52 protein-coding genes and 2 pseudogenes (2 of these 54 running past the window's edge) are annotated in these 57,146 nt (G+C 59.6%); 29 read left to right on the plus strand and 25 right to left on the minus strand.

Annotated features, from left to right (window positions below):
- The 3 genes from purN to NDJ82_RS03470 form a co-directional block, all read left to right on the plus strand.
- A protein-coding gene (gene purN, locus NDJ82_RS03460; protein ID WP_099584070.1) for a phosphoribosylglycinamide formyltransferase crosses the window boundary here: on the plus strand, positions 1-59 show its final stretch. It extends 592 nt beyond the left edge of the window; the window shows 59 of its 651 coding nt (coding positions 593-651); its start codon lies off the left edge, out of view; it ends in the stop codon at positions 57-59.
- Between the two features lie 8 nt (positions 60-67).
- Entirely contained in the window at positions 68-781 is a 714-nt protein-coding gene (locus tag NDJ82_RS03465) for a DUF3108 domain-containing protein (protein ID WP_112196394.1), read from the plus strand.
- A gap of 278 nt (positions 782-1,059) precedes the next feature.
- The gene (locus NDJ82_RS03470) at positions 1,060-1,248 is read left to right on the plus strand and encodes a hypothetical protein (RefSeq protein WP_003175379.1); all 189 of its coding nucleotides are present in this window, start codon (positions 1,060-1,062) and stop codon (positions 1,246-1,248) included.
- Between the two features lie 99 nt (positions 1,249-1,347).
- Here the strand turns inward: NDJ82_RS03470 and NDJ82_RS03475 are convergent, their stop codons facing one another.
- The 7 genes from NDJ82_RS03475 to NDJ82_RS03505 form a co-directional block, all read right to left on the minus strand.
- Positions 1,348-1,893, minus strand: coding sequence for a DUF2058 domain-containing protein (locus tag NDJ82_RS03475; protein ID WP_099584068.1), 546 nt, complete (start codon positions 1,891-1,893; stop codon positions 1,348-1,350).
- Between the two features lie 25 nt (positions 1,894-1,918).
- On the minus strand, positions 1,919-2,752 hold the full coding sequence (mazG, locus tag NDJ82_RS03480) for a nucleoside triphosphate pyrophosphohydrolase (RefSeq protein WP_191959200.1): 834 nt from the start codon (positions 2,750-2,752) through the stop codon (positions 1,919-1,921).
- Complete coding sequence (gene relA, locus NDJ82_RS03485; protein WP_099584066.1) at positions 2,752-4,995, minus strand: GTP diphosphokinase; 2,244 nt, start codon at positions 4,993-4,995, stop codon at positions 2,752-2,754. Before relA ends, mazG begins: the two co-directional genes overlap by 1 nt.
- 121 nt (positions 4,996-5,116) lie before the next feature.
- Positions 5,117-6,469: a 23S rRNA (uracil(1939)-C(5))-methyltransferase RlmD gene (rlmD, locus tag NDJ82_RS03490; RefSeq protein ID WP_250924935.1), complete on the minus strand. Its 1,353-nt coding sequence runs from the start codon at positions 6,467-6,469 to the stop codon at positions 5,117-5,119.
- Positions 6,469-7,371, minus strand: coding sequence for a cysteine synthase CysM (gene cysM, locus NDJ82_RS03495; RefSeq protein ID WP_099584064.1), 903 nt, complete (start codon positions 7,369-7,371; stop codon positions 6,469-6,471). The genes rlmD and cysM overlap by 1 nt, the downstream gene beginning before the upstream one ends.
- A 141-nt stretch (positions 7,372-7,512) precedes the next feature.
- Positions 7,513-8,118, minus strand: a complete 606-nt coding sequence (locus NDJ82_RS03500) for a tRNA-uridine aminocarboxypropyltransferase (RefSeq protein WP_250924936.1) — start codon at positions 8,116-8,118, stop codon at positions 7,513-7,515.
- 6 nt (positions 8,119-8,124) lie between these two features.
- Entirely contained in the window at positions 8,125-9,018 is an 894-nt protein-coding gene (locus NDJ82_RS03505; RefSeq protein WP_003175387.1) for a LysR family transcriptional regulator, read from the minus strand.
- A gap of 187 nt (positions 9,019-9,205) precedes the next feature.
- Here NDJ82_RS03505 and speB point away from each other — a divergent pair, with 187 nt between their 5' ends.
- From speB to NDJ82_RS03525, 4 genes are read left to right on the plus strand one after another with little or no spacing between them, the layout of a single operon-like run.
- Positions 9,206-10,156: an agmatinase gene (gene speB, locus NDJ82_RS03510; RefSeq protein WP_083357426.1), complete on the plus strand. Its 951-nt coding sequence runs from the start codon at positions 9,206-9,208 to the stop codon at positions 10,154-10,156.
- A complete protein-coding gene (locus NDJ82_RS03515; RefSeq protein WP_250924937.1) occupies positions 10,156-10,578 on the plus strand; it encodes a YybH family protein in 423 nt (140 codons plus the stop codon). Before speB ends, NDJ82_RS03515 begins: the two co-directional genes overlap by 1 nt.
- A 21-nt stretch (positions 10,579-10,599) precedes the next feature.
- Positions 10,600-12,114: a purine-cytosine permease family protein gene (locus NDJ82_RS03520; RefSeq protein WP_112196399.1), complete on the plus strand. Its 1,515-nt coding sequence runs from the start codon at positions 10,600-10,602 to the stop codon at positions 12,112-12,114.
- Positions 12,115-12,137: 23 nt separating this feature from the next.
- Positions 12,138-13,520 carry a sodium:solute symporter family protein gene (locus NDJ82_RS03525; protein ID WP_112196400.1) on the plus strand — a complete coding sequence of 461 codons (1,383 nt, stop codon included), beginning with the start codon at positions 12,138-12,140 and terminating at the stop codon, positions 13,518-13,520.
- Between the two features lie 62 nt (positions 13,521-13,582).
- On the opposite strand, the gene NDJ82_RS03530 is transcribed toward NDJ82_RS03525, so the two are convergent.
- The 3 genes from NDJ82_RS03530 to ptrR all read right to left on the minus strand — a co-directional run bounded on the left by NDJ82_RS03530 (position 13,583) and on the right by ptrR (position 17,235).
- Complete coding sequence (locus NDJ82_RS03530; RefSeq protein ID WP_250924938.1) at positions 13,583-15,676, minus strand: FAD-dependent oxidoreductase; 2,094 nt, start codon at positions 15,674-15,676, stop codon at positions 13,583-13,585.
- Positions 15,677-16,075: 399 nt separating this feature from the next.
- A complete protein-coding gene (locus NDJ82_RS27415; protein WP_003193089.1) occupies positions 16,076-16,198 on the minus strand; it encodes a PA1414 family protein in 123 nt (40 codons plus the stop codon).
- Between the two features lie 143 nt (positions 16,199-16,341).
- Positions 16,342-17,235 (minus strand): putrescine utilization regulator PtrR, encoded by an 894-nt coding sequence (ptrR, locus tag NDJ82_RS03535; RefSeq protein WP_112196402.1) that lies wholly within the window; start codon positions 17,233-17,235, stop codon positions 16,342-16,344.
- A 104-nt stretch (positions 17,236-17,339) separates the two neighbouring features.
- Here ptrR and NDJ82_RS03540 point away from each other — a divergent pair, with 104 nt between their 5' ends.
- Positions 17,340-18,545 (plus strand): MFS transporter, encoded by a 1,206-nt coding sequence (locus NDJ82_RS03540; protein ID WP_250924939.1) that lies wholly within the window; start codon positions 17,340-17,342, stop codon positions 18,543-18,545.
- Here NDJ82_RS03540 and NDJ82_RS03545 read toward each other — a convergent pair.
- The 3 genes from NDJ82_RS03545 to NDJ82_RS03555 form a co-directional block, all read right to left on the minus strand.
- A complete protein-coding gene (locus NDJ82_RS03545; protein WP_099584056.1) occupies positions 18,457-19,899 on the minus strand; it encodes an NCS1 family nucleobase:cation symporter-1 in 1,443 nt (480 codons plus the stop codon). The two genes, NDJ82_RS03540 and NDJ82_RS03545, sit on opposite strands and share 89 nt — an antisense overlap.
- A 199-nt stretch (positions 19,900-20,098) precedes the next feature.
- A complete protein-coding gene (locus NDJ82_RS03550; protein WP_250924940.1) occupies positions 20,099-20,497 on the minus strand; it encodes a DUF2177 family protein in 399 nt (132 codons plus the stop codon).
- A gap of 51 nt (positions 20,498-20,548) precedes the next feature.
- On the minus strand, positions 20,549-21,385 hold the full coding sequence (locus NDJ82_RS03555; protein ID WP_099584054.1) for a CvfB family protein: 837 nt from the start codon (positions 21,383-21,385) through the stop codon (positions 20,549-20,551).
- 322 nt (positions 21,386-21,707) lie between these two features.
- Here NDJ82_RS03555 and NDJ82_RS03560 point away from each other — a divergent pair, with 322 nt between their 5' ends.
- The 3 genes from NDJ82_RS03560 to NDJ82_RS03570 all read left to right on the plus strand — a co-directional run bounded on the left by NDJ82_RS03560 (position 21,708) and on the right by NDJ82_RS03570 (position 23,749).
- The gene (locus tag NDJ82_RS03560) at positions 21,708-21,887 is read left to right on the plus strand and encodes a PFL_1563 family small protein (RefSeq protein WP_003193095.1); all 180 of its coding nucleotides are present in this window, start codon (positions 21,708-21,710) and stop codon (positions 21,885-21,887) included.
- 206 nt (positions 21,888-22,093) lie between these two features.
- Positions 22,094-22,816 (plus strand): TorF family putative porin, encoded by a 723-nt coding sequence (locus tag NDJ82_RS03565; protein ID WP_099584053.1) that lies wholly within the window; start codon positions 22,094-22,096, stop codon positions 22,814-22,816.
- 66 nt (positions 22,817-22,882) lie between these two features.
- Positions 22,883-23,749, plus strand: coding sequence for a DUF6279 family lipoprotein (locus tag NDJ82_RS03570; protein ID WP_250924941.1), 867 nt, complete (start codon positions 22,883-22,885; stop codon positions 23,747-23,749).
- Positions 23,750-23,770: 21 nt separating this feature from the next.
- Here the strand turns inward: NDJ82_RS03570 and NDJ82_RS03575 are convergent, their stop codons facing one another.
- Complete coding sequence (locus NDJ82_RS03575) at positions 23,771-24,160, minus strand: transcriptional regulator (protein ID WP_158876930.1); 390 nt, start codon at positions 24,158-24,160, stop codon at positions 23,771-23,773.
- A 154-nt stretch (positions 24,161-24,314) separates the two neighbouring features.
- On the opposite strand from NDJ82_RS03575, the gene NDJ82_RS03580 reads away from it, so the two are divergent.
- The gene (locus tag NDJ82_RS03580; RefSeq protein ID WP_250924942.1) at positions 24,315-24,590 is read left to right on the plus strand and encodes a hypothetical protein; all 276 of its coding nucleotides are present in this window, start codon (positions 24,315-24,317) and stop codon (positions 24,588-24,590) included.
- Between the two features lie 49 nt (positions 24,591-24,639).
- On the opposite strand, the gene NDJ82_RS03585 is transcribed toward NDJ82_RS03580, so the two are convergent.
- On the minus strand, positions 24,640-25,986 hold the full coding sequence (locus NDJ82_RS03585; protein ID WP_099584045.1) for a DEAD/DEAH box helicase: 1,347 nt from the start codon (positions 25,984-25,986) through the stop codon (positions 24,640-24,642).
- A 193-nt stretch (positions 25,987-26,179) separates the two neighbouring features.
- On the opposite strand from NDJ82_RS03585, the gene NDJ82_RS03590 reads away from it, so the two are divergent.
- The 6 genes from NDJ82_RS03590 to NDJ82_RS03615 all read left to right on the plus strand — a co-directional run bounded on the left by NDJ82_RS03590 (position 26,180) and on the right by NDJ82_RS03615 (position 32,506).
- Positions 26,180-27,466, plus strand: coding sequence for a mechanosensitive ion channel family protein (locus NDJ82_RS03590; protein ID WP_250924943.1), 1,287 nt, complete (start codon positions 26,180-26,182; stop codon positions 27,464-27,466).
- Positions 27,467-27,853: 387 nt separating this feature from the next.
- Positions 27,854-29,077, plus strand: coding sequence for an iron-containing redox enzyme family protein (locus NDJ82_RS03595; protein WP_250924944.1), 1,224 nt, complete (start codon positions 27,854-27,856; stop codon positions 29,075-29,077).
- A 12-nt stretch (positions 29,078-29,089) separates the two neighbouring features.
- Positions 29,090-29,407: a Rieske 2Fe-2S domain-containing protein gene (locus NDJ82_RS03600; RefSeq protein ID WP_099584043.1), complete on the plus strand. Its 318-nt coding sequence runs from the start codon at positions 29,090-29,092 to the stop codon at positions 29,405-29,407.
- A gap of 5 nt (positions 29,408-29,412) precedes the next feature.
- Positions 29,413-30,594, plus strand: coding sequence for an MFS transporter (locus tag NDJ82_RS03605; RefSeq protein ID WP_158876934.1), 1,182 nt, complete (start codon positions 29,413-29,415; stop codon positions 30,592-30,594).
- Positions 30,595-30,606: 12 nt separating this feature from the next.
- On the plus strand, positions 30,607-31,824 hold the full coding sequence (locus tag NDJ82_RS03610) for an ATP-grasp domain-containing protein (RefSeq protein ID WP_250924945.1): 1,218 nt from the start codon (positions 30,607-30,609) through the stop codon (positions 31,822-31,824).
- A 4-nt stretch (positions 31,825-31,828) separates the two neighbouring features.
- Positions 31,829-32,506 carry a phenylalanine--tRNA ligase beta subunit-related protein gene (locus tag NDJ82_RS03615; RefSeq protein ID WP_099584040.1) on the plus strand — a complete coding sequence of 226 codons (678 nt, stop codon included), beginning with the start codon at positions 31,829-31,831 and terminating at the stop codon, positions 32,504-32,506.
- Here the strand turns inward: NDJ82_RS03615 and NDJ82_RS03620 are convergent.
- The 4 genes from NDJ82_RS03620 to NDJ82_RS03635 all read right to left on the minus strand — a co-directional run bounded on the left by NDJ82_RS03620 (position 32,503) and on the right by NDJ82_RS03635 (position 35,143).
- Entirely contained in the window at positions 32,503-32,919 is a 417-nt protein-coding gene (locus NDJ82_RS03620) for an Lrp/AsnC family transcriptional regulator (protein ID WP_099584039.1), read from the minus strand. The two genes, NDJ82_RS03615 and NDJ82_RS03620, sit on opposite strands and share 4 nt — an antisense overlap.
- A gap of 68 nt (positions 32,920-32,987) precedes the next feature.
- Positions 32,988-33,863: a carboxylate/amino acid/amine transporter gene (locus NDJ82_RS03625; RefSeq protein WP_099584038.1), complete on the minus strand. Its 876-nt coding sequence runs from the start codon at positions 33,861-33,863 to the stop codon at positions 32,988-32,990.
- Positions 33,864-34,074: 211 nt separating this feature from the next.
- The gene (locus NDJ82_RS03630; RefSeq protein ID WP_099584037.1) at positions 34,075-34,677 is read right to left on the minus strand and encodes an FMN-dependent NADH-azoreductase; all 603 of its coding nucleotides are present in this window, start codon (positions 34,675-34,677) and stop codon (positions 34,075-34,077) included.
- A gap of 151 nt (positions 34,678-34,828) precedes the next feature.
- Positions 34,829-35,143, minus strand: a complete 315-nt coding sequence (locus NDJ82_RS03635) for a 3-phosphoglycerate kinase (protein ID WP_099584036.1) — start codon at positions 35,141-35,143, stop codon at positions 34,829-34,831.
- 49 nt (positions 35,144-35,192) lie between these two features.
- Here NDJ82_RS03635 and NDJ82_RS03640 point away from each other — a divergent pair, with 49 nt between their 5' ends.
- The 5 genes from NDJ82_RS03640 (at position 35,193) to aqpZ (ending at position 40,257) form a co-directional block, all read left to right on the plus strand.
- Complete coding sequence (locus NDJ82_RS03640; RefSeq protein WP_099584035.1) at positions 35,193-36,116, plus strand: PA3225 family LysR-type transcriptional regulator; 924 nt, start codon at positions 35,193-35,195, stop codon at positions 36,114-36,116.
- Between the two features lie 14 nt (positions 36,117-36,130).
- Positions 36,131-36,934: an alpha/beta fold hydrolase gene (locus tag NDJ82_RS03645; RefSeq protein ID WP_250924946.1), complete on the plus strand. Its 804-nt coding sequence runs from the start codon at positions 36,131-36,133 to the stop codon at positions 36,932-36,934.
- Between the two features lie 3 nt (positions 36,935-36,937).
- Positions 36,938-37,501, plus strand: a complete 564-nt coding sequence (locus NDJ82_RS03650) for a peptidylprolyl isomerase (RefSeq protein WP_078825643.1) — start codon at positions 36,938-36,940, stop codon at positions 37,499-37,501.
- An 82-nt stretch (positions 37,502-37,583) separates the two neighbouring features.
- The gene (locus NDJ82_RS03655; protein WP_099584033.1) at positions 37,584-39,416 is read left to right on the plus strand and encodes an ABC transporter ATP-binding protein; all 1,833 of its coding nucleotides are present in this window, start codon (positions 37,584-37,586) and stop codon (positions 39,414-39,416) included.
- A 139-nt stretch (positions 39,417-39,555) separates the two neighbouring features.
- A complete protein-coding gene (gene aqpZ / locus NDJ82_RS03660; RefSeq protein WP_099584032.1) occupies positions 39,556-40,257 on the plus strand; it encodes an aquaporin Z in 702 nt (233 codons plus the stop codon).
- Between the two features lie 135 nt (positions 40,258-40,392).
- On the opposite strand, the gene NDJ82_RS03665 is transcribed toward aqpZ, so the two are convergent.
- Positions 40,393-41,517, minus strand: a complete 1,125-nt coding sequence (locus NDJ82_RS03665) for a GNAT family N-acetyltransferase (RefSeq protein WP_250924947.1) — start codon at positions 41,515-41,517, stop codon at positions 40,393-40,395.
- A gap of 283 nt (positions 41,518-41,800) precedes the next feature.
- Here NDJ82_RS03665 and NDJ82_RS03670 point away from each other — a divergent pair.
- Positions 41,801-42,676, plus strand: a pseudogene (locus tag NDJ82_RS03670) (putative porin); the annotation flags it as partial.
- Between the two features lie 591 nt (positions 42,677-43,267).
- On the opposite strand, the gene NDJ82_RS03675 reads toward NDJ82_RS03670, so the two are convergent.
- The 4 genes from NDJ82_RS03675 to hrpA all read right to left on the minus strand — a co-directional run bounded on the left by NDJ82_RS03675 (position 43,268) and on the right by hrpA (position 49,378).
- Complete coding sequence (locus NDJ82_RS03675) at positions 43,268-43,501, minus strand: anti-sigma factor family protein (protein WP_032887702.1); 234 nt, start codon at positions 43,499-43,501, stop codon at positions 43,268-43,270.
- Positions 43,495-44,109 (minus strand): RNA polymerase sigma factor, encoded by a 615-nt coding sequence (locus tag NDJ82_RS03680; protein WP_112196420.1) that lies wholly within the window; start codon positions 44,107-44,109, stop codon positions 43,495-43,497. Before NDJ82_RS03680 ends, NDJ82_RS03675 begins: the two co-directional genes overlap by 7 nt.
- A 16-nt stretch (positions 44,110-44,125) precedes the next feature.
- On the minus strand, positions 44,126-45,247 hold the full coding sequence (locus NDJ82_RS03685; RefSeq protein ID WP_250924948.1) for a beta-ketoacyl-ACP synthase III: 1,122 nt from the start codon (positions 45,245-45,247) through the stop codon (positions 44,126-44,128).
- 219 nt (positions 45,248-45,466) lie between these two features.
- Positions 45,467-49,378 (minus strand): ATP-dependent RNA helicase HrpA, encoded by a 3,912-nt coding sequence (hrpA, locus tag NDJ82_RS03690; protein ID WP_158876948.1) that lies wholly within the window; start codon positions 49,376-49,378, stop codon positions 45,467-45,469.
- Positions 49,379-49,996: 618 nt separating this feature from the next.
- Between hrpA and NDJ82_RS03695 the strand changes: the two genes are divergently transcribed.
- Both NDJ82_RS03695 and NDJ82_RS03700 read left to right on the plus strand, forming a co-directional pair.
- A complete protein-coding gene (locus tag NDJ82_RS03695) occupies positions 49,997-50,398 on the plus strand; it encodes a hypothetical protein (protein WP_143522407.1) in 402 nt (133 codons plus the stop codon).
- Positions 50,399-50,854: 456 nt separating this feature from the next.
- A complete protein-coding gene (locus tag NDJ82_RS03700; protein WP_250924949.1) occupies positions 50,855-52,711 on the plus strand; it encodes an NAD(P)/FAD-dependent oxidoreductase in 1,857 nt (618 codons plus the stop codon).
- Between the two features lie 53 nt (positions 52,712-52,764).
- Here the strand turns inward: NDJ82_RS03700 and aceK are convergent, their stop codons facing one another.
- Complete coding sequence (gene aceK, locus NDJ82_RS03705) at positions 52,765-54,477, minus strand: bifunctional isocitrate dehydrogenase kinase/phosphatase (RefSeq protein WP_250924950.1); 1,713 nt, start codon at positions 54,475-54,477, stop codon at positions 52,765-52,767.
- A gap of 403 nt (positions 54,478-54,880) precedes the next feature.
- On the opposite strand from aceK, the pseudogene NDJ82_RS27580 reads away from it, so the two are divergent.
- The 3 genes and pseudogenes from NDJ82_RS27580 to NDJ82_RS03715 all read left to right on the plus strand — a co-directional run.
- A pseudogene (locus NDJ82_RS27580) lies at positions 54,881-55,633 on the plus strand (MCP four helix bundle domain-containing protein); the annotation flags it as partial.
- Between the two features lie 81 nt (positions 55,634-55,714).
- The gene (locus NDJ82_RS27585; RefSeq protein WP_371926531.1) at positions 55,715-56,491 is read left to right on the plus strand and encodes a methyl-accepting chemotaxis protein; all 777 of its coding nucleotides are present in this window, start codon (positions 55,715-55,717) and stop codon (positions 56,489-56,491) included.
- 52 nt (positions 56,492-56,543) lie between these two features.
- Positions 56,544-57,146: the 5' portion of a DMT family transporter gene (locus tag NDJ82_RS03715; RefSeq protein WP_250924952.1), read on the plus strand. 294 nt of this gene lie beyond the right edge of the window; 603 of the gene's 897 nt are visible here — the first part of the coding sequence; its start codon is at positions 56,544-56,546; its stop codon lies off the right edge, out of view.

The raw sequence follows: 57,146 nt of genomic DNA on the forward strand, positions 1-57,146 counted from the left end.
AGGGTGCATTATTGGACGGTCAGTTACTCGCGGCCAGCGGCCACTTGATTCGAACCTAGGAGATTTTATGCGTCGCGCCTTGCTCTTCGCTTTTGCGCTGTTCGCCTTGCCTGCCGTGCAAGCGGCAGACCTTCACCCCTTCTCCGTCAGCTACACCGCCGACTGGAAACAGTTGCCCATGAGTGGTTCGGCTGAACGCAGCCTGGCCAAGAATGGCGATGGTACCTGGACCTTGAACTTCAAGGCTTCCATGATGATCGCCAGCCTCACCGAAACCAGCGTGATCCTGTTTGACAAGGACGCCCTGCAACCGAAGAGCTACACCTTCGAGCGTGGCGGCCTGGGCAAGGCGAAGAAGATCAACCTGGACTTCGACCAGACCGCCAAGAAAGTCACCGGCTTTGAAAACAAAGACCCGGTCAACGTGCCCCTGCAAAGCGGCATGCTCGACAAGTCGACCTACCAGCTGGCATTGCAACGCGATGTGGCGGCCGGCAAGAAGAGCATGAGCTACAACGTGGTGGAAGGCACCGACGTCGACACTTACGACTTCCGCGTGATCGGCCCGGAAAAGGTCCAGACCAAAGTAGGCTCCATCGACGCGATCAAGGTCGAGCGCGTGCGTGACCCGACTCAGAGTAAGCGCATCACCCAGATGTGGTTTGCCAAGGACCAGGGCGGCATCCTGGTTGCCCTGCGCCAGGTTGAGACTGACGGCAAGGAGTACAACATCATGCTGCAGGACGGTACCGTTGACGGCAAGGCTGTCAAAGGCAACTGATTGCGCGGATGAGCTGAACGGGAGCCTCGCTGAATGCGGGGCTTTTTTTCGCCTGGTGGTTTTGCGTTGAAGCTTCTGGCGCTATCGGGGGCAAGCCCCCTCCCACATTCGACCGCATTCTCAAGTGTGGGAGGGGCTAGTACATTTCTTCAAAGCCTGACATCAACATGAAACTTCTGTCATAAACCGCTAAAGCGGTTTACTTAGCAAGCTAACAAATCGTATAAAAAAGGCCTGCGACGACTTGCCGCAGACCCACCAGAGATTGGAGCAAGCAGATGACTGTAAAAGTAACTGAACGCGACGACGAACATATGTCCCACGAAGCCTTGGGCCATGGGATTCACATCTGGGATGTACACCAACAAGACCTGCTGGTCGGCATGTTTCACAACGAGAGCGATGCTCATAATTATAAAAACGAGCTTGAATCGCTTGAGATGAAACGCCAGGCACAAAGCTCCTGAAACACTGAAATCCCGCAGGCACCCGGCCCCACACAGCAGCTGGAGTGCCTGCAAACAAAAACCCCGCCTGTTAAGTGCGGGGTTTGTTGTTTTACAGCCTTACCACATCAGATCATCGGGGATCTGGTAGGCCGCGTATGGATCGTCTTCATCCGGCACCTGGCTTTCGGTGAGGATGTTGAGCTGCACGATACGCTCCGGTGCGCGCTCCTGGATCTTCAGCGCCGCTTCGCGCGGGATCACCTCGTAGCCGCCACCGTGGTGCACGATCGCCAGGGAGCCGTTGCTCAGCTTGTTGCGCATCAGCGTGTTGACCGACAGGCGCTTGACCTTCTTGTCATCCACGAAGTTGTAGTAGTCCTCGGTGGTCAGCTTGGGCAGGCGCGAGGTTTCGATCAATTGCTTGACCTGGGCCGTGCGGGCCTTGGCCTCGGCTTTCTCCTGCTGCTGGCGGTTCAGTTCCTGGTCGCGCTTGACCTTCTCGGCGTGCGCCGCAATGGCCAGGCGAGCCTGGGTGTCATCCGCCTCGATCTGGCCTTTGTGGACCAGGCGCTGCTGCTTCTGTTTCTCTTTGCCGACCTGTTTGGCCTGCTTTTGGTTGACCAGACCTGCTTTGAGCAACTGGTCGCGAAGGGAAAGGCTCATGGTGCTTACTCACTTAGGCAACTGCTCAACCGCAGCTGGACACATTCTTTTCCTGACGTTTGGCTTCGCCCCACAGGGCGTCCAACTCTTCGAGGGTGCAATCTTCTATGGGACGACGGGTGTCGCGCAATGCCTGTTCGATAAATCGGAAACGTCGTTCGAACTTGGCATTGGCGCCACGCAGCGCGGTTTCCGGGTCGATCTTGAGGTGACGGGCCAGGTTGACCGCCGCAAACAGCAGGTCACCGACTTCATCGGCAATGGCCACCGAGTCGTTATCAGCCATGGCTTCGAGCACTTCATCCAGCTCTTCGCGCACGTTGTCCACCACCGGCAACGCCGATGGCCAGTCGAAACCAACCTGACTGGCGCGCTTTTGCAACTTGGCGGCACGGGATAAGGACGGCAGCGCGGTGGGCACATCATCGAGCAGGGACAGTTGCTCCGGCGCGTCGGATTTTTCCGCGCGCTCCTCGGCTTTGATCTGCTCCCAGCGTTCCTTGACCTGCTCTTCGCTCAACTGCGGGGTATCCAGCGGCGCGTACAGATCGCCGCTGGGAAACACGTGAGGATGCCGTCGGATCAGCTTGCGCGTGATGCTGTCGATCACTCCGGCAAATTCGAAACGCCCTTCTTCCCGCGCCAGTTGGCTGTAATACACCACCTGGAACAACAAGTCGCCCAGCTCACCTTGCAGGTGATCGAAGTCGCCGCGCTCGATGGCGTCAGCCACTTCATACGCTTCTTCCAGCGTGTGCGGGACGATGGTCGCGTAGGTTTGCTTGATGTCCCACGGGCACCCGTATTTCGGGTCCCGCAGGCGGCTCATCAAGTGCAGCAGGTCTTCCAGCGAATACATCATGGTGTGCGGTTACGCCGTGTCTCGATGATGTTCGGCAGCTGGGAAATCCGCCCCAGCAACCGGCCCAATGCGTCCAATCCCGGAATCTCGATGGTCAGGGACATCAATGCGGTGTTGTCCTCTTTGTTCGAGCGGGTGTTGACCGCCAGCACGTTGATCCGCTCGTTGAGCAGCACTTGCGACACGTCTCGCAGCAAGCCGGAACGGTCGTAGGCGCGGATAATGATGTCCACCGGGTAGGTGAGCACCGGCACCGGGCCCCAACTGACCTGGATAATCCGCTCCGGCTCGCGCCCGCCCAGTTGCAGCACCGAGGCGCAGTCCTGGCGGTGAATGCTGACGCCACGGCCTTGGGTGATGTAGCCGACGATGGCGTCGCCGGGCAACGGTTGGCAGCAACCGGCGATTTGCGTCAGCAGGTTGCCCACGCCCTGGATCTGGATATCGCCGCGCTTGCCGGGCTTATAGCCGGTGGCTTTGCGCGGGATCAGCTCAAGCTGTTCGTTGCCGCGTTCCGGCTCGACCAGTTGCTGGGCCAGGTTGACCAGTTGCGCCAGGCGCAGGTCGCCAGCCCCGAGGGCGGCGAACATGTCTTCGGCGATCTTCATGTTGGCTTTTTCGGCCAGCTTGTCGAAGTCCACCTGAGGCAGGCCCAGGCGGCCCAGTTCGCGTTCGAGCAGGGTCTTGCCGGCAGCGACGTTCTGGTCCCGCGCCTGCAACTTGAACCAATGGACGATCTTCGCCCGCGCCCGCGAGGTGGTGATGTAGCCCAGGTTCGGGTTCAGCCAGTCGCGGCTCGGCGTGCCGTGCTTGCTGGTGATGATCTCGACCTGTTCACCGGTCTGCAGGCTGTAGTTGAGCGGCACGATGCGCCCGTTGATCTTGGCGCCACGGCAGTTGTGGCCGATCTCGGTGTGCACGCGGTAGGCGAAGTCCAGGGGCGTGGAGCCTTTGGGCAAGTCGATGGCGTGGCCGTCGGGGGTGAAGATGTAGACCCGGTCCGGCTCGATATCCACCCGCAGTTGTTCGGCCAGGCCGCCGATGTCGCCGAGTTCTTCGTGCCATTCCAGCACTTGGCGCAGCCAGGAGATTTTCTCTTCGTACTGGTTGGACCCGGCCTTGACGTCGGTGCCCTTGTAGCGCCAGTGCGCGCACACGCCCAGCTCTGCTTCTTCGTGCATGGCATGGGTGCGGATCTGCACTTCGAGCACCTTGCCCTCGGGGCCGATCACCGCCGTGTGCAGCGAGCGATAGCCGTTTTCCTTGGGGTTCGCGATGTAGTCGTCGAACTCCTTGGGAATGTGCCGCCACAGGGTGTGGACGATGCCCAGCGCGGTGTAGCAGTCGCGCATTTCCGGCACAAGCACGCGCACCGCACGCACGTCATAGATCTGGCTGAAGGCCAGGCCCTTGCGCTGCATTTTGCGCCAGATGGAATAGATGTGCTTGGCGCGGCCGCTGATGTCGGCGTCGACACCGGTGGCCTGCAACTCGGCGCGCAGCTGGCCCATCACGTCGCTGATAAAGCGCTCACGGTCGAGCCGCCGCTCATGCAGCAACGTGGCAATCTGTTTGTATTGATCAGGTTCCAGGTAGCGGAAGGACAAGTCCTCCAACTCCCATTTGATATGACCGATGCCCAGGCGGTGGGCCAACGGCGCGTAGATGTCAAAGACTTCGCGGGCGACGCGGTTGCGTTTCTCGTCGTCGGCGGTCTTCACAGCACGGATTGCGCAGGTGCGTTCGGCCAGTTTGATCAGAGCGACGCGCACGTCGTCGACCATGGCGACCAGCATCTTGCGCAGGTTCTCGACCTGGCCCTGAGTGCCCAGCACCATGGACTGGCGCGGGCTGAGGCTGGCGCTGATGGCGGCCATACGCAGCACGCCGTCGATCAGTTTGGCTACCACCGCGCCGAAACGCTGGCTGACGGTCGGCAACTGGATGTGCCCTTCACGCACGCCGCGATAAAGCACGGCGGCGATCAGCGAATCCTGGTCCAGCTTGAGATCGGCAAGGATCTCGGCGATCTCCAACCCGGTGCGAAAGCTGGAAGTGCCTTCGGCCCACAGGTTCTTGGCCGCATTGTCTTGCTGCTCAGACTCGCGAGCGAACTCGCAGGCTGCTTTCAAGGCTTCACGGTCCAGTGCCGGGTCGACACTGATGGCATGATCCAGCCATGCCTCCAGGTTGATACTGCCGTCGGTGTTGATCGGCTGGTGTGCTCTCACCTGTACCATCTTGCTTACCTTCCCTACGACGCACCTTGGATGCGCCAAAAATCATGCCGACCTTTTGCTGCAAACTCCCTGGCAGATCACGGCCTTGGAGAATGCAGGCCAGTCGGATTAAACGGGCATCCTAGCCCGCTTCAAATAACGCCATGGCCTCGACATGCGCTGTCTGCGGAAACATGTCGAGGATCCCGGCACGTTTTAGCCGGTAGCCTTGCTTGACCAACTCAACCGTGTCCCGCGCCAGCGTCGCCGGGTTGCAGGACACATACACCAGGCGCTTGGCCCCCAGGGTGGCGAGCTTGCGCACAACCTCTTGGGCACCATCGCGGGGTGGATCCAAGAGTACCGCAGAAAAGCCCTGTTTGGCCCAATCTGCGTCAGTCAAAGGCTGGGACAAATCGGCCTGAAAAAACTGCGCATTATGCAAATTGTTGCTGGTAGCGTTCTGTGCGGCCCGGTCCACCATGGTCTGCACACCTTCCACCGCCACCACTTCTCGCACCTGTTTTGCCAGTGGTAGGGCAAAGTTGCCCAGCCCACAAAACAGGTCCAGCACCCGTTCATCGGGCTGCGGCGCCAGCCAGTCCAGGGCCTGGGCAACCATCGCCTCGTTGACCCCGGCGTTGACCTGGACAAAATCCCCTGGTCGATACGCCAGCGCCAGGTCCCAGGCGTCCAATCGAAACCCAAGTGACTGATCGGGCTCAACCGGTTCCGGCTGGCCTTCGCCATGCAGCCACAATTGGGCTTCATGGAAACTGCAGAATTCTTTCAGGATCAGCAGGTCCGCTTCCGACAACGGCGCCATGTGCCGCAGCAACACGGCGACGGACGAGCCACTGAACAACTCCACATGCCCCAGTGCCTGAGGCTTGCTTAGACGCCGCAGCATGTTCGGCAGACGTTGCATGATCGGTTGCAAGGCCTGTACCAGCACCGGGCAATCGTCGATGGCGACGATGTCCTGGCTGGCCACTGCGCGGAAACCCACCTCGAGGTTTTTCGCCTTGGCATCCCAGCGCACGGCCACGCGGGCACGGCGTCGGTAACCGAACTCGGGGCCGCTTAACGGCGCGGCCCACTCTTGCGGTTCGACACCGGCCACACGGGACAGTTGCTCGGCGAGCATGCGCTGTTTCAGGGCAAGTTGTTCGTTGTGGGGCAAGTGCTGCACGCTGCAACCGCCGCAGCGGCCAACGTGGGCGCACGGCGCCGGGCGGCGCAGTTCGCTGGCCTTGAACACCCGCTCGGTGCGGGCCTCGACCACTTTGCCGTGGGCGCCCAGCACCCGCGCTTCGACTTCTTCACCAGCCAGCGCGCCATTGACGAACCAGGTGCGGCCTTCAAAGAACACGATGCCACGGCCGTCATTGGCCAGGCGCTCGATGGTCAGGCGCTGCTTCTTGCCCACGGGGATCTGTGGGGCCCGGCTGCCGCCCGTCGGTTGGAAGCGCAGGCCTCTCTCGTGCTTGGCCATCAGTTGGGTTCGTCGAAAATGCCGGTCGACAGGTAACGGTCGCCTCGGTCACAGATGATCGCGACGATCACCGCGTTTTCCACTTCCTTGGACAAACGCAACATACCGGCCACGGCGCCGCCGGAGGACACGCCGCAGAAGATGCCTTCTTCACGGGCCAGGCGGCGGGTGGTGTCTTCGGCTTCGCGCTGGGCCATGTCGATGATGCGATCCACGCGCGTGGCGTTGTAGATCTTCGGCAGATACTCTTCGGGCCAGCGGCGAATGCCAGGGATAGCCGAGCCTTCCATCGGTTGCAGGCCGACGATCTGGATCGCCGGGTTCTGCTCCTTGAGATAGCGCGAGTTGCCCATGATGGTGCCGGTGGTGCCCATGGAGCTGACGAAATGGGTAATGGTGCCTTGGGTCTGGCGCCAGATCTCCGGGCCGGTGCTGGTGTAGTGCGCCTCGGGGTTGTCCCCATTGGCGAACTGGTCCAGCACCTGGCCACGGCCTTCGGCGGCCATGCGCTCAGCAAGATCGCGGGCGCCTTCCATGCCTTCTTCCTGGGTCACCAGCACCAGCTCGGCGCCATAGGCGGTCATCGCCGCCTTGCGCTCGGCGCTGCCGTTGTCGGGCATGATCAACACCATCTTGTAACCCTTGATCGCAGCGGCCATGGCCAGGGCGATCCCGGTGTTACCCGAGGTGGCTTCGATCAGGGTGTCGCCAGGCTTGATCTGCCCGCGCAATTCGGCACGGGTGATCATCGACAGCGCCGGACGGTCCTTGACCGAGCCTGCGGGGTTGTTACCTTCGAGCTTGAGCAACAGGGTATTGCTGGTTTCACCCGCCATGCGTTGCAAGCGGACCAGGGGCGTGTTGCCGACGCAATCGGCGATTGTAGGGTACTGCAAGGTCATGGCGTATTCGCAATCCAGACTGCGGGGCGCACATCATACCGGGAAAGGCCGGCGGGCCATATCACGCAAAGTGCGGTGCTTATGGCTTAAAGGAATAAGGTGACTGGGCTTGCCCCCGATGGCCGCACCTCGATGAACCTGCTAGCCAGGCCGACCGTCGCCATGATTTTTATGGAAGACCTCATCCCCCATCGCCGCAATCTGCCCTTCGATCAACGCTTCAAAGGGTTTGAGCAACGGCTCGAACGACAATGGCGCTTCCAATACCTGCAACGCCTGAACGATGGCTTCAATGGTCGACAAGGCCCCCGGCCCGGGTGCCTTGCGCAGCCGATAGCGCGATACACCGCCGTCGGCCAAGGTCACCCGTGGCAACGCCGCCAGTAACGGATTGAGGTGCAGCAACTTGCGCGCCTTGCGCCAGGTGCCATCGGGTACCACCAACAACAGAGGCTGCTCCCCGGGCACATAGGCCTGCAGCGGCTGCGCGTCGTCGGCGGGGAACAGCAGGCGCGCCTGATAACCCGACGGGTTCAATAATGTCGCCAAATCATCAAACACCTCACCCACCACCAACTGTGCATTGTTCAAGCCCAACGCCGCCAACCGCGCGGTGTTGAGCGCATGGTTGACCTCGCTCGGGTGCTGCAATAGCAACACGCGGGTGCGGCTGTCGAGGCTGGGGATCAGCGGGCACAGGCAATGGGTGACGGGCCTGAGGCAACGGGAACATTGGGGTCTGGACATGGTTTATCAGGCCTGGTTGAGCTGGGCTTTGAGCAAATCGCGGAAGGTCTGGATCAGCGGCTCGCGGCTGCGGCCACGGCGCATGATCATCGAGAACGGCGCCTGGTAACCAAAGGTGGCCGGTAGCAGCACGCGCAGATCGCCCTTGTCGGCCCAGGCCTGGGCGTAATGCTCCGGCAGGTAGCCGATATAGGCGCCGGAGAGCACGAGGATCAGTTGCGCCTCCATACTTTCCACCGTGGCGGCACTGTGCTTGAAACCGTGGCGCGCCAGTTCCGCCTGGCTCCAGTAGCCGCGTCCAACCATGCGTTGCTGGGTGATCACTTGTTCGGGAATGCGTCGTTCATTAAACAAAGGATGCCGCGTACTGCAATACAGCCAGTGCTGCTCGCGGTACAGCGGCATGTAGATCAGTCCGCTCATGCGATTGGAGAAGGCGCCGATGGCCAGGTCCAGGCGATTGTCCTGCACACCTAGCTGCAGCTCGTAAGGGCTCATCACCGATAAATGAAGGTGCACCGCCGGGTGTTCCAGGCTGTAGGCGCCAATCACTTCGGCGAACGGCAAGGCCTTGTCGCTGACGGTGGAGTCGAGCACGCCGAGCTTGAGGGTGCCGCGCAGCTCGCCTTTGAGTGCGGCGGCGTATTGCTCGAAGCCTTCCAGCTCGGCTAATAGACGCAGGGTTTCCTGATGGAACAACTCGCCCTTGCTGGTGAGACTGAAGCCACCACGCCCGCGATGGCACAGCACCAGGCCCAACGCCGACTCCAACTGACTCATATACGTGCTGATGGCCGACGTGGACAGGTTGAGTTCGTGCTGCGCATTGGCAAACCCCTGGTGCCGCACGACGCTGACGAAGATGCGCAGGAGTTTCAGGTCGGGCAAGGCGTTGGCCATGAGGTCTCCAGAGGCATACACAAAATCCTGTGGGAGGGGGCTTGCCCCCTCCCACATTTGAACGCAGTTTACCCCAGGCATTAGTTTAGAAAAATCTGAACTAAGTATTTGCCCCTGCCGATTCTTCCCGCCACGGGCTTTTCGCAGAATCGGCCTCTAATAAACAAAACAACGATGAGGCAATCCCGTGGACAAGATTTTCCACCAACCACTGGGCGGCAACGAAATGCCGCGCTTCGCCGGCATCGCCACCATGATGCGTCTTCCCCACCTGCAATCGGCCAAGGGCCTGGACGCCGCCTTTGTCGGCGTGCCCCTGGACATCGGCACCTCGCTGCGCGCCGGCACCCGCTTCGGGCCGCGTGAGATCCGCGCTGAGTCGGTGATGATCCGCCCGTACAACATGGCCACCGGCGCCGCACCGTTCGACTCGCTGTCGGTGGCCGACATCGGCGACGTGGCGATCAATACCTTCAACCTGCTCGACGCCGTGCGCATCATCGAAGAAGCCTACGACGAGATCCTCGAACACAACGTGGTCCCCATGACCTTGGGCGGTGACCACACCATCACCCTGCCGATCCTGCGGGCGATCCACAAGAAACACGGCAAAGTCGGGCTCGTGCACATCGATGCCCACGCTGACGTCAACGACCATATGTTCGGCGAGAAAATCGCCCACGGCACCACCTTCCGCCGCGCCGTGGAAGAAGGCCTGCTCGATTGCGACCGCGTGGTGCAGATTGGCCTGCGCGCTCAGGGCTACACCGCCGAAGACTTCAACTGGAGCCGCAAACAGGGTTTCCGTGTGGTCCAGGCTGAAGAATGCTGGCATCACTCCCTCGCGCCATTGATGGCCGAAGTGCGTGAGAAAGTCGGTGGCGGCCCGGTTTACCTGAGCTTCGACATCGACGGCATCGACCCGGCATGGGCACCCGGCACCGGTACCCCGGAAATCGGCGGGCTGACCACCATCCAGGCGATCGAGATCATCCGGGGCTGCCAGGGCCTCGACCTGATTGGTTGTGATCTGGTAGAAGTTTCACCGCCCTATGACACCACCGGCAACACCTCACTGCTCGGCGCCAACCTGCTGTACGAGATGCTCTGCGTACTGCCCGGCGTGGCGCATCGCTGATGAGCACGCAAGCGGTGTTGCAAGCCGCCACCGAGCTGGTGGCGGCCTTCGCCCGCAATGATCGCGCCGCCTATTTCGGCGCGTTCACGGCCGACGCCAGCTTTGTGTTCTACACCCTCCCCCAGCCGCTGCTCAGTCGCGATGCCTACCAGGCGTTGTGGGACAGCTGGCGCGCGGACGAGGGATTCGAGGTGCTGTCGTGTACGTCGAGTAATGCCTTTGTCAGCCTGCAGGGTGACGTGGCGATATTTGTGCATGACGTGGCCACCGAGCTGCGCATGAACGGGGAGCAATTCTCTAGCCAGGAACGCGAGACCATTGTCTTCAAAAGGCAAGGGCTACGCACAGAACAACAAGAAGGCCTGTGGCTGGCCTGTCACGAACATTTGTCCGCTGTGCCGGAAGGGCTGCCGCCCCCTTAGCCAATGTGATCGGAGCTGATCATGAATAATAAAAACAACCAAAACAGTATTCGCAAGATTGAAACCAACGGGGTCGAACAGATCCCCGACCACGAGCGTACCGCCAGCCCCAAGGATCTGTTCCGCCTGATCTTCGGCGGTGCCAACACCTTTGCCACTGCCGTACTGGGCTCGTTCCCGGTGCTGTTTGGCTTGTCGTTCCAGGCCGGTGTCTGGGCGATTGTGCTGGGCGTGCTGGTGGGTGCTGTGATCCTGGCGCCCATGGGCCTGTTCGGGCCGATCAATGGCACTAACAACGCGGTGTCTTCCGGGGCGCACTTTGGCGTGCACGGGCGGATTGTCGGTTCGTTTCTGTCATTGCTGACGGCGATTGCCTTCTTCTCACTGTCGGTGTGGAGTTCAGGCGATGCGTTGGTAGGTGGTGCGAAACGTCTGATAGGCCTGCCGGAAACTGACCTGACCCTGGGCTTGGCCTATGGCCTGTTCGCCCTGCTCGTCCTGACGGTGTGCATCTACGGTTTTCGCTTCATGCTGTGGGTCAATCGCATTGCGGTGTGGGCGGCCAGCCTGCTGTTTTTGCTGGGGATCTTCGCGTTCGCGCCAGCCTTCGACAGCCACTTCGCGGGCAGCGTCGCCATGGGCCAGACCGGCTTCTGGGCGGCGTTTATCGGCGCAGCGCTGGTAGCCATGAGCAACCCGATTTCCTTCGGCGCATTCCTCGGCGACTGGTCGCGCTACATTCCACGCGAGACGCCGAAAATGCGCATCATGCTGGCGGTGGTTGCGGCTCAGATCGCCACCCTGATCCCGTTCCTGTTCGGCCTGGCCACCGCGACCATCGTGGCGATCAAGGCGCCGGACTATATCGCGGCCAACAACTACGTCGGCGGCTTGCTGGCGGTGGCGCCGACCTGGTTCTTCCTGCCGGTGTGCCTGATCGCGGTGATCGGCGGCATGTCCACCGGCACGACCTCGCTGTATGGCACGGGGCTGGACATGTCCAGCGTGTTCCCGCGCTTGCTCTCACGGGTCAAGGCGACGTTGCTGATTGGGGTGATGTCGATAGCCTTCATCTTTATCGGACGTTTCGCCGCCAACCTGGTGCAGAGCGTGTCGACCTTCGCCGTGCTGATCATCACCTGCACCACACCGTGGATGGTGATGATGATCATCGGCCTGATCGTGCGTCGCGGTTTCTACTGCCCGGATGACCTGCAAGTGTTCACCCGCGGGGAAACCGGCGGGCGCTACTGGTTCAGCCATGGCTGGAACTGGCGCGGGCTGGGGGCATGGATCCCGAGTGCGCTGGTGGGGCTGTGCTTCGTCAATTTGCCAGGGCAGTTTGTGGGGCCGCTGGGCAATTTGGCGCAGGGCATTGATATCAGCTTGCCGGTGACGTTGGGGTTGGCGTCGGTGGTGTACCTGACGTTGCTGCGGCTGTTTCCGGAACCGGCGGCCGTCTATGGCCCCTCGCCACAGCAAGCGCCTTCGCCGCTGCAAGCTCCTTCTGCACTGCAAGTGCCTTCAGCACAATAAAAAATAATCGGAGACTCGCCGTCATGGCTTTGGATTTATTCGTCGTACTCATCTACGCCGCCGGCATGCTCGTGCTCGGCTATTACGGCATGCGCCGCGCCAAGACCCACGAAGACTACCTGGTGGCCGGTCGCAACCTGGGCCCGACGCTGTACATGGGCACCATGGCCGCCACGGTATTGGGCGGTGCGTCCACCGTCGGCACCGTGCGCCTGGGCTACGTGCATGGCATCTCCGGCTTCTGGCTGTGTGCCGCGCTGGGCATGGGGATCATTGCGCTGAACCTGTTCCTGGCCAAGCCGCTGCTCAAGTTGAAGATCTTCACCGTCACCCAGGTCCTGGAAAAACGCTACAACCCCATGGCCCGCCAGGCCAGCGCGGTGATCATGTTGGCCTACGCGCTGATGATTGGCGTGACTTCGATCCTGGCCATCGGCACCGTGCTGCAAGTGCTGTTCGGCCTGCCGTTCTGGATTTCGGTGCTGCTGGGCGGTGGCGTGGTGGTGGTGTATTCGACCATCGGCGGCATGTGGTCGCTGACCCTTACCGATATCGTGCAATTCGTGATCAAGACCGTCGGCCTGATGTTTATCCTGCTGCCGATCTGCCTGTACCGCGTCGGCGGCTGGGATGAACTGGTGGCCAAGTTGCCGGCATCCAGTTTCAGCTTCACCGCGATTGGCTGGGACACCATCATCACCTACTTCATGATCTACTTCTTCGGCATCCTGATCGGCCAGGACATCTGGCAGCGGGTGTTCACCGCCCGCGACGAAAAGGTCGCCAAGTACGCGGGCACCTTCGCCGGTTTCTACTGCATCCTCTATGGCCTGGCCTGTGCGCTGATCGGCATGGCGGCCCATGTGTTGATTCCGGACCTGGACAACGTCAACAACGCATTTGCCGCCATCGTTAAAATGTCGCTGCCGGACGGGATTCGTGGCCTGGTGATTGCCGCAGCACTGGCGGCGATGATGTCCACCGCCAGCGCTGGCTTGCTGGCTGCCTCCACCGTGCTGACCGAAGACCTGCTGCCGCGTTTGCGTGGCGGAAAACAGTCGAGCCTCAACATCAACCGCCTGTTCACGATGCTGACCGGTATCGCAGTGCTGGGTATCGCACTGGTGGTGAGCGATGTGATCAGCGCGCTGACCCTGGCCTACAACCTGTTGGTTGGCGGCATGTTGATCCCGTTGATCGGGGCGATCTTCTGGAAGCGCGCCACCACGGCGGGGGCAATTACCTCCATGACATTGGGTTTTGTGACGGCGTTGGTGTTCATGTTCAAGGATGGGCTGGATGCGAACACACCGATTTACTACAGCCTGGCGGTTGGGTTGGTGAGTTTTGTGCTGGTGAGCTTGCTGTCGCGTCGGCCGGAGGCGGTGGCGACTCGGGTGGCTTGACGTCCAACAGCATTGAAACGGTTTCTTCAGCGGGCGCGACGTCGGATGTCGCGCCCGTTTTTTTATCGCTCAACGGACAGGTTTTGGTTCGCCTGAATGATTTCCTGGACCAGGGAGGCCCAGACCAGTCCTTGGGTTGTACCCGCGGCATAGGTGCCACCGGCGGCGATTTGATGGTGGGCGGCCCAATAAACAATCGATAGTCCATCTGAGGTACCAGGCCTGGCACATTCGACTATGCGCAAATCGCCATTTTCGATTGCGCTGCGGTAAGACATTGGAAAGTGCAGAGAAACAGCGGCCAGACACGCTGCCAGGATTTGCTCCTTGTACTCCGGCGTAGAATCAGGCGGAACCTGACCACCGGAGACAAGAATACAGTCACCGTCCAAGCGGCAGTTCATGACGCCAATTGGCAGATCGTATTGCAGCTTGAGACCACGCATTTCGGCACCTTCATTACCCACAGCGCGCAGCTTGAAAAACCAGCCGATGATCGGAATAACTTCTGGCTCCTCTATGCCCATAGCAGTGATGACGAAGTGTTCTCTGCTCAGCTCAGCAATCTCGACTGAACTCAGATGCTGAATATGGAACTGAACCCCCGAGCGCTGCAGCAGCGCCTCTATTTCATCCATTAGATGGATAAATTCGACATCGTAGCCTGATACCTCAATTGCTCGACTTATTCCTGGGACGCCATAACGCGCCAGAAACTGTTGCTGACTGATTTCTGCGAATTCACCCTTAGTTTTGCCACTAGGCCACGGCCTGTTTTCGATGTCGCGTTGCTCACATATCGCAGCAGCTACGTCACTCGCGTCTTCCCTGTAACAGCGTACAACCCGCGCTCGCGCGAATTGCGCCAGCGACGGGTTGTCAGCCAGGAGTTTTTCAAACAACTCAATGCCGGCGCGGTTGCATTCAACTGCAAGACATTGATTTCCGGAAAGTAGATAGTCGTTATGTAGCGGCTTTGCAGTCGTCTCCGTCGCTGACAGATGGCGCATGTTCACACGCTTATGACTGGCACCATCACTCTCCCGACTTCCCCCATAGACGGTGACCTGATAATTCGCCAAACGACAAATCACAGCCTGGAGCAGACCGTTAATCCCTCTGCCGATAATCGATACATGCGGCGCATCGGTATCCGCATGCAGGGAAGGAATCGCCAATGAGTGTGCAAGTTTACGCCTGACAAGGCCGCGCAAGGCCATCAAACTCAGTTGAACAGAAACAGCATAATCAAGATCGCAATGGCAGTCTTCGCCGGTTGCCGCCTGCACAGTCAGCGTCGCTGGTCTGCGCCAAGTGGTGACACTACAACCGAGCGCATGGGTACGCATGCGAAACGCGTCCAATGTTGTAGGCCCGTAATCCAAGACCAATTGGATGTCTTCAGCCTCTGAGAGGGCCTGTAAAGCATCGTCGCTGAACACGTCTGGTTTGGCGACGCATATTAGACGGGCATCTCTACGCATACACTGAATGAGGGCCTGGTCGATACGATGGGTGGACTCATCGTTCAGGGATAAACAGATGGCGACAGCACTGGCACCCTGCAGCGCCTCGAACCAGTCCGTCACAAATGACACTCGACCATCGGTAGACGCTATTCCGGTAGGATCCGGCGCGCGGCCGCGTGGACTCAACACTTTAATCCGAACATCCGGGTCTCGATCAAGTAACCGCTTGACCAACTCTTTGCCCACATTGCCGTATCCCAGCACACTGATGTCATGGGGGACGGAACCATTGGCCAGTGTCAGCCAGTACAGAATATAAGTTGCAACATGCGGTGCGTTGACCCCGGGCGTATTGACCACTCGGATACCGTTGGATTCGCATAGATCTATCCGTATCTTATCCAGGCTTGTACCTCTTCGGATCAAACAGAGGTCTCCAAATGGGTGGGATACACGCCATTGCTCGATAACATCTCCATCAATGGATTGGTCGCCGACTATGAGGGTTGACGGACGCAGTAATGCGATCTGTATGAGCAGAGCTTGCTTGGTTAATGATGGGGGAATAAAAAAAACATTGCTGGGTGCGGTTGCCTTCCAGGCTCTCGATACAGGTGCGATATGTAAAACATGTTCAGCAATGGCGATAAGTGAGGCGGCAACTGGCGGGATGGGCGAGCGCATCATAACTTTGCCTCCAGCGTTTTTAAATTAACTCATACATCTGCTCTCTTTAGGAAATTACAGAAACGTAAACGATACATATCTATTCCTAATAAAATTCAAACTACGCTTATATTCAAAATAAAATAAGCCAGATAATTCTGACAACACGGTAGTCCGATTCCGATAGCTATAATCCGAAGACTGACATGCAACAGACGGTGAGAAGAGAATTCAAACGGATATGTCAGCGGGCACGACGCAGGATATCGCAGCCGCTTTTTCGTTTGATGCAAAGCAAATGTGGGAGCGGGCTTGCTCGCGAATGCGGTTTATCAGTCAACTTAACCATCAACTGACACACCGTATTCGCGAGCAAGCCCGCTCCCACATTTAAACCCGCTGCGGTCGGAAGACCGGGCCTTACCTACGACGTGGACGCCGCTGCTCATCATCCGTACGAATCGGCACCGGCTGCAGCGGAGGCTCGATCAAGCCCAGTGCAACACCCAGATCATGGAGCCAGTTTTGAATTTTCTCTTTCATGGTTTGCCCCCTTTGAGGGTAATGCTGGTAGGCGCATGTTCTGTCGCCCTTTCCTACATTGATAGTAGCCCTAAGTCCTACGTATTGCTTGAACGAAACCACAATGAACTATTACCAAATCCATCCAAATGCTGACGAACTGGTCAAGCAATGGCGCGACTGTCTTTCATGACCTCGGGCTGACCGAGCTGCTGCAGATCAATCCACGCATTGAGGTTAGCGCCGAGCATACCCTTTCGCCACATCAGCCAGGTGGTCGCAGTGGCAAATTGCCCGGTCAGCGGATGAACGGACACGCTGTCCTTGCCCGGCAGGCTGTCGAGCATGGATTGGGACATCAATGCCACCCCGGAACCGGCGATCACGCAAGCGAGCATGCCTTGATAGGATTCGATCTCAATCGCCCGTCCCATGGCAACGCGCCCGTGGGAAAACCAGCTTTCCAGGCGTGTGCGATAGGCACAACTGCGTCGGAACGTGAACACCGAGCGGCCGGCAACATCCTGCGGGCCACGCACGGGTGGGTGCTCGGCTTCGCAGATCAGCACCAGCTTTTCCTCGCATAACTGCACGCCGTCCAGTGTGGCGATGCTCAGCGGGCCATCTACAAACGCGGCGTCCAGGCGTCCCGTGATCAGACCTTCCAGCAGTTCACCGCTGGGTGCGGACTGCACCTGCAGATTCACCATCGGATAAGCCTTGTGATAACGCGCCAGCAACTTGGGCAGATGGACCGCGCCGGTGCTGTACATGCTGCCGAGCACAAAATCACCGGCCGGCTGCCCGCCTTGCACCGCGCCGTGGGCTTCGTCGTGCAGTGCCAGCAGGCGAGTGCTGTAGTCCAGCAATATCTTGCCTGCCGGAGACAGCTGCAAGCGCTGGCGTTCACGCACGAACAGCTCTACGCCGAGTTGCTCTTCCATTTGCTTGAGACGGGTCGACAGGTTCGACGGCACGCGGTGCAGGCGCTCTGCCGCACGGGTGATGGAGCCCTCTTGCGCCACGGCCTGGAAAATCCGCAATTGACTGAACTCCATACCTTTCTCCAAAACTGAACAAGTTACTCACTATTATTCAATTTTACAGAAAGTCAATCCACTTTAGGCTGACGGTCATTAGTTTCTCAGCAGGACACCTGACCATGTCACCCCTCATTCGCTTACTCGCCAGCTCCATCGCCCTGATGATGGCCATGGGCATTGGCCGCTTCGCCCTCACCCCGCAAATGCCCCATATGCTCAGCGAAGGGCAGGTCGACCTGACCGACGCCGGTCTGATCGCCGCCGCCAATTACCTGGGCTATTTCGTGGGCGCCGTAGACTCGATTTTCGCCCGCGGCCATCGTCATGTGCGCGGTCGTCTGTACGGCGGGCTGTGGCTGTGTGTGTTGCTGACCTTTGCATCGTATTGGGCCCACGCATTCTGGCCGCACCTGCTGTTGCGCTTTGGCACGGGTGTGGCGAGTGCCTGGGCCTTGGTGATGATCACCAGTTTGAGCCAGCCACTGGCACTCGCCGCCGGACGGCCGCGTCTGGGCGCCCTGGTATTTGCCGGGCCGGGCCTGGGGATTCTGTTGACCGGGTTATTGGCGCTCGGCTCAAACCTGCAGGGACAAGACTCCGCCACCTTATGGTTGGTCTATGGCGCGGTGGCACTGGTGATGTTGCTCGCGATCCTGCCGTTTTTGCCGCAGCCCTGCGCCAGCGCCCCTGTCGGCAGCCATAACGACGCGGGCAGTAACGGCAGCATCACGCACCTGTGTTGGATTTATGTCCTGTTCGGACTGGGTTACATCATTCCAGCAACCTTCCTGTCGCAGATGGCCAGCGCCCAATTCAAAGGCGCCTGGCAAGCCGATCTGTTCTGGCCGTGCTTCGGCCTGCTCGCAGCGGTTGGAGTGGGGGTGGCGACCTTGCGTCGCAAAGACCCGGACACGACCCGCCGCTGGCTGATGACCACCCTCTGGCTCCAAGCGACCGGGGTGTTCGCCTGCTTGCTGGGTAATGGTTGGGGGTTGGCGCTGGGGGTTCTGTTGTGCGGCGGACCATTCCTGGCCTGCATGCAGCTCGTAATGGCGCGCATGCGGGAGGTGGCACCCGACGGCTATCAGCGCAGTACCGGGCTGCTGACCGCCAGCTTTGCCATCGGCCAATTGAGCGGGCCCTTGCTGGCGTCGGTGAGCAGCCACCTCAGCGGTGGCCTGCGACCGGCATTGGTCATTGCCGGCACAGGCCTGTTCCTGGCGGGAGCAATATTGGTCAGCCGGCAACCAGAGGCGCTTGCGTGCGCACCTGCTCGCGCCGTGCCAGCACCAGGAAAAACAGCCCTCCCAGGAAGCAGCCGGTAAACCAGGCGAAGTTGGCCATGCCCTGCAACGCCGGGGTGAAGGTGATCGCGACGCCCACCAGTGTCGCGGGCACCAGGGCCTTGACCGCTGTCCAGTTCACGCCACCGTCGAAGTAATAGCGGCCACTTGGGCTGTCATCGAACAGCGCATCCACGTCGATCTTCTGTTTTTTGATCAGGTAGAAATCCACCAGCAGGATCCCGAACAGCGGCCCGATAAACGCCGCGAGGATATCCAGGGTGTAGTGGATCATCAGCGGGTTGTTGAACAGGTTCCATGGGGTAATAAAGATCGAGGCGACCGCCGCGATCATGCCACCGGCGCGCCAGCTGATTTTGCTCGGTGCGACGTTGGCGAAGTCAAACGCCGGGGACACGAAGTTGGCGACGATATTGATACCGATGGTCGCGGTCACAAAGGCAAACGCACCCAGCAGCACGGCCATGTTGTTGTCGATACGCGACACCGTGGCAATCGGATCGTGGAGCATCTCGCCAAACACCGGCAACGTGCCCGAGACGATCACTACGGTCACCAGGGAGAACGCCAGGAAATTTACTGGCAGGCCCCAGAAGTTTCCGCGTCGCACATCCTGCATGCTGCGGCAGTAGCGGCTGAAATCGCCGAAATTCAGGGTTGGTCCCGAAAAGTACGACACCACGAGCGCAGTGGCCACGATCACTTGGCCGAACGCTTGCCAGCCCGACAGGGATTTTTCCGCCAGGGTAAAGCTGATGTTCGACCAGCCCGCCTTCCAGACGATCCAACCGGCCAGGGCAAACATCACCGCATAGACCACCGGCCCCGCCCAATCGATAAAGCGGCGGATGGACTCCATGCCGGCCCAGAAAACTGCCGCTTGCAGCACCCATAAGCTGAGGAAACCAAACCAGCCCAGGTAGGACAGCCCGGCGAAATGCGGCTCTGCATACACCGCCATCTGTGGGAAGAATCGTAAAACCACAATGATCAGCGCGCTGGACGCCAGGTAGGTCTGAATCCCATACCAGGCCACGGCGATAAGACCGCGAATCACTGCAGGAATATTCGCGCCAAAGACACCAAAGGCGAGCCGGCAGATCACTGGGTAAGGAACGGCGGCCTGTTGGCTCGGCTTGGCCACCAGATTGGCGATCAGTTGCACGATGCAAATACCGGCGAGCAAGGCGATCAACACCTGCCAACTGGCCAGCCCCAGAGCAAACAGACTGGCGGCGAATACATACCCGCCAACGCTGTGCACGTCACTCATCCAGAAGGCGAAGATGTTGTACCAGTTCCACTTCTGCGGCAGCGGGCCCAGATCCTGGTTATACAGGCGTGGGCTATAGCCTTTGGGCAATTGTTCGGTCATCGCTGGGCTCCTCGTCATACCGGCCTGCGCTTCCGTCGCAGGGGTGCATACGGAAGGCGGCAAGTTTTGTATACGAGACAGTCAGCAGAATACGTGCCAATGGCACACAATCCCTCTACAACGGCGTTTCAAAGGAGATGAAGGTACCTTCGTAGCGGGGACCACGCTCAGCAACGGTGCACATAAATCCTGTACACAATCATCGGTGCACCCGATGTGCACACAGGTGCCCAACCGTGCAGCACACCGCCGTCAAAACGGTGCCCCAGGCCATGTCCATCAGCGCCAATCCAGTAGACCAGCCTTGCAGCGTGGCCCAGTTGCTCAGGTCGTAGGTGCCATAGGCCACAAGCCCCAGCAAGGCCCCCATACGCGCCGCGCGCTGCCAACTGATGCTGGGCAAGACCACGAACACCACACAACCGAGGACATACAGGAGATAGAACAGCACTGCGGGCAATAGGCGGGGCTGATCAAGCATCAGCGGACCCAGCAGGGATTTGTAGGTGGGGCCCATAAGGACACCGAGCCACAGGCCGTCGAGCACCAGGAAAGCAAGCAAGGTGGCGAGGTAAGCAAACACAGACTTCTTGGACATCGACGCAACCTCTGTAGGAGCCCATTGCTCCTACAGAAGAGCAAAACCTACTCAGCTAAGTTCAATACGATCCGCATGGATCACAATCTGACCTTGCTTGTAGAGCGCACCAATAGCCTTCTTGAAGTTGCCCTTGCTCACGCCGAACAAATTGCTGATTACGGTCGGGTCGCTTTTATCGCTGACCGGCAATGTGCCGTTGTTTTCGCGCAACTTGGCGAGAATCTTCGAGTTGAGGCTGGAGGCCGCTTCCTGGCCAACCGGTTGCAGGCTCAGGCTGATGTTGCCATCGGCGCGGATCTCTTTGATGAAGCCTTTTTCTTCCTTGCCCGGGCGCAGGAACTTGAACACCTCGTTCTTGTGAATCAGGCCCCAGTGCTTGTTGTTGATGATCGCCTTGAAGCCCATGTCAGTGGCTTCGGCCACCAGCAGGTCGACTTCCTGGCCTACGACGTAGTTGGCCGGGGTCTTGTCCAGGTAACGATCAAGACGTGCGGTGGCGGTGATGCGCTTGGTGTGCTTGTCGAGGTAGACGTGCACCACGCAATATTCACCGGCAGTCATCTGGCGTTTTTCTTCCGAGTACGGCAACAACAGGTCTTTTGGCAAACCCCAATCGAGGAATACACCAATGCTGTTGACTTCCACCACTTTCAAACTGGCGAATTCGCCGACTTGAACTTTGGGTTTCTCGGTAGTGGCGATAAGTTTGTCATCGCTGTCCAGGTAAATGAAAACGTTAAGCCAGTCTTCATCTTCACTGGGAATATCTTTGGGGATATACCGATTAGGCAAGAGGATTTCGCCATCTTGCGCACCATCCAGGTACAAACCGAAGTTAGTGTGTTTTACCACTTGTAAGCTGTTGTAGCGCCCGACTAGAGCCATTTCCAATACCCTCATTGCGTGGGCGGCATTCTACCCGAGTTGCGTGCGCCACGCGCGCGCGCCTGAAAAATCACAGGCGGTTGAGGCTTCCAAAGGGCATCGCTCCGCTCGTCCGATCATTTGGCTGGATTTTACTCCTGCGCCAGCGCTGCTTCGCCCCAGGGTTTGCAGCCAAAACAGCAAGTTACGGGCTAATTTCAACGATGAACTTCGTTTATTTCCAGCTGCGGCACTTATTCCCAGGGGATATTTGCCAAGCAATTGTCAAGTATTTCCTGTACGATGCCTGGCCAAGTTAATTTTCTACAGGTTAGTGGCCGCCATGCGCGTAAAAGCATCCAACAGCAAAGCAAAGCCAGCTCCCGCCGTTGAAACCAGCGAATCGATCAACAGCCAAATCGCTGCGTTCCTCAAATCCGGTGGTGAAATCCAGCAAATTGCCAAGGGCGTGAGCGGCCAGACTTTCGGCCCGTCCAAGCAGATCAGCCTGGGTAAAAAGTAATACCGCGCAGCACACCTGGTCCCTAAGCGTCTTGCCTTCAAGGCGCTAGGACTAGAGCCCGAAGCACCCTCCCCTAACATTCAATAGTGCGCTAATCGACGAACGGGCCTCATCGCCTGACATTCGCCGGTATCCTTGCACACGTCTAGCGCGGGCATCTGCCCGATGTTCTCCATTACTGCTCCTCGCTTTTCATGGAGTGAAGCATGCTCAAGTCCTGCATTTTTCTGGTCAGCACATTAGTGGCTTGCCCTCTTGCCGAAGCGCAGATCTTCCAGCGCGAATTGGGCGACTTCGACCTGAAATTGGGCACTACCCCCAGCCGCAGCATGGCCCAGGGCCTGGTCAAGCCGACCTCACCGGGCAGCGATTCTTTCCACGGCGGCCTGGACCTCAGCCACGACAGTGGCCTGTACTTCGGCCAATTCTCGCCCAACATGGGTCTGTCCTCGGCAAGCACCCTCGAAGTCGATTCCTACATGGGCTTTAAACACCCCTTCGACCAGACGCTCGGCTATGAAGTCGGCTTGATCCACTACAGCTACCCCAAGCTCAGCCCCCTCGACAGCCAGGAGTTCTATGGCGGCCTGAACCTGTTGGGCAATCGCTTCGGCGCCTCTTTCAGCAACGACCCGGACCGCCAGGACAGCACAATTTTTGCCGATCTCGGCGGCACCCAGCCCTTCGGCATCGGCGTGAGCATGAAGTACACCACTCATCAGTTGGGCACGCCGGCTTCGGTAGACGGCGGCACCATCAGCAGTTTCAGCGACTGGTCGGTGCAATTCTCCCGTGCCTGGAAGGGCATCGACCTGGACCTGATCTACAGCGACTCCAGCCTCAGCGGCGGCGATTGCTCAGCGTACTCCGGACACAATTCGCAATGCGACGGGCTGTTGACCTTGAAGGCCGTGCGGTCGTTTTATTGATGGGCTGAACTGTCGCGCCCGACGCGGGTTCACATGCATTGACTCTCTCTGCCCAAGGACACGCCCATGCTGCATCGGCTCAAACTGCTGGTGGTACTCCTGACCCTGAGCCTGGCACTCGCCGGCTGCAATCGCGTGGGGCTGGCCTATCGCAACCTGGACGTGATCATCCCCTGGACCCTCAATGACTACCTGGACATGAACGCCGGGCAGAAGAGCTGGTTCAACGACAAACTCAAGGAGCACCTGGCCTGGCACTGCACCACACAGTTGCCCGGTTACCTGGATTGGCTCGATCGCCTGCAACAGATGGTCGACGACAACCAGGTCACCGACGCGGCGCTTAAGATGCGTACCGCCGAAGCCGAACAAGCCATTGCTGAAATCGCACGTGAGATCACCCCCTCGGCCATTGAACTGCTCCAGGGATTGGATGAACAACAGGTCAAGGAAATGAACGACGCCCTGGCCAAGGACCTGCGCAAACGCCAGGACGATTACCTGAAGCCGCCGCTGGCTCAGCAAATCAAGGACCGCGCCGAGCGCATGAATAAACGCCTGGACACCTGGATGGGCCCGCTGAGCACCAGTCAGCAGAATCGTGTCACAGCCTGGTCCATCGCCCTGGGCGAGCAGAATCAGGAATGGATCGGCAACCGCGCCCATTGGCAGGCGCAATTTATCGACGCCGTGCAGCAACGCCACAGCACCGACTTCCCGAGGAAAATGCAGCAATTGCTGGTGGACCGCGAAAGCCTGTGGACCCCGCAATATCGTGCGGCTTACGCCCAGACCGAAGCCGCGGCGCGCAGCCTGATTGTCGACGTGATGGCGGAAAGTACGCCGCAGCAACGCTTGAAACTCACGCAGAAAATCGACGGCGTACGCAGCGACTTCAAGGCACTCAAATGCCTCAAGGCCGCTGCGAACTAATGTAGGAGGGGGCTTGCCTGTTCAGGCGATCTGCGCCTTGGAGGCCACTTCAGCGAAGGTCGCAGGATCAAGCGCATCGTCCTGCTCATCCAGTACCTGGCGCGGATGATCGTTGCCGGGAATGGAGCTGTCGATCAGCGCCAGCAGTTGGGCACCCAGCGGCGTGAGAATGAAATTCTCGCCATTGCCACCCTCTTCCTCGGGGCGCGATTCAATAAAGCCGCGTTTGAACAGCAGCGCTTCATAATCTGCCGCAGTCTTTTTCAACGCATCCAGATTGCCAGTGTCCTGGCCCGCCGTGGCCTTCTCGGCCGCTTCCTGTTCGGCGTATTTACGCGGGGCAAAGCTGCCTTCGCCATTCTGCACTTCGTGCAGCAAACGCTCGATCAAATCCCAGTTGTAAGTCGTCATCCTGATTCCTCCTGCGGGCATGCAAAAGTGTCCCGTCAAAAGGTGTGACTCGTATCGTCATCCGCCGTTCAGCCCATCGGACGGGCGTGATTTCTCTGAACTTTCCAGACGTTCGCCCCCTCAACCGTACATCATTGCCAAGGAGGTCCGAACCATGAAAACCCTGAAAAATCTGACCATCGCCGCCGCCCTGCTTACCGCCCTGCCCGCCTGGGCCTGTACACCCGACGAGGCCACGGCCAAACGTGAGCAATTAGCCACGCAAGTTGCCAAGCTCACCGAGCAGAACCCCAGCAAAGCCAAAGAGATGAACGACGAGCTGCAGAAGATGGACCTGGACACCGAGAGCGCCGAATTCCCTGACAAGTGCCAGTTGATCGACGCCCGTCTTGAAGAGCTGAGAGAAGCTGCCGCAAAAGCGAAAAATTGAAGGCATAAAAAAACCGGACGACGTCCGGTTTTTTCACATCAGCCCCGGCTTATTCGGCGGCCGGTGCTTCTGGTTTGCGGCGCTTGAGCGGGGCCATGCCGTCTTTGCTGACGAGCGACAGGTTGTCGGTCTTCGGACGGTTGGCGATCTTGCGCTTGGTCGGCGACTTGGCGCCGGTTTTCTTCTTGTCGCCCTTGGCGTCGGTCTTTTTCTTCTTCACGCCAACGGCCTTGCCGGACGCTTTGACCTTCTTCGGCCCGGTGTAGGTGCCTTTGACTTCCTTGATGGTGCGGCGCTCAAACGACTGCTTGAGGTAGCGTTCGATGCTCGACATCAGGTTCCAGTCGCCATGGCAGATCAGCGAGATGGCCAGCCCATCGTTGCCGGCACGCCCGGTACGGCCGATACGGTGTACGTACTCGTCGCCGCTGCGTGGCATGTCGAAGTTGATCACCATGTCCAGGCCATCGACGTCCAGGCCGCGGGCAGCTACATCGGTAGCAACCAGGATTTTCACGCCGCCGGCCTTGAGGCGGTCGATGGCCAGCTTGCGGTCCTTCTGGTCTTTCTCACCGTGCAGGACAAACGCTTTGTAGTCCTGAGCCACCAAGCGACCGTAGATGCGGTCAGCCGCAGCACGGGTGTTGGTGAACACGATGGCCTTCTGGTAGGTCTCGTTGGCCAGCAGCCAGTTCAGGATCTGCTCTTTGTGCACATTGTGGTCAGCCATGACGATCTGCTGGCGCGTAGTCGCGTTCAGGTCGCTGACGTTGTTGACCTGCAGGTGCTCAGGGTTGTTCAGCACCTTGGCGACCATCTCACGAAGGGTCGAACCCCCGGTGGTGGCGGAGAACAGCATGGTCTGCTGACGGTTGACGCATTCGGCGACCAGACGCTGCACATCGTCGGCAAAGCCCATGTCGAGCATGCGGTCGGCTTCGTCGAGCACCAGCACTTCGACTTCCTTGAGGTCGAGGTTGCCGGCGTTGAGTTGCTCGATCATGCGGCCCGGGGTGCCGATCAGGATGTCCGGCACCTTGCGCAGCATGGCGGCCTGGACCTTGAAGTCTTCACCACCCGTGATGATGCCGGACTTGATGAAAGTGAACTGCGAGAAACGCTCCACTTCCTTCAAGGTCTGCTGCGCCAGCTCACGGGTTGGCAGCAGGATCAGAGTCTTGATACTCACACGGACTTTGGCCGGGCCGATCAGACGATTCAGAACCGGCAGGACGAAAGCGGCGGTCTTGCCGCTACCGGTTTGAGCCGTCACCCGCAGGTCACGCCCTTCGAGCGCGAGCGGGATGGCCGCTGCTTGCACAGGCGTAGGCTCGACAAATTTAAGCTCGGCCACGGCTTTGAGCAGGCGTTCGTGCAGGGCGAATTGGGAAAACACGGGTGCTACCTCGAAGAATTACAAAATATCAGCTGCATAGGGTAACGGTTTCGGGCGCCCAAACCGAGTTTCTTTACGCGAACGGCGCTAATCAGCTGCTTTTTTGTTAGGGCTTTTGTCCGTGACGCCAACTTTGTCGCACTTAGATGCTCTAATCGCCCCGTCTTGTCTTACAGAGGAATCGGTTTCACCCATGGATATCAAACAGCTCTGGCTCAACGTCCAAGACCTCTGGGGCGCCCTCGACGAACACCCGTTGCTGCATGCCAGCCTCGGTTTCCTGGTGTTGCTGGTGGTCGCCCTGCTGCTGGGACGGATAGCGCGATACCTCATCCTGCACGCCGTCAAATTGCTCGGCCGCCAACCGGCGCTGCAGTGGCTCAATGACCTGCGGCACAACAAAGTCTTCCATCGCCTGGCGCAGATGACGCCATCCCTGGTGATCCAGTTCGGCCTGTACCTGGTGCCGGCCCTGAGCAAAACCGCGATCCTGTTTATCGGCAACGTGGCACTGGCCATCTCCATCCTGTTCCTGGTCCTGGCCATGAGCGCCCTGCTCAACGCCCTGCTGGACATCTACGCCCGCACCGAACATGCGCGCACCCGCTCGATCAAGGGTTACGTACAGTTGGCGAAGATGGTGCTGTTCGTGTTCGGCGCGATCATCATCGTCGCTACCTTGATCGACCGTTCGCCGCTGTTGCTGCTGTCGGGCCTGGGTGCGATGTCGGCGGTCATCCTGTTGGTGTACAAGGACACGCTGCTGTCGTTCGTCGCCAGTGTGCAACTCACCAGCAACGACATGTTGCGGGTTGGTGACTGGATCGAAATGCCCCAGGTCGGCGCCGACGGCGACGTGGTGGATATCACCCTGCACACGGTCAAGGTGCAAAACTTCGACAAGACCATCGTCTCGATTCCTACCTGGCGCCTGATGTCCGAGTCGTTCAAGAACTGGCGCGGCATGCAGGCTTCCGGTGGGCGTCGGATCAAGCGCAGCCTGTTCATCGACGCCAGCGGCGTGCGCTTCCTGCGCGATGACGAAGAGGTGCGCATGACTCAGGTGCACCTGCTCACCGACTACATCGGCCGCAAGCAGGCCGAACTCAAGGCCTGGAACGAAGCCCAGGGCCATAGCGCGCAACTGCTGGCCAACCGCCGCCGCATGACCAACCTCGGCACCTTCCGTGCCTATGCCCTGGCCTACCTGAAAAGCCATCCGGACATCCAGCCGAACATGACGTGCATGGTGCGCCAGATGCAAACCACCGCCCAAGGCGTGCCGCTGGAGATCTACTGCTTTACCCGCACCACGGCGTGGGCGGATTACGAGCGGATCCAGGGCGACATCTTCGATTACCTGTTGGCGGTGTTGCCGGAATTTGGACTGAGCCTGTATCAGCAGCCTAGTGGCACCGATCTACGTAACGGGATACTGGCACTGACGCCCACCTCCCAGGTCTCACCAGCCCCGCAGTAGTGAAACCGGCGAGGCGCAAATGAGCGCCTCGCCGGACCAGTATCCCGGTAAAGCCGGCAACTATGTGTAGCCGCTGCCGCCGAATAATCAACTGACAGGACCAATAAAGGAAATTTCTTCCTACGCCTTTAGTGAATTTCACTACTTGCGCGCACTATTTCTAATCTGTTTTAAAAAAAACCAACGCCTTAGCATCTGGCCATCAAACAACGCCAGATAAAGGCCATCCTCATGTTATGGACAACTCAGCTTTCTGATAATGCGGCAGACTTTGTATTAACTTCGAATGCCGAAGCGTTGACCCACTATTGTGGCGCTGCTGCCTTTGCTCAACCTCGCGACTTTTATACCCAAAGTCCCTACCAGCGCCCTTCCAGGCCGCAGGACGTGACCGATGCAATCATCACCACCAGCCTGACCAGCGACCAACTTTCAAACAGTCAACATCTGTTGGCGCAACGCTTGTTATTGAATATCTACGAGCAAGACTTAGTCTTCTTACCCAAGCCGCCCTTGGAACTCGACTTCAAGGCATTCAAACAGTTCTATGATCCCCAGCACGCCGCCAGTGGCAAAAAAATCCGCCCCTTACTGGAACACTACTTATACAACTGGCTCAAGGAAGAAGTGCACATCAATGGCCCTTGGTGCCTGGACTCGTTTATCGCCCACACCGATAAAGTCCTGGATGACGTGGCCCAGGCCGAGTCAAAACTGCATGAGGTACTCACCACCAGTCGCCACCCCCAGCGTGCCGCCCGGTTTTTCATGACCCAATGCGCGGGAGACTTCCTCAGCGAAGCCTCGGCCATGGCGCGCAACGTGTTGGGCAACTGCGGCCTGTACACCAGCGAGTTGTTCAAGATCCTGATCGACGAATACGGCTACGGCGTCGACAAGAAGAAGCACAGCACCATCTTTGAAGACATGCTCCAGGACATGGACATGTCGCATCACGTGCACCACTACTGGCAGTTCTACACGCCGGCGTCGCTGTCACTCACCAACTATTTCCACTATGTATCGGCCAACCATGGCGAGCTGTTTCGGTACATCGGCGCCATGTACTACACCGAAGCCACGCTGGCGCTGACGACCAAGCACCAGTCACGCGCGATCAAGACCCTCTTCGACGGCCAGGTCTCCACGGCCTATTTCGATGAGCATGCTCACATCGATGTGCACCACGGCAGAATGGCCCTCCAGCGCCTGATCATTCCCATGATCAAGCAGTTCGGCACCAAGATCATCCCCGACCTCATCCGTGGCTTTGAAGAGTTCAAGCTCCTTCAGGACCTCGCCGACGAAGAAATGTATGCCCATATCAAATGGCATGACGAGATGGATGAACACCGCGCCAAGGCCGCGGCCCTGCAGGGTCTCAAGCCGGTGGACCTGACAATCACCGAAGCGGAACACGAACTCTCGGTGCTGCACACCCACCCCAATGACGAGCTGTTCTGGGTCGAATCCGGCGAGTTGGAGTTTGTCGCCAGCCCCGAACTGACCCTGCGCCTGACTGCCGGCGAAGGCGTGGTGATTCCCAAGGGAATGCTCCATGGCACGCGCATCGTCAGCCCGTCCTGCACGTACACCGTCACCGCCATCTGAATGGGCCACCCAATGAAAGCCATCAGCCTGAATATCACCCACGCCCATTACGTGGCCGTGGAGGACAGAACTTACTTTCTGAAGCGTCATGCGTATTCGACGCAATTGCTGCCCACGGCGTGCCCCCATCGTGGCGGGCCGCTGCACATGGGCGAAATGACGGGCGACGGCCAAAGCGTGATCTGCCCCTGGCACGACAACGCCTACAAGGTCTGCAACCTGGAAAAGAAGGCGCTGCCCACCGTGCGCGTCAGAAACCAGATCAGCACCGTGGTCGGCGACACCGAACGGTGCGTGCCGCTGCTTAAACTCTCCCGTTACGACGGATGAAGCCCATGAAGACTAAATCGACATTGACCGCGTTCTATTCAATCGTGACCCTCTTCACCGGCCTCGACATGGCCATTGTGATCGCGATGGTCTGGTTCGGCCTGGAGACCACCGGCTCGACATTCCTGGTAGGCGCCACCTTGTGCGTGGCGACCGTCGTGCCCTATTTATGCGAACAGTACATCGGCAAGTTCTTCACGATTGAGCTGAGCCTGAAACGGCTGCTGTACATTCGCCTGGCTGCTTTTGCCGCCGTACTGGGGCTGTCGTTTACCCAAGCCGCCATGCTGCCGATCGGCTTTCTGGCGATCGCGTTTGTGGTGGGCGTCACCGACTACTTCACCATCAGCACCCTGGAATCGAAAAACACCAAGCTGGTGCTGGCCGGCCTCACCGACAGCGACACCTGCGCACGGTTGATGCAAACCTCCATCCAGATCGGCGCCTTCGGCGGCGCGCTCCTCGGCGGCTTGATCGTGGATGTGTTCTCGGTCAACCAGACGCTGCAGATCATCAGCCTGGCGGCAATTGTGTCACTGGCCGGCGTCTACCTTGTGGCCGACAGCCCCAGCGCCGGAGCCGCCGACCAGACCGCAGCCGCCACCAGCGCCGCGCCGCTGGACTTGCCGCGCAACCTCTACATTCTGATCATTGTGCTGAGCATGATCGGTTTCCATATCGGCGCGTTCAACAGCCTGGTGCCGATCGTTTTCCAAAAGCTCAATGATTGGAACGCGACCCTGTTTGGCGTCGCCAGTGGCCTGGCGGGCCTGGGGGCTTTCAGTGCCGCCGTGTTGCCGCGCATCAAGCTCAACAGCTACGGGGCCATCGCGCTGGTGATATTGGCGGACGTGGCAATCGTCTACTTCCAGCACCTCTACGTGATGATGGCCGCTGCGTTCCTGCTGGGCTTCTGCATCAACAGCCTGCGGATCCAGCTGCGTAAAACCCTGATCGAATCGGCGCCCAACGCCCGGGTAGCCGACGTGATCGCCGCAAAAAGCTCGCTCTACTACCTGCTGGTCAGTGGCTCGGCGCCAATGATCCTGACGTTCTTTACCACCTCGGGGTTCCTCGGACTCGAAGGCGCACGCCTGTTGATGATCGTTTCCGCCGGCCTGCTGGCCACTGCCGTACTGGCATGGAACCTGACCCCCGCCGCCTCGCCTGCCGCCACCACGGAATAAGGATTGCACGACGTGAAAACCGTACTGATTGTTGACCCATTCTCCACGGGCAAACTCTATGCACCCTTGCTCAACGCGCAGGGCGTACGCTGCATCGCCGTGATCTCCACACGCGACTTGCCTGAACACTTCACCAACGACCTGGTCGCCGAGAATTTCCATGAGGTGTATCACTGGGAAGAAAGCCTGCTGACCACCCTGGAAGACTTGTCACTGAGCGCGGTGATCGCCGGTTGCGAAACCGCGATCTACCTCACGGACTACCTGACGGAGCTGCTCGAAATTTCCGGTAACAGCCGTATCACCAGCGACCTGCGCCGTAACAAATTCTCCATGCAAGAGGCGTTGAAAGAGCACGAGTTGGCACACATCGACTCGTACCTGTTGAGCTCGCAGAATCGCATTGGCGAAGTCGTGGCCAAGCTGGAGGAGTCGGCCACTTATGTGGTCAAGCCGCTGAATTCGGCCGCCACTGAAGGCGTGGTGTTTGCCCAAGGCAAAGGCGAAGCAGAGACGGCCTTGAGAAACGCGGCCTGGCGGAAGAAAAACGACCTGGGCGAGGTCAACCTCGGTTTTATCGTGCAGTCGTTTATCGCAGGGCCGGAGTACGTGGTGGACATGGTCGCCTTTGGCGGCACGTACATCATTGCCAGCGTCTGCAAGTACACCAAGGTCCAGAAGAACGGCAGCATGTTTGTCTACGAAAGCCTGGACACCCTTGATCCCCAGGCTGTTGAGCTCAAGCCGCTGACCGATTATGCCCGCCAGGCAGCGGCGGCTCTCGGCGTGCGGGTCGGGCCGATTCACATGGAAATCATCTGGTCTGACGCTGGCCCGGTGATGATTGAGGCCGGTGGCCGCTTGCACGGCGGCATCGCGCCCCTGTTGTTCCAACAGGTATATCTGCCCGACCTGCTGTCGCTATCGATCGACAGCTACCTCGGCCAGCCGCGCCCCGAGGTCGATGAAGTCAGCGAGATCAGCCATGGCCGGATCGGTTTCTTTTGCTCCGACGCACGCCGCACTTTTGCCCCGCCCTCAACCCAGGCCCTCCAGAGTGCCCAGGCGGACGAGGCCTATTGCGGCCACCGGTACTTCATCGCAGCCGGCCATACCACGCCGGTCACGATTGACTTCGCCACCTGTCCGGGGCTGTTCTGGCTACAGAGCCCTTCGGCGCTGCAACTGGACGCCAGTACGGCGAACCTGCGCAAACAACTGTGGGGCTAAGGTTATGCAAAGTCGCTTGATCATCAAGAAATCGGCCTGTGAGCTGGGTATCAATAATGCGTGCGCCGCCGTTATCGAAGACATCACCGTTTCGGACGACCAGTGTTTCGTCGGCGTGTTGCAAAGTAACCTGAACCACGTGGCATCGCGCCTCAATGAGCTGGACTCGAACATCGTGTATGAAGGGTTTGCCAGGCAGCTCAAAAAGCTCGGCTACGAAAACACCGTCAGCGCCAACGAAAAACTGCTGCGCCGCTTCATCGCCAAGGGCGTGTACCCCATCAACAACATCGTCGACGCCTATAACGCCGTTTCGATCCGCCATGGGGTCAGCATTGGTGTGCATACCTATCATCAGAAGGACGACATCTACGTGATGCGCTCGGAAAAACCGAGGGTGCTACGCCCGCTGTTCGCCAAGAAGGCCATCACGATTCCCGTGGGCGATATCGTCTATACGTGTGGGGATGTGCCGTTGGCGAGCATCGGCAAGGTGGACGCCGATGCCCATGATTTCCGCCTGACGAAGGACTCGTCGAGGTTATTGGTGGTGATCCTGGGGCATGACGACACATCGCTTCAATTCAACCAGGGCGTCATCGAAGAACTGGTGGACACGCTTCGTCAGAAAATGCCGAACCTGAGCCATCACTTTCTTGAAACCGTTCGCGATCATGCCTAGCGCCAGGCCTTCAGCACGGGGTTGACCACGACTTCCTTCACATGCTCGATGTTCAACAGGCTTTCCTTGAAGACCATCAATTCTTCAAAGTTCCTGTAGCGGACATCGAGCATCATGTCGACGTCGCCAAACAGGGAGTAGGCGTGCACCACTTGGCTGAACTGCTGGATCTTCGGAAACACCAGATGGCAATTGCTGCCATTGAGGGTCAGCATCAAAAACGCCGATTGCAGCGTCTCGTCGTCCTCGGCGACGTTGATGGTGAAGCCCAGGATGATGCCCTTCTCAATCAACTTCTGGACACGCGACTCCACCGCCGTTCGCGACTTGTGAACTTGCCGCGCCAATTGCGCCAGGCTGACCCGGGAGTCATCCTTCAAGGCTGCAATGATCAGTTCATCAATCTTGTCCACTCTGCCGCCCCCACACCGTTCTTTTCTATAACAGACTTTCATAGCCGCTCACGCATGCCTTGGGGCCATCACGTCGCAGACTTTACGCCAGGCACGGGTTTTATGCCCAATCGACTGATCCACACCGCCCCCAGAATCACCAACCCGCCCAACGCCAAACGACCGAGCGGCTCGTGCTGGTTCCAGATCAGCAGGTTCAGCAACAACCCTACCGGCACGTGCAGGTTGTTCATCACCGCCAGCGTGCCGCCATGCACCAGGCACGCGCCCTTGTTCCACCAGTACATGCCCAGCGCCGTGCTGACCAGCCCGAGGAACACCAGCACACCCCATTGCAGTGGCGCCTGTGGCAGGAAGTCGGCCTTGGCGAACAGCAGGAACGCCGGCAACACCACCAGCAGCGCGCCGAGGTAGAAGTAACCGAAGCGCCGGTAGTGCGGCAGGTCACTCGGATAACGCGCCACCAGATGCTTGTACATCACCTGCCCGGCGGCATAGGTGAAGTTGGCAAGTTGCAGCAGCAAAAAGCCCATCAGGAAGTGCGGGGTGATCTGGTCGAAACGGATCACCGCAGCGCCCGCCACTGCCACCAGGGCGGCAACCAGTGCCCAAGGGTTGAAGCGCCGGTTGAGCGCGTCTTCGATCAAGGTCACATGCAACGGCGTGAGGATGGTGAACAGCAATACCTCCGGCACCGTCAGCACGCGAAAGCTCAGGTACAGGCACACGTAGGTCACGCCAAACTGCAACGCGCCGATCACCAGCATGCCCCGCATGAAGGCCGGTTCTACCGAGCGCCAGCGGGTCAGCGGGATAAATACCAGACCGGCCAGCACGACGCGCACCAGCACCGCGAAGTAACTGTCGACATGACCGGCGAGGTATTCGCCGATCAAACTGAAGGAAAATGCCTGAATCAGGGTGACAACCAGTAGATAGCCCATGTACGCCTCGCTTCGAATGGGCGCGACATTAAAGGTTTTCAGGGTTTGAAGAAACTCAGGGCAAAAAAAACCCGACCTCGCTAAAGCGTCAGTCGGGCAGGAGCACTTAGGAGCAACAAGTGCAAAGGGAGGTTCGTACGCGTACTTGAAGGGTTTGCGTGGAGCGATATAAACACCGCGCGATTATCTGACGATTAAAGGATCAAGCGGCTCATGCCACGAGCTGTACCAACTGGGCCTTGGCGTGGTTGACGCCCTTTTCATGGAAGTCACCGCTCAGGTTCACTCCTTCCGCGTGAATGAAAGTGACGTCATGAATCCCGATAAAGGCCATCACCTGGCGCAGGTACGGTTCCTGGTGATCGGAGCTGGCGCCGCTGTGGATGCCGCCGCGTGCGGTCAGGACGATAGCACGCTTACCGGTCAACAGACCCTGAGGCCCGGTGGGGGTGTACTTGAAGGTCACACCAGCGCGCAACACGTGATCCAGCCAGGCCTTGAGGGTGCTGGGGATGGCGAAGTTGTACATCGGCGCAGCCATCACCAGCACGTCGGCGGCCAGCAATTCGTCGGTCAGTTCGTTGGAGCGATCGAGGGATACCTGCTCGCTGTCGTTGCGCTGATCAGCAGGCTTCATCCAGCCGCCCAGGAGGTTGGCGTCCAGGTGCGGAACCGGGTTGAGGGCCACGTCACGCACGGTGATCCGGTCCGCCGGGTGGGCGGCTTGCCATTGACTGATGAACTGCTGGGTCAATAGGCGGGAGATAGAGTCCTGCTGGCGGGCACTGCTTTCGATGATCAGAACGTTGGACATGGCTTCGTAGGCTCCATCTGTAATTGCTGTAAGTCGATGGAGAAAAGATTAACCAGGGCTCATTCGATTAAAAAGCGCAAAAAACTGCTATAACCCATCTAGAAATCTGTTGATAAGCGGAGTATTCCTGTGGACATGCTCCGCTGCCGCTTTATTTAGGCGCGCAGGTCAATGCGATACGCATCTTGATAATGGCGCGGTTGAACTTGACCGTAGTGTTGGTGCTTTTGCCCGCAGGCACGGTGACCGTGCGCCGACGTGGCGACTCCGGGCCGTTGGTGAAGATTACTGAACACACCGCATCAGTGGTGCCGTAGTTATTGAGCTGAATCGAACTGATGTCCTTGTCGACGTCAGTCGCCGTGTAATCAATGCTGACACCGTCAATCTTTTTGGTGACGTCGGTGGGGTAGGCAAACGCGCTCATCGGCAGCAGCGCCAGCAACACACAACAGAATTTTCTCATTCGGCAGTCTCCAATAAGGACTGCCAGCTTAGGACAAGAGGAACCCATCTTGAAAGCGCCCCGCGTTACCCTCGATCAATGGCGCACGCTGCAAGCCGTGGTCGACCATGGCGGCTTCGCCCAGGCGGCCGAAGCCCTGCACCGTTCGCAATCCTCGGTGAGCTACACCGTGGCCCGCATGCAAGACCAACTGGGCGTACCGTTGCTGCGCATCGACGGGCGCAAGGCCGTGCTCACCGATGCCGGTGAAGTGCTGTTGCGCCGCTCGCGGCAACTGGTGAAAAACGCCAGCCAGCTGGAAGACCTCGCCCACCATATGGAACAGGGCTGGGAAGCCGAAGTGCGGCTGGTGGTGGACGCTGCCTACCCCAACGCGCGCCTGGTCCGCGCCCTCACCGCCTTTATGCCGCAGAGCCGTGGCTGCCGCGTGCGCCTGCGCGAAGAGGTGTTGTCCGGCGTCGAGGAACTGCTGATGGAAGGCGTGGCCGACCTGGCGATTTGCGGCTTCAGCATCCCCGGTTACCTCGGCACGGAAATGAGCGACGTGGAATTCGTCGCCGTGGCCCACCCCGAACACCCCTTGCACCGCATGAACCGTGAACTGAGCTTCCAGGACCTGGAAAGCCAGATGCAAGTGGTGATCCGCGACTCCGGTCGCCAGCAGCCTCGCGATGTGGGCTGGCTCGGCGCCGAACAGCGCTGGACTGTCGGCAGCCTGGCCACCGCCGCAGCCTTCGTCGGCAGCGGCCTGGGCTTTGCGTGGTTGCCGCGGCACATGATCGTGCGCGAACTCGCCGAAGGCGTGCTCAAGCAGCTACCCTTGGAACAGGGCGGCAGCCGCCACCCCACGTTTTACCTGTACTCGAACAAGGACAAACCCCTGGGGCCGGCAACGCAGATCCTTGTGGAGTTACTGCGCACGTTTGACACGGCGCCCCTGGATGCGCCTTTCGCCGCCCCCCAACAAGCCTGAAACGGAGTTCATCCATGGCCTGGTTCGACCACGAAGGCTGCAGCCTGCACTACGAGGAATACGGCCACGGCACACCGCTGGTACTGATCCATGGCCTGGGCTCCAGCAGCCAGGATTGGGAATTGCAGATTCCGGTACTGGCCAGGCACTACCGCCTGATCGTGGTGGACGTACGCGGGCATGGTCGCTCCGACAAACCCCGCGAGCGCTACAGCATCCAGGGTTTCACCCATGACCTGGTGGCACTGTTCGAACACCTGAGCCTGCCGCCCGCCCATGTGGTGGGCCTGTCCATGGGCGGCATGATCGCCTTCCAACTGGCGGTGGACGAGCCCGACCGGGTCAGGAGCCTCTGTATCGTCAACAGCGCACCCGAGGTCAAGGTGCGCCGCCCCCATGAATACTGGTGGTGGGCCCAGCGTTGGACCCTCGCCCGCGTGCTCAGCCTGGCCACCATCGGCAAGGGCCTGGGCGACCGACTGTTCCCCAAGCCCGAGCAGGCCGACCTGCGCCGCAAGATGGCCGAACGCTGGGCAAAAAACGACAAACGTGCTTATCTCGCCAGCTTCGATGCGATTGTGGGCTGGGGCGTGCAGGAACGACTTTCGCGGATTGCCTGTCCAACCCTGGTCATCAGCGCCGCCCACGACTACACCCCCGTGGCGCACAAGGAAAACTATGTAAAACTGCTACCCGATGCGCGACTGGTGGTGATCGAGGATTCCCGCCATGCCACGCCTTTGGATCAACCCGAAGTCTTTAACGCCACCCTGCTCGATTTTCTAAAGACAGTCGAAACCACTACCCAGGATCACTGACCCATGCTGAAAAAAATCGCCTTCTTTGCCGGTTCCGTTCTGTTCGCTGCCAACCTGATGGCGGCTGAACCCGCCAAGGCGCCTCACGTACTGATCTCCACCACCAACGGCGACATTGAAATCGAACTGGACCCGGTCAAGGCGCCGATCAGTACCAAGAACTTCCTGGCCTATGTCGACAAGGGCTTCTACACCAACACGATTTTCCACCGTGTGATCCCGGGCTTTATGGTCCAGGGCGGCGGGTTCACCCAGCAGATGTCGCAAAAGCCGACCGAAGCACCGATCAAGAACGAAGCCAGCAACGGCCTGCATAACGTACGCGGCACGCTGTCGATGGCCCGCACCTCGAACCCGGACTCGGCCACCAGCCAGTTCTTTATCAACGTGGCTGACAATGCCTTCCTCGATCCAGGTCGCGATGCCGGCTACGCCGTGTTCGCCAAAGTGGTCAAGGGCATGGACGTGGTCGACATCATCGTCAACTCCCAGACCACCACCAAGCAGGGCATGCAGAACGTGCCAATCGATCCTGTCCTGATCAAGTCGGCCAAGCGCATCGACTGAGGTCTGCAGGAAACTCCGCATGCGGCCCATAAGGCCGCGTGCGCATTTGAAAGGAGAGCCCGCCCGGCGGGCGTCAACCCTAATGCTCTATCGTCGTTTTGAACAACTGATCGATATTTTCCGCGACGCGCCCAGCGAAGCCCCTCCCGATAAAGTCCTGCCCTTCTACCTCTACTACCTGCGCCAGGTGTGGCCGCACTTTGCCGCGCTGCTGGTGGTGGGCCTGATCGGCGCGTTGATCGAAGTCGCGCTGTTCAGCTACCTGAGCCGCATCATCGACCTGGCCCAAGGCACGCCACCCGCCGACTTCTTCCAGGTGCACAGCACCGAGTTGATCTGGATGGCCGTGGTCGCGCTGCTGCTGCGCCCGATCTTCGGCGCCCTGCACGACCTGCTGGTGCACCAGACCATCAGCCCCGGCATGACCAGCCTGATCCGCTGGCAGAACCACAGCTACGTGCTCAAACAGAGCCTGAATTTCTTCCAGAACGACTTCGCCGGGCGCATCGCCCAGCGCATCATGCAGACCGGCAACTCCCTGCGCGACTCCGCCGTGGCGGCGGTGGATGCCATCTGGCACGTGGCGATCTACGCCATCAGCTCGCTGGTGCTGTTCGCCGAAGCCGACTGGCGCCTGATGATCCCGCTGGTGACCTGGATCATCGCCTACAGCCTGGCGCTGCGCTACTTCGTGCCACGGGTGAAGGAGCGCTCGGTGATTTCCTCCGAGGCGCGCTCCAAACTCATGGGCCGCATCGTCGACGGCTATACCAACATCACCACCTTGAAGCTGTTCGCCCATACCCAGTCCGAACAGGAGTACGCCAAGGAAGCGATCATCGAGCAGACCGAAAAAACCCAACTGGCCAGCCGCGTGGTGACCAGCATGGACATCGTGATCACCACCATGAACGGTCTGCTGATTGTCACTACCACGGGCCTGGCCTTGTGGTTGTGGACCCATTCGCTGATTTCCGTGGGCGCGATTGCACTGGCCACCGGTCTGGTGATCCGCATCGTCAACATGTCCGGCTGGATCATGTGGGTGGTCAACGGGATTTTCGAAAACATCGGCATGGTGCAGGACGGTCTCAAGACGATCGCGCAACCATTGGCGGTGATCGACCGCGCCAACGCCCCACGCCTGACAGTGCCCCGTGGCGAAGTACGCTTTGAACAGGTGGATTTTCACTACGGTAAACAGAGCGGGATCATTGGCGGCCTGAACCTTGAGATCAAGGCCGGTGAAAAGATCGGCTTGATCGGCCCGTCCGGTGCAGGCAAGTCGACCCTCGTCAACCTGCTGCTGCGCCTGTACGACCTGCAGGGCGGGCGTATCCTGATCGACGGCCAGGACATCGCCGAAGTGGCTCAGGAATCCCTGCGCGCACAGATCGGCATGATCACCCAGGACACCTCGCTGTTGCACCGCTCGATTCGTGACAACCTGCTCTACGGCAAGCCCGACGCCACCGACGAAGAACTCTGGGCCGCCATCCACAAGGCCCGCGCCGATGAGTTCATCCCGCTGCTGTCGGACGCCGAAGGCCGTACCGGGCTGGACGCCCACGTGGGCGAACGCGGAGTGAAACTCTCCGGTGGTCAGCGTCAGCGTATCGCCATCGCCCGCGTGCTGCTCAAGGATGCGCCGATCCTGATCATGGACGAGGCGACTTCGGCCCTGGATTCGGAAGTGGAAGCCGCAATCCAGGAAAGCCTGGAAACCCTGATGAAGGGCAAGACGGTGATCGCGATCGCCCACCGGTTATCGACGATTGCGCGGATGGATCGCCTGGTGGTGCTGGAGAAAGGCCAGATTGCCGAAAGCGGCAGCCATGCCGAGTTGCTGGCCCATAAGGGCCTGTATGCGCGGTTGTGGCAGCACCAGACAGGGGGGTTCGTCGGCATCGACTGAGGGCCCCACATTGGTCGCCTGGATTTGTGTAAAAACCCTGCTGTACTCAGTGCAGTGCCCAGACGGGCGCTGAAGTAAATCTGCAGGGAGCATCACTGATTTACGGATTCGGTAGAGCGATCTATCAAGGACGTGCGGCATGTCTTTGTTCAAGCGTTCAGTCACAGAGGGGCTGGGTACGTTTTGGCTGGTGTTGGGCGGTTGCGGGAGTGCGGTGTTGGCCGCCGCGTTTCCTGCTGTCGGGATCGGGTTGTTGGGCGTGTCCCTGGCGTTCGGGCTCACGGTGCTGACCATGGCGTTTGCCATCGGGCATATCAGCGGTTGCCATCTCAACCCGGCGGTATCGGTGGGGTTGGTGGTCGGTGGGAGGTTTCCCGCCAAGGAGTTGCCGGCGTACATCGTGGCTCAGGTCATCGGTGGCGTCGTCGCGGCCGCCTTGTTGTACTTCATCGCCAGCGGCAAGCCGGGCTTTGAACTGGCCGGCGGGTTGGCCTCCAACGGCTATGGCGAGCATTCGCCGGGGGGTTATTCGATGGCGGCGGGGTTGGTCTGCGAACTGGTGATGACGGCCATGTTCGTGCTGATCATCCTCGGCGCCACCGATCACCGCGCCCCGAAGGGCCTCGCCCCCATCGCCATCGGACTGGCGCTCACCCTGATCCACCTGATCTCCATTCCCGTGACCAACACCTCGGTCAACCCGGCCCGCAGTACCGGCCCGGCGCTGATCGTGGGCGGGTGGGCGATCCAGCAACTGTGGATGTTCTGGCTCGCGCCGATCCTCGGTGCGGTGGTGGGCGGTTTTGTCTATCGATGGGTGGGCCAGGAGGACCCGGCCTGAAACGTACCGAGTCGTAGCAGCTGTCGAGCGCAAGCGAGGCTGCGTTGCGGTGTGTCAGGCAAACCGTAAACGCAGCCTCGCTTGCGCTCGACAGCTGCTACGGCCCGAAACTTGCGGTTGCCCATCAGGCGCTGTTCAGGCTTGTCGATACGGCAGCGCTGCCCTTGCCTCTTCGGCGTACGCCAGGATCCCAACCCGCTCACGTTCCAGGAAATCCTCCACGGCATTCTTCAGCCCCGGATGGCGCAAGTAGTGCCAGGAACGAGTGATCACCGGCTCAAACCCGCGAATCAACTTATGCTCGCCCTGCGCGCCGGCGTCGAAACGTTGCAGGCCTTGGGCGATGGCGTAGTCCATGCCCTGGTAGAAACAGGTTTCGAAATGCAGGCGGTCGAATTCCGCCAGGCAACCCCAGTAGCGACCGTAGAAGCTGTCGCCACCGATCAGGCTGAACGCCATGGCCACCGGCCGCGTGCCTTGCTTGGCCAGCACGACGCGGATCGCCTCGGGCATGCGTTCGGCCAGCAGGCTGAAAAACGCGCGGGTCAAGTAGGGTGATTGGCGGCGTACTGCGTAGGTATTGGCGTAGCAGGCGTAGACGAAATCCCACTGTGCTTCGCTCAGTTCATGGCCTTGCAGCCATTCGAAATCGATGCCCTGCCCCGCCACTTGCTCACGCTCTTTGCGCATCTGCTTGCGCTTGCGTGAACTCAGGGCGTCGAGGAAGTCCTGGAAGTCGCGGTAGCCACGGTTCTGCCAATGAAACTGGCAGCCCAGCCGTTGCATCCAGCCCGGTTGCCGGGCCAAGGCCTCGTCGGCCAAGGTGTCGGTGAAGTTGATATGCGCACTGGAGAGCCCTTCGATTTCCAGGTAGCCCGGCAGGCTGTTGAGCAATTCAAAACCGTCTTCGGCATTGGCCGCCAACAGGCGCGGGCCGCTGACCGGGCTGAACGGTACGGCCGTCAGCAACTTGGGGTAATACTCGATACCCGCCCGCTCGCAGGCATCGGCCCAACCGTGATCGAACACGTACTCGCCGTAGGAATGCCACTTGCGATAACCGGGCAGTGCCGCCACCAGCCGATCACCTTCCCAGTGCAGCAAATGCTCAGGCTGCCAGCCCGAGTGCGGGCCGACGCTGCCACTGTCCTCCAGCGCGCTCAGGAACGCATGCCGCACGAACGGTTGGGCCTGCGGCACCAAGGCGTCCCAGGTCTGCGGGGCTATTTCGGACAAGCTTTGCAGGCGTTGCAACGGCATCGGCATCCTCACTGCATCAGGGCGTAAAAGCCTCGCGAGTATCGCTTATCGCCGCCCCCAGCACACCCTCAAATCGCCCGACAAGGCTCTAAAGCAATAGTTCCGATCCCCACGCATTTGTCATCTAGATGACATCACTTAGCCACTGTTGCGTCATAAACCATCGCGATACTGACGCCTGTTTTTAGAGCGCCTGGTTCTACCAGGTGGCTATTTTTCCGTCCGTCATCGGTCGGTTGTGTCCTGGATGGTTTGCCATCCCTCCTCACTTTCGGAGATTGATATGCGTCTTGCTTCCACTAAAACTGCGGCGGCCCTGTGCGGCGGCCTGTTACTGGCCCTGAGCGTTCCGGCCAGCGCTGCAGTCGACGCTAAATTGCTCGACATGCTCAAGGCCAACGGCCAGATCACCGCTTCGCAGTACACCGAATTGCAAAGCGAGTTGGCCAAAGACCAGAAAGAACAGCAGATCGCCCGGCAAGCTCAACAAGAGACCAACGAACAGATCGCGGCCACCGCGAAGAAAACCAACGAGCTGAGCAGCTTCGACCAGAAGCTGGCGTGGGCCGCCAAGACTCAGTTCAAGGGTGATGTGCGTTTCCGCCACGAGACCGTCAAGATTGATGGCACCCCTAACAATGGCGGCAAGGACAAGGACCGTGAGCGCATCCGTGCGCGTCTGGGCGCCTACACCGAAATCAACCCACAAGTGGACACCGGCATCCGTATTGCGACCGGCAGCAGCGACGACGCCCGCTCCACCAACCAGGACCTGGATGGCTACTTCAACAAGAAGTCGATCTGGCTGGACCTGGGCTACATCGACTACCACCCGGACCAGATCAAAAACCTGCACGTGATCGGCGGCAAGATGCTGCAACCGTGGGTGAGCATGGGCGACGTGATCTGGGATAGCGATATCAACCCGGAAGGCCTGGCCCTGACCTACAAATACCCATTGGGGAGCAGCGCCGAGCTGTTCGGCAGCCTGGGTAACTACAACCTCAAAGACAACGTCAATGGCGACGGCGTGCAATTTCGCAATGACCTGCGCATGACCGCAGGCCAGTTGGGCTCGCGTTTCGCCCTGACCGACAACCTGAAGCTGACCCTGGGCGGCAGTGTGTATGCGTTCCAGAATGACGAAGACAGCCGCTGCCCGACCGCTGGTTCGACCGCTTGCCTGACCCCAGCCGAAACGGTCGCCAACACCACCGCAGGCAATGCCAGCGAGTACCGTCTGTACGAAGGCTTCAGCCAAGTGGATATCGGCGGCCTGGCCGTACCGCTATCGTTCTACGGCCAGTACGTGCAAAACACCAAAGCCACGGATAAAGACCAGGACACCGCCTGGCTGTTGGGTGCCAAGTCCAAGGTATTTGGCCTGAACCTGGACTACAACTACCGCGACGTACAGCGCTACGCAGTGGTCGGTGCCCTCACCGACTCGGACTTCGCCGGCGGCTTCACCGGTGCACGGGGTCACAAGTTCAAGGTCGGTTACGACATCGACAAGAACTTCGCCATCGGCGCGACGTACTTCCTGACCAAGGCGGATTACGCCAGCGTCGCGGGTTACCGCGATGCCAACGCCAATACCCTGCAGTTGGATGCAGAAGCCAAGTTCTGATAGTACGTGTAATACACCTTGGGCCAGGACGGCCCGAGGTGGCTGCAACAGCCTTGCGTGGCGAGATCGGTCCCCATCATCCGTTCGATCCAGCCACGCGAGCCTGCTTCCACCCCGCCTTTATTGATCCTTGAGCCGCTCGGCAGCCAGCCGCTGCGCCAAGGCATCCACATCCTTCACCGGCTCATCCGGCATGATCTTCAGCGTCGCCTGCATCAGGCGCATCTGACGGATAAACCGGCGGCAGTTCGGGCAGAACATCAAGTGATGACGCACCAGCAAGCGCTCGCGAAAGGTCAATTGCCCATCGAGATAGTCACTGGAACGTGCCACTTGTTCTTTACAGGTCAACATTCGCCCGTTTCCTCAAAATGCTCCACCGTGGCGAAGACTTTAAGCCGCGCTCGATGCAACAGCACACGAACATTGGACAGAGAGAGTGTCAGGAGATTACAAATCTCTTCCAACTCCAGGCCCTGGCGTTCACGCAACACCAGCACGCTGCTTTGCAACTGCGACAAACTCAGCAACGTATGCTCCAGGCATTCGCGCAGCTCATCCTCGGTCAGCAAGGCTTCCGGGGTGTCCTGATGCCAGGCAAACGGGGCGACCGCCCAGTGGCCGTCGTCGGGGGTAAAGCGCTCATCGCCGATGGTGCCGTGGGGCGAAGGCAAATCGTCGAGCAACACCTCGCGACGATTTTGCTTGTAGCGCCCCTTGGCGGCGTTGGCGGTGATGGTCAGTAGCCAGGTCTTGAGGCTGGAGCGCCCTTCAAACCTGGCGACGTTGCGGACCACCGACAGCCAGGCGTCCTGCACCACCTCATCGGCATGGCGCTGGCCGACGATTGCATAGGCCACCGCGCGCATGGCGCTCTGGTAGGTGGTGACCAACTCCTTATAGGCCTGTTGCTCGCCCTTGAGCAGCCGTTCAAGCAGGTGCGTGTCGTCCGCTGCTGCCATTTAGACCTCGATTGTCTTAGCGCTTGCGCAGGATCACGCTGCCGATCGAATAGCCCGCGCCAAACGAACTGAGTACCGCGACGGAGCCCTTGGGCAGATCATCCTGGTACGTGTGAAACGCGATCACCGAGCCTGCGGAGCTGGTATTGGCGTAAGTATCGAGGATCACCGGGGCTTCTTCCACCTTGGCTTCGCGGCCGAGCAGTTTCTTCACGATCAGGTGGTTCATGCTCAGGTTGGCCTGGTGCAGCCAGAAGCGTTTCACATCGGCCACGTTCAACTGGTTTTCTTCCAGGTGCACGCCGATCAGTTCGGCCACCATCGGGCACACGTCGCGAAAGACTTTGCGGCCTTCCTGCACGAACAATTTGTCGGGGGCGCCAATGCCCTCTTCTGCCGCACGGTTGAGGAAGCCGAAGTTATTGCGGATGGTGTTGGAGAACTTGGTCAACAGCTTGGTGCTGACCACGTCGAACTGGTGCTCGGACGTTGCCAGGTCGGCACGCTCCAGGACCACAGCCGTCGCGGCATCACCGAAGATGAAGTGGCTGTCGCGGTCGCGGAAGTTCAGGTGGCCGGTGCAGACCTCCGGGTTGACCATCAGGATCGCCCGCGCCTGGCCCAGTTGGATGCTGTTGGCGGCGTTCTGGATGCCGAAGGTGGCTGAAGAGCACGCCACGTTCATGTCGAAACCAAAGCCTGCGATACCGAGGGCTTCCTGGACTTCGATGGCGATGGCCGGGTAGGCGCGCTGCAGGTTGGAGCAGGCGACGATCACGCCGTCGATGTCGGCGGCGGTCCTGCCGGCGCGCTTCAAGGCTTGTTCAGCGGCGCCGACGGCCATCTGGCAGAGCACCGACCATTCGTCGTTGCTGCGCTCAGGCAGGCGTGGGGCCATGCGCTGCGGGTCGAGAATGCCGTCTTTGTCCATCACGAAGCGGCTCTTGATGCCGGACGCCTTTTCGATAAAGGCCGCGCTGGACTCAGTCAGCGCCTGCACCTCGCCGCGCTCGATGGCAGCGGCGTTGTCAGCGTTGAACTGCTGCACGTAGGTATTGAAAGACTGCACCAGCTCTTCGTTGGAGATGCTGTTGGCAGGGGTGTAAAGGCCAGTGCCGCTGATGACGACGTTATGCACGGTCGTTCCTCTAAATCTGTCAGGCAGAAGATATTGGTACCGTCGTACCAAACTTTAAGTAGTTTTATTCCGTCCAGCGGACATCAAACTGGCATCGCTTTATTCCATCGCGTCGCAGTACTTCGCGACAATCCCGGCATTTATGGGCGCGAAGTTTGCCACAAACCCAGGGATTTGGCGCCACTTCCAGACAAACACCGCTTAAATGTGGGACAGGAATCAGGCCTCGACCAGCGTCCACTGCTTACTCAGGCGCTTGTCGGAAATCGGCACCTTGGTGCCCAACTGCTGGGCAAACAACGACACCCGATACTCCTCCAGCCACCAGCGGTAGAGCTCCAGTTGAGGATCGCGCTTGCCTTCCTGGGCGTGTTTGTTCAGGCGGTTCTGGTACTGCGCCCATAGCCCACTCAGCTCGCCGCTCCACACCCGGTCTTTTTGCACCTGGCTCGGCAGTTTTTCAAGACGCAACTCGATGGCCTTGAGGTAACGCGGCAGTTCCTTGAACCACTGCGCCGGGGTTTCCCGTACAAAACCCGGATACACCAGGTTACTCAATTGCTGCTTGATGTCATTCAAGGCCACCGCCTGGGCCAGGTCGATCTTGCCTTTGAAGCGTTTTTGCAAGCCATGCCAGAGCTTCAGTACTTCCAAGGTCAAGCGCGCCTGGCGTTCGGCGTGCTCGGTCCAACTGCCGCGCTTGCGTTCGGCCAAGGCGGCCAAGCCTGCGCCATCACGCGGCAAGCTGGCTTCGCCTTCCAGCACGCAGGTGTCGAGGCTGGCCAGCAGGATGTCTTCCACCAGCGCGTCGATCCGCCCCAATTCGCGGTACATCAGCCCCAACTCGGTGAGACCGGGTAACTTGCCGCGCAGGAATTTCGCCGGTTCCGCCAGTTGCTGCATCAGCAGGCGCTGCAAAGCGCGGCGATGCTGGAACTCAGCCTCGGCGGCGGTAGAGAAACGGCCTTCCTTGACCGTACCGTTTTCTTCCACCAGCGCCGGATACACCGTCATCGACAGCCCGGCGATCTTCTGTTGGGTCTTCTCGGCCACGGCGGCGAACACCTTGGCTTCCACCGGCTGCTGGCTTTTCGCTGTTTGCGGCACGGCCAACGCAGCCTGGCTAGCTTCGGCAAAACGTGCGGTCAGCTCGGCCAGGTCGCGACCTTCGCCGAGGAACTTGCCTTGGCCGTCGACCACTTCCAGGTTCATCTTCAGGTGGTTCTCCACCTGTTGCGCCGACTCGGCCCATGCCTCATCGCTGACCCGCGCGCCCGTCATGCGCAACAGTTCGCGCCCCAGCGCCTGGGGCAGCGAGCCCTGGCCAAATTCGATGCGTTGCAGCGCGGCCTTGACGAAGTCCGGCACCGGCACGAAGTTCTTGCGCAGCGCCTTCGGCAGGTTGCGCACCAGGGCGATGCACTTGGCTTCGATCACCCCCGGCACCAGCCATTCCAGGCGCTCCGGCGGCAAGGCCGGTAGCAGCGGCGCGGGTACGCGCAGGGTCACGCCATCACGCGGGTGGTTGGGTTCGAAGTGATAACTCAGGGCCAGTTCCAGGTCGCCCAGGTGCAGGGTGTCCGGGTAATGGGTGGCAGTGACTTCACTGGCCTCGCGGGCGAGCACGTCTTCTTCGCGCATGATCAGCAACTGCGGGTCTTTCTGGCTGTTGACCTTGTACCAACTGTCGAAGGTCGCGGTCTGGTGGATCTCTGCTGGCAGGCGCGCGTCGTAGAAGGCGTACAGGGTTTCTTCGTCGGCCAGGATGTCGCGGCGGCGCGCCTTGGCCTCCAGTTCGTCGAGTTGTTCCAGCAGTTGCTGGTTGGCGGTGAGGCACTTGGCCCGGGACTGGATCTCACCGCGCACCAGGCCCTCGCGGATAAACAGCTCGCGGGACACCACCGGGTCAATCGGCCCGTAATGCACCGGCCGGCGCCCGACCACAATCAGCCCGAACAGGGTGATCTGCTCAAACGCCACCACTTGGCCGCGCTTTTTCTCCCAATGCGGTTCGAAGTGATTTTTCTTGATCAGGTGCCCGGCCAGCGGCTCGATCCAATCAGCGTCGATCTTGGCGACCATGCGCGCATACAGTTTGGTGGTTTCCACCAGCTCGGCCGTCATCAGCCATTGCGGACGCTTCTTGCCGATGCCCGATGACGGGTGAATCCAGAAGCGCCGCTGGCGCGCCCCCAGGTAATCGCCGTCTTCGGTCTTCTGGCCAATCTGGCTGAGCAGGCCGGAGAGCACCGCTTTGTGCAGTTTCGGGAAATCCGCCGGTTCTTTGTTGATCGTCAGCTGCATGTCGCGACAGATCAGGCTCAACTGGCGATGGGAATCGCGCCACTCGCGCAGGCGCAGGTAGTTGAGGAAGTTCTTGCGGCACCAATTGCGCAGCGGGCTGGCGGTCAGTTCCTGGCGCTGTTCTTCAAAGCCGCGCCACAGATTGACCAGCCCGGCGAAGTCCGAGTCCGGATCTTTCCACTGGGCATGGGCCTGGTCGGCGGCCTGTTGGCGCTCCGGCGGGCGCTCACGCGGATCCTGGATCGACATGGCGCTGGCGACGATGAGCACTTCCTGCAAGCTGCCAAGTTTGGCGGCCTCCAGCAACATGCGGCCCATGCGCGGGTCCACCGGCAGACGCGCCAACTGGCGGCCCAAGGGCGTCAGTTGACTGTTGCGGTCCACTGCCGACAACTCTTGCAGCAGATTGAAGCCGTCGCTGATCGCCTTGCCGTCCGGCGGCTCGATAAACGGGAAGTCGGTGATTTCACCCAGGCGCAGGTGCAGCATCTGCAGGATCACGGCGGCGAGGTTGGTGCGCAGGATTTCCGGATCGGTAAACTCCGGGCGCCCGATAAAGTCCTCTTCGCTGAACAGCCGGATGCAGATGCCCGGCTCAACTCGCCCGCACCGGCCTTTACGCTGGTTGGCACTGGCCTGGGAAATAGCCTCGATCGGCAGGCGCTGCACCTTGGCGCGGTAGCTGTAGCGGCTGATGCGCGCGGTGCCGCTGTCGATCACATAACGAATGCCCGGCACGGTCAGCGAGGTTTCCGCGACGTTGGTCGCCAGCACCACCCGCCGGCCCGGATGGGACTGGAAAATCCGTTGTTGCTCGGCCGGCGACAGGCGCGCGTACAGCGGCAGGATTTCGGTGTGCTTGAGCTGGGCCTTGCGCAGCATCTCGGCGGCGTCGCGGATCTCGCGCTCACCCGGCAAAAACACCAGTACATCGCCGGGGCTGCGCCGTTCGCTGCGCTCGTAGGCGGCGATTTCATCAAGGGTGGCGAGGATCGCCTGGTCGACGGTCAGGTCGTCCTCGACGCGGTTGCCCTCTTCGTCCTGCTCCAGGGTCAGCGGGCGGTACCAGGTGTCCACCGGGAACGTGCGGCCCGAGACCTCGACAATCGGCGCATCGTCGAAGTGCTTGGAAAAGCGCTCCAGGTCGATGGTCGCCGAGGTGATGATGACTTTGAGGTCGGGGCGACGTGGCAGCAGGGTTTTCAGGTAACCGAGCAGGAAGTCGATGTTCAGGCTGCGTTCGTGGGCTTCGTCGACGATGATCGTGTCGTAGCGTTCCAGGTAACGGTCGTTCTGGGTTTCCGCCAGCAGGATGCCGTCGGTCATCAGCTTGATCAGGGTGTTGGAATCGCTCTGGTCTTCAAACCGCACCTGATAACCGACCAACGCACCCAAAGGCGTGGCCAGTTCTTCGGCAACCCGACTGGCCACGCTGCGCGCCGCGATCCGGCGCGGTTGAGTGTGGCCGATCAAACCGTACTGGCCGCGGCCGATTTCCAGGCAGATCTTCGGCAACTGGGTGGTTTTACCCGAGCCGGTTTCGCCGGCAATGATCAGTACCTGATGCTTGTTCAGCGCGTCTTTGATCTCGTCGCGCTTGGCGGCAATCGGCAGGCTGTCGTCGTAGCGAATCACCGGCAGGCTGGCGCGCCGCGCCGTGACCTGGGCGCAGGACGCCTGCATGCGCGTGACCCACTGCGCCAGTTTTTCCTCGTCGGGCTTTTTGCGCAGCTCAAGTAACTGCCGCCGCAAGCGGTGGCGGTCGGCGAGCATGGCGTGATCGAGGTTCTTGAGCAGTTGGTCGATAGCGGGCGCTTGGTCAGTCATCAGGGCGGCAAGGGTCTTTTGGGTGAGGCAGGTGAGGCCTGCGCAGCATGAGTCGATGGAATGGAAGCGATTGTCGCAGATTTCGACACGACTGGAGACGTTGCATCATCGGGTAGCGGCGCTGGCAACCGAATCACAACGACTGCTCCTACAAAAAGCAGGCCTCCTTTCCGACTCTTTAAAAGCTGAAGTCCGATGTATTGGGTTAGGTATGTGCAGTTCAAATACACCGTCCAGATTCATCTGGACAGTCAGAATATTCCACCTTGAACTCGGAGCGTTATATGCCCATCGATTCCTCCACTTCCACACCAAGACTTCCGAGCTACACAGATGCCATGAGGGCGCAACCACGCTCAAGCGAATCGCTGCCGCCGCCGCAATACGAATTCCCTCCACCCTATACGCAAAAGTCCTCGTCGACTTCGAACGACCGGACGTCATCGGCGCCTGCAACTAATTTGACGGCCGCTCGGATCTCGAACTACCACACGACGAGCCAGACCAATCGGGGAATGAACTTTATGAGCGGTCTTTGATACTGCCGCTGAACGGGCCAACTCATTTTTAGCAGTGCCTATTTTTTAGCGCGCTCCAACATTACCAATCGGAGTTTTTATGCCTATAGATCGTATGTCTTCTTCTCGCGTGGGTGGTTATGGTCATTCCTTTGCGGAAAAGCACCAACGCACTCCAGAACAAGCACCACAGGGTGCATCGGCTTCTTCTAGCTCATGGAAAACAATCGAGACGCTTAAGAAGCTTCCCACAGACTTCCCTACGTCTAGCATCAAGCAAAGCTCCCTGGATAGGCCTATAGGCTTGTTACAAAGAAAACTAGAACTGGAAAGCAAGGGCGGCTCGACCAAAAATATCGATCAATCCTATAAAGATTCCATGAAGGACTTGTACAAGGAAACTTCGAACGCGCAGAGCAAGGCCCCCAACGAGACAGACAGGAACCGAGCGAGCAATTGGAGTGACATTGTATTAAAAAGCATAGTAGATGGTAAGCGGTAAACCAACGTCGACCAGTACTTGCGTCAACGTGTAAATGACTGCCCTTTAAACTACTGATACACGATGAGTTAGCGTTTCAAGAAACTCCGCCCCACCTGCGCCGGCAAGACAATACATCGATGATCTTACCGGCGCGGATCACGTCCTACAGGCCTTTCAACATAAGCGGCCTGGCATCCCGTCTTCGCATTTAAGGGCTATCGCGTACGCTTAAAAACAGGCGGATACCCCCGCCCTTAATTTAGGTGTTCGGTAAGCTCACCGCCAGCTGACACAGCGATGAACTTTCTTACGTCGGAAGACGGCAGAGTCCTCAATTCACTCAGAGCAATCCTTACGGCTGTTCCGGGAGAAATCGCTTTAATGGGGCGTTGATCCTCGCCCCCCTGTGATTCCCAGCACCAAGGATGAGTACTTACGCCTGCGGATGAGGCCTTTCAAAATAGGATTATCCCGATGCTTCTTGGAAAAAATTTGTATGCTTCCCAACCCTTGCAGCAGTCACACAGGCCGATAGGCGCCCAAGCCCTTGGCAACACCGACGCCCCACTGAACCCTCACCGGGTGCGTGATCTGACAGTTGTGGGCGTGGGCAGCAGCGTCGCCTACCTGATCAATGAATTAAACCAGCGGGTTTCCTCAGACGGCCGCACTAATCCCTTGCTGGGAAAAGTCAGCATCATCGGCCAGGAAGATCCCTGGTCGGCCAATGTTCGCGGTCTCGGCTACATCAACCATCAACATGAAATTATCGACCAATGGGGCTCAACGGTACCTGCTTACAATGCGGGTTATGCCGACCGGGGCGAATTTTCAGCAAGTAACCAGTTGCAACTGGAACGCGTGAAAGCGTTAGGCGCGGAACATGTGCCGGAGCAGATAACCGGTATAAGCCGCTTGAAAAATGGCCTCTACCGGATCAGCTTAGGCAACGGCCAGGCCATAGAAAGCCGCCAAGTGGTATTGGGCATGGGAGCGGGTCCGCATACAAGCCTGTTGAACACCGATTGCACGCAGACCCAGGCAGAAAAACGCTTGGGTAATATTCGTCTGCATAAGCAGGAGGCCTTGCAGGGCAAAGTCATGGACTTGGATGAGTTCATGCGGGCCACCGACCGCACCCCCGAAAAATTCGCAGGCAAACATGTGGTGGTGCACGGCCCCAACGCGGGCATTGATGCCGTGGAGCGTGCGAAAGAGCTGGGAGCAAAGGTCAATTGGCTGATCCGCAGTACCAAGCCGGTCCTACTGGATGGCCATCAACTGAAATTTGCGCCGCAAGTGGCCCAGGACAATCTGGTCTGCGTGGACGCGCTCGATATCCGTCCGAACCCGAGCCCTGATGGCGCGCCTTTACAATTGAGCTATAGCAAGCCCGGCAGCGACCCGCAGGCCCCTCATAGCGTTCTGGATGCCGACTACTACGTCTATGCCCTTGGCCAGGACATCGACAAGCCGGGAAGCAGCGGCGCCATACTCGGCGATCTGCGGCATCAGCTCGAACCCGTCTACGACTACGATCAAGTCTATGGCGACCAGCCTTTCAAGACTGTCCTGGGCCTGCAAACCCGGGGCAGCAACAGCAGCAGCGGCCTGTTGATTGTCGGTGCCGCCGTGGCGCAGTTGGCCGCCAATGTTCAGCACAGCTACCAGGATCATGCGGCTGATCGTATTTTACAGCAGCTGGAAAAACTACCAGGAGAGGCCGGTGAAGAGTTATCGCGCCTGATCATGCAAGGCGCAGAGAGTCCTGCCATCACGGCGCAGTTACAGGCCTGGCCGGCCCAGACCGCGCACGCGTCAGCCCTGCAGGTTTTAAGCAACCACGTGTCGGACTATCTGGCGGCCCGCGAGTATTTCCAGCAACAGAGCACGAAAAAAGGTGTTCGCGGCGTCGTTGGCGAAGTAGAGAACCAGGTCTCGAACCAAGTGCCTTCCGTGGTCGTTTCCCCTCAGTTGGGCACGGTGAAAGGCTCTACAGCCGCCCTATCAGGCCTGATTCCCGCTTACGTAGCCAACGGCGAAAACAATTACACCACCGACGACCGCACCATGCTGCGCGCAGGTATCGCAGACCGGTACCCCAACATCGACAATGCCAGAGCGGGCCGCTTCATTGATGAGGTCATCAATCTGCGCCATCTTGGCAGCGATGCATTCATCGCCAAGGCAAAGTCGGAAGGCACGACGCCGGTGCATACGCCAGTCGTCGGCATGCCTGCATCCGTCAGGAAAGGTTATGAAGCGTACCTGCAAGCCCTGGACGACGGCGCCGAAAACACCCCGCTCAGCCGCCAGTGGGCGCTCCAATAAGCCGGTTTTCTGGGGCAGCGGTTTGTATGTTGCCCCGCTAAACATCCAGCCCCTTAAGCTGATTTGCGCCGATACGGAAACACATCAATCACCTTCCCCTCCCGAATCGCCTCTTGCAGTCCCTTCCAATAGTCGGCGTTGTACAACTCACCATGCAGCTCATCAAACAACTTGCGCTGGCCGGCATCGGCAAACAGGAACGGCGGGAACTCCTCCGGGAACACATCCAGCGGGCCGATGGAGTACCAGGGCTCGGAGGCCATCTCATCTTCGGGCGTACGCGGCGCCGGGATATGCCGGAAGTTGGCTTCAGTGAGGTAGCAGATTTCATCGTAGTCGTAAAACACCACGCGACCATGACGGGTAACACCGAAGTTCTTCAGCAGCATGTCGCCGGGAAAGATATTCGCCGCCGCCAGTTGTTTGATCGCCAGTCCATAGTCTTCCAGGGCTTCGCGCACCTGGGCCGGGTTGGCGTTTTCCAGGTAGAGATTGAGCGGGGTCATGCGCCGTTCGGTCCAGCAGTGGCGAATGAGCACCGTGTCGCCTTCCACTTCGACCGTGCCGGCGGCCACTTCGAGTAACTCGGCCAGGCACTCGGGCTCGAACTTGCTCAAGGGGAAGCGGAAGTCGGCGAACTCCTGGGTATCGGCCATGCGCCCGACGCGGTCGACGCTTTTAACCAGGCGGTATTTCTCGATCACCGTGGCGCGGTTGACGTTTTTCGACGGCGAGAAGCGGTCCTTGATGATCTTGAACACGGTGTTGAAGCCCGGCAGGGTAAACACACTCATGACCATGCCGCGCACGCCGGGGGCCATGATGAACTGGTCGTCGGTGGTGGCCAGGTGATTGATCAGCGCACGGTAGAACTCCGACTTACCGTGCTTGTAGAAACCGATGGAGGTGTACAACTCGGCGATGTGCTTGCCCGGCAGGATGCGCTTGAGAAAACCGATGAATTCCGCCGGCACTGGCACGTCGACCATGAAGTAGGAACGGGTAAACGAAAAGATGATCGACACCTCGGCTTCGTCGGTGATCAGCGCATCGATCTGGATGCCTTGCCCTTCGCGGTGCAACAACGGGATCACCAGGGGCCATTGTTCGTCGCGGGTATAAAGGCGCCCTACCAGATAGGCGCCTTTGTTGCGGTAGAGCACCGAGGAAAACAGCTCGACCTTGAGGTCCGGGTCCTTGCAGACCCAGTCGGGCAGGCTTTCCCGCAGTTGCGCTTCGAGGCGCTGCAGGTCGGCGTTCAGGTCGGCATAGGGTTCGCTGAAACGGTAGTCGGCAAACATCTGCGCGAGCATCTCACCGATGTTGCCGGCGGGCAGGTAGGTGCGGGTCTGCGCGGCCCGCGCCTTGCGCAGGCTTGGCCGGGTGGTGTGGATAAACATGCAGCCGTCGCTGATCAGGTCGTGGCTGAACAGGCCGCAAAAGATCGAGTTGTACCAGGTCTCGGACAGCTCATCGTCGAAACGCAGGTCGATCAGGCTGATGTAGGCGCTTTTCACCAAAGGCCACAGGTCGATATCCAATAAGTCCACGTCATCGAAGCGGGTGTGCAGGCTTGCGATCACCTCAAACACCTTCTCTTCATAGAGGTTGATCCGCGCCGCCGAGGCGGCCTGGCCTTGCTGCCATTGGGCCTTCTCGAACCGCTCGCGGGCGCCATCGGTGATCTGGCGAAAGTGCTCACGGTAATCGTCGAAGCCGTCGAGGATCTTGCAGGCAATCGCGAGGGCGGGCGTGGGTTGCGACATGCGGGAAACCTCGAACGGGCATCGGGAAGCCCTGAGCTTAGCCAGTGTACGTAAGCAGGAGAAGGGTGAATTTTTGCGCGGCGTTGTACCCCTTCGCTGACTTTGTACATTTGTTTTCAATTTATTTAATTCGACCATACGGTCAATAAAAACACCGTGTTGTCGCCTTGCGTTCGCCCAATAGCCGCTAACGGCGGGGCTTGGCACCCGGCAGCAAAAATAGCAGACCCGATTCCATTACTGATTCCGCCCCAAGGATTGGATCCAACTAAGGGAAACCCCGATTACCACGGTAGTGGCACTTTGATATATAGCGCGCCCTCTCCCACCCTAACAAGGTCAAAAGACCGATCCGGGAGCAGGTTCTAATCGCACAAGGAGCATTGAGATGTCATTGAGGAACATGAGGATCGGTCTGCGTGCCAGTCTGAGTTTTGGGGTGTTGGCCAGCTTGCTGGTGATTGTCGGGCTGTTCTGCCTGGGGCAGATGGCCAAGCTGCGCGAAAGCGCGCTGGTCATCGAACGGTCATGGATGCCGAGCATCGAGAATATCCACGACAGCGCCGCCTTCGTGGCCAGCATCCGCCTGGAGGCCTTGCGCCTGGTGACCACCGATGAATCAAGGGTGCGCGACACGAGCAGAAACCTGATCACCCGCCAGCGCAGCGACCTGCAAACCCTGTTGGATCACCATGAAACCCTGCTGACCAACGACGAAGAGCGCGAGATGCTCAAGCAGGTGAAAACCGACGTGGCCGGCTACCTGGCGATCGTCAGCCAGATGGTTGATTTGATCGACAAGGATCAGCAGCAAGACGCCATTGACCTGCTCAACAACCGTCTCGCCCCTCAAGGCACGCTGCTCAGCCAGAGCCTGGAAAAGCTGATCGTCTTCAACCAGAACGGTGTCGAAGCCGCCGCCGATTCCGCTGCACAGATGTATTCGAGCGCGCAATGGGTGGTCGGCCTGATCATTGTGATTGCACTGATCGCCACCTTGCTGCTGGCCTGGCTGCTGACCCGCAGCATCACCGCGCCGCTCAGCCAGGCGCTGACCGTGGCGCGCACCATCGCCGCCGGCGACTTGAGCCAGCCGATCAAGGTGCAAGGCCATGACGAACCGGCCCAATTGCTTACCGCCCTGGCCACCATGCAGACACAGTTGCAGACCACCATCCGTGGCATCAGCGAGTCGGCGCAGCAATTGGCGTCGGCCGCCGAAGAAATGAGTTCGGTGATGGAACAAAGCACCCGTGGCCTGCAAGCGCAAAACGATGAAATCGAACAAGCCGCCACCGCGGTCACCGAAATGAGTGCGGCCGTGGACGAAGTGGCGGGCAATGCGGTGTCCAGCGCCGAAGCGTCCCAGGCCTCGGATGAAGACAGCAAGCACGGCCACTACCAGATCAGCGAAACCATCAGCTCGATCCAGAACCTGGTGGACGAAGTGCTCGGCGCCTCGAACAAGGCCGAAGGCCTGGCGGTGCAGGCCCAGGACATCAGCAAGGTGCTGGAAGTGATCCGTGGCATCGCCGGGCAAACCAACCTGCTGGCCCTCAACGCGGCGATTGAAGCCGCGCGTGCGGGTGAAGCCGGGCGCGGTTTTGCGGTGGTCGCCGATGAGGTGCGTTCCCTCGCGCAGCGCACCCAGGACTCCACCGAAGAAATCGAGCAAATGATCAGCGGTATCCAGCAAGGCACCCAAAATACCGTCGAAGCGCTGAACAGCAGCGCCGATCACGCCGGCCAGACCCTGCAACGGGCCAACAGCGCGGGCAACGCCCTGGAGAAAATCACCGCGGCCATTTCACAAATCAGCCAGCGCAACCTGGTAATCGCCAGCGCCGCCGAGCAGCAAGCGCTGGTTGCCCGTGAAGTGGACCGCAGCCTGGTGAATATCCGCGACCTGTCCACCCAGACCGCCGCCGGTGCGACCCAGACCTCGGCCGCCAGCCAGGAACTGTCGCGCCTGGCCGTGGACCTGAATGGGCTGGTGACGCGGTTTGTTCTGTAATCAGTCAAAGCGGCGTGCAACACTCGCCGCCTGATTGATTTAGGAATATTCCGTGAGACCTGTCGACACCCTTTACCTGCTGGGACTGGCTGCCATCTGGGGCGCGAGCTTTCTGTTCATGCGCATCATCGCGCCGGAAATCGGCCCCATCCCGACCGCATTTTTTCGCGTATCCATAGCCGCCGCCGGCTTACTCGTAATGCTGGCGGTGATGCGAGTGAAGTGGGACTTCCAGGGCAAATTCAAAACCGTCCTGCTACTGGGTGTGATCAACTCCGGCATCCCGGCCACCCTGTATTCAGTGGCCGCCCAAGTGCTGCCGGCCGGTTACTCGGCGATCTTCAACGCCACCACGCCGTTGATGGGCGTGTTGATCGGCGGGCTGTTCTTCAGCGAACGCCTGACCCCGTCGAAAATCGCCGGGGTCAGCCTGGGCCTGCTTGGCGTTGGTGTGCTGACCCGTGCGGGACCGGTGGCGTTTGACCTGGAATTGTTGATGGGCGCCGTGGCCTGCCTGCTGGCCACCACCTGCTATGGCTTTGCCGGTTTCCTCGCACGGCGCTGGCTGGACCAGCGGGGTGGGTTGGACAGTCGCCTGTCGGCCTTGGGCAGCATGCTCGGCGCGACGTTGCTCCTGTTGCCGTTGTTTGCCTAC

Source organism: Pseudomonas sp. SR18 (assembly GCF_023701505.1).
GTDB classification, from domain to species: Bacteria; Pseudomonadota; Gammaproteobacteria; order Pseudomonadales; family Pseudomonadaceae; genus Aquipseudomonas; species Aquipseudomonas cyclaminis.

Excerpts from the sequence above, each read along its gene's own strand:
- NDJ82_RS03465 (WP_112196394.1), top strand. The coding sequence starts at position 68 with ATGCGTCGCGCCTTGCTCTTCGCTTTTGCGCTGTTCGCCTTGCCTGCC.
- NDJ82_RS03470 (WP_003175379.1), top strand. The coding sequence starts at position 1,060 with ATGACTGTAAAAGTAACTGAACGCGACGACGAACATATGTCCCACGAA.
- NDJ82_RS03475 (WP_099584068.1), bottom strand. The coding sequence starts at position 1,893 with ATGAGCCTTTCCCTTCGCGACCAGTTGCTCAAAGCAGGTCTGGTCAAC.
- mazG (WP_191959200.1), bottom strand. The coding sequence starts at position 2,752 with ATGTATTCGCTGGAAGACCTGCTGCACTTGATGAGCCGCCTGCGGGAC.
- relA (WP_099584066.1), bottom strand. The coding sequence starts at position 4,995 with ATGGTACAGGTGAGAGCACACCAGCCGATCAACACCGACGGCAGTATC.
- rlmD (WP_250924935.1), bottom strand. The coding sequence starts at position 6,469 with ATGGCCAAGCACGAGAGAGGCCTGCGCTTCCAACCGACGGGCGGCAGC.
- cysM (WP_099584064.1), bottom strand. The coding sequence starts at position 7,371 with ATGACCTTGCAGTACCCTACAATCGCCGATTGCGTCGGCAACACGCCC.
- NDJ82_RS03500 (WP_250924936.1), bottom strand. The coding sequence starts at position 8,118 with ATGTCCAGACCCCAATGTTCCCGTTGCCTCAGGCCCGTCACCCATTGC.
- NDJ82_RS03505 (WP_003175387.1), bottom strand. The coding sequence starts at position 9,018 with ATGGCCAACGCCTTGCCCGACCTGAAACTCCTGCGCATCTTCGTCAGC.
- NDJ82_RS03515 (WP_250924937.1), top strand. The coding sequence starts at position 10,156 with ATGAGCACGCAAGCGGTGTTGCAAGCCGCCACCGAGCTGGTGGCGGCC.
- NDJ82_RS03520 (WP_112196399.1), top strand. The coding sequence starts at position 10,600 with ATGAATAATAAAAACAACCAAAACAGTATTCGCAAGATTGAAACCAAC.
- NDJ82_RS03525 (WP_112196400.1), top strand. The coding sequence starts at position 12,138 with ATGGCTTTGGATTTATTCGTCGTACTCATCTACGCCGCCGGCATGCTC.
- NDJ82_RS03530 (WP_250924938.1), bottom strand. The coding sequence starts at position 15,676 with ATGATGCGCTCGCCCATCCCGCCAGTTGCCGCCTCACTTATCGCCATT.
- NDJ82_RS27415 (WP_003193089.1), bottom strand. The coding sequence starts at position 16,198 with ATGAAAGAGAAAATTCAAAACTGGCTCCATGATCTGGGTGTTGCACTG.
- ptrR (WP_112196402.1), bottom strand. The coding sequence starts at position 17,235 with ATGGAGTTCAGTCAATTGCGGATTTTCCAGGCCGTGGCGCAAGAGGGC.
- NDJ82_RS03540 (WP_250924939.1), top strand. The coding sequence starts at position 17,340 with ATGTCACCCCTCATTCGCTTACTCGCCAGCTCCATCGCCCTGATGATG.
- NDJ82_RS03545 (WP_099584056.1), bottom strand. The coding sequence starts at position 19,899 with ATGACCGAACAATTGCCCAAAGGCTATAGCCCACGCCTGTATAACCAG.
- NDJ82_RS03550 (WP_250924940.1), bottom strand. The coding sequence starts at position 20,497 with ATGTCCAAGAAGTCTGTGTTTGCTTACCTCGCCACCTTGCTTGCTTTC.
- NDJ82_RS03555 (WP_099584054.1), bottom strand. The coding sequence starts at position 21,385 with ATGGCTCTAGTCGGGCGCTACAACAGCTTACAAGTGGTAAAACACACT.
- NDJ82_RS03560 (WP_003193095.1), top strand. The coding sequence starts at position 21,708 with ATGCGCGTAAAAGCATCCAACAGCAAAGCAAAGCCAGCTCCCGCCGTT.
- NDJ82_RS03565 (WP_099584053.1), top strand. The coding sequence starts at position 22,094 with ATGCTCAAGTCCTGCATTTTTCTGGTCAGCACATTAGTGGCTTGCCCT.
- NDJ82_RS03570 (WP_250924941.1), top strand. The coding sequence starts at position 22,883 with ATGCTGCATCGGCTCAAACTGCTGGTGGTACTCCTGACCCTGAGCCTG.
- NDJ82_RS03575 (WP_158876930.1), bottom strand. The coding sequence starts at position 24,160 with ATGACGACTTACAACTGGGATTTGATCGAGCGTTTGCTGCACGAAGTG.
- NDJ82_RS03580 (WP_250924942.1), top strand. The coding sequence starts at position 24,315 with ATGAAAACCCTGAAAAATCTGACCATCGCCGCCGCCCTGCTTACCGCC.
- NDJ82_RS03590 (WP_250924943.1), top strand. The coding sequence starts at position 26,180 with ATGGATATCAAACAGCTCTGGCTCAACGTCCAAGACCTCTGGGGCGCC.
- NDJ82_RS03600 (WP_099584043.1), top strand. The coding sequence starts at position 29,090 with ATGAAAGCCATCAGCCTGAATATCACCCACGCCCATTACGTGGCCGTG.
- NDJ82_RS03605 (WP_158876934.1), top strand. The coding sequence starts at position 29,413 with ATGAAGACTAAATCGACATTGACCGCGTTCTATTCAATCGTGACCCTC.
- NDJ82_RS03615 (WP_099584040.1), top strand. The coding sequence starts at position 31,829 with ATGCAAAGTCGCTTGATCATCAAGAAATCGGCCTGTGAGCTGGGTATC.
- NDJ82_RS03625 (WP_099584038.1), bottom strand. The coding sequence starts at position 33,863 with ATGGGCTATCTACTGGTTGTCACCCTGATTCAGGCATTTTCCTTCAGT.
- NDJ82_RS03630 (WP_099584037.1), bottom strand. The coding sequence starts at position 34,677 with ATGTCCAACGTTCTGATCATCGAAAGCAGTGCCCGCCAGCAGGACTCT.
- NDJ82_RS03635 (WP_099584036.1), bottom strand. The coding sequence starts at position 35,143 with ATGAGAAAATTCTGTTGTGTGTTGCTGGCGCTGCTGCCGATGAGCGCG.
- NDJ82_RS03645 (WP_250924946.1), top strand. The coding sequence starts at position 36,131 with ATGGCCTGGTTCGACCACGAAGGCTGCAGCCTGCACTACGAGGAATAC.
- NDJ82_RS03650 (WP_078825643.1), top strand. The coding sequence starts at position 36,938 with ATGCTGAAAAAAATCGCCTTCTTTGCCGGTTCCGTTCTGTTCGCTGCC.
- NDJ82_RS03655 (WP_099584033.1), top strand. The coding sequence starts at position 37,584 with ATGCTCTATCGTCGTTTTGAACAACTGATCGATATTTTCCGCGACGCG.
- aqpZ (WP_099584032.1), top strand. The coding sequence starts at position 39,556 with ATGTCTTTGTTCAAGCGTTCAGTCACAGAGGGGCTGGGTACGTTTTGG.
- NDJ82_RS03665 (WP_250924947.1), bottom strand. The coding sequence starts at position 41,517 with ATGCCGTTGCAACGCCTGCAAAGCTTGTCCGAAATAGCCCCGCAGACC.
- NDJ82_RS03675 (WP_032887702.1), bottom strand. The coding sequence starts at position 43,501 with ATGTTGACCTGTAAAGAACAAGTGGCACGTTCCAGTGACTATCTCGAT.
- NDJ82_RS03680 (WP_112196420.1), bottom strand. The coding sequence starts at position 44,109 with ATGGCAGCAGCGGACGACACGCACCTGCTTGAACGGCTGCTCAAGGGC.
- hrpA (WP_158876948.1), bottom strand. The coding sequence starts at position 49,378 with ATGACTGACCAAGCGCCCGCTATCGACCAACTGCTCAAGAACCTCGAT.
- NDJ82_RS03695 (WP_143522407.1), top strand. The coding sequence starts at position 49,997 with ATGCCTATAGATCGTATGTCTTCTTCTCGCGTGGGTGGTTATGGTCAT.
- NDJ82_RS03700 (WP_250924949.1), top strand. The coding sequence starts at position 50,855 with ATGCTTCTTGGAAAAAATTTGTATGCTTCCCAACCCTTGCAGCAGTCA.
- aceK (WP_250924950.1), bottom strand. The coding sequence starts at position 54,477 with ATGTCGCAACCCACGCCCGCCCTCGCGATTGCCTGCAAGATCCTCGAC.
- NDJ82_RS27585 (WP_371926531.1), top strand. The coding sequence starts at position 55,715 with ATGGAACAAAGCACCCGTGGCCTGCAAGCGCAAAACGATGAAATCGAA.